The organism is Luteolibacter sp. SL250 (assembly GCF_026625605.1).
Lineage (GTDB): Bacteria > Verrucomicrobiota > Verrucomicrobiia > Verrucomicrobiales > Akkermansiaceae > Luteolibacter.
The window spans coordinates 1,140,411-1,196,588 of sequence record NZ_CP113054.1 but is presented as its reverse complement, the minus strand read 5'-3'; the positions used below and the strand labels follow the sequence as shown (position 1 = coordinate 1,196,588).

The following is a 56,178-nucleotide window of genomic DNA, read 5'->3' as shown; positions in this document are numbered from 1 at the left end:
CCAGATCGATGGGCTGGTCCTTCTTCGCCTCGAACCAATCACCGCGCCTAAGTTCACCGGCCCAGGCTTTCGTGTTTTCCTTGGGATCCTGCTGCCGCCATTTGCTGGTGTTGGCCGTGCCCATGTAGTGGGAAACGAGGACGGTCCGGCCATTCACGCCGACGGCCATCACGTCGTCCGATGCACCGACGAAGCGGTACGTGCCGTCCTCCGGCGGGGAGACCTGCGCCTTGTAGATGACGAACCAGCTCATGGGCTGCACGACATCCTTCAGGTCGAACGCCTCCGGGGCGGCCCCGGCGCTCATGGTGGGGATGAAGACGTCCGTCGCATAGACGGGCTTCGTCCCGCGGAAGAAGCGGCTCAGCACGTTCTCATCCCAACCGCTGTCGAGGAACTCGCCCAGGGTCTGGAGGTAGTTCACCTTCACCGGCTGGCGGCGCTGGTTCTGCTTGAGGTCGTAGAAGATGCCGATCATCGCCCCGGCGGATTTCTCCGCGGAACCGAAGACGGAACCGGCCTGTTCCGCGGCGGCGGCACCGCCGCAGAGGAGGGCCATGAACACGGCGGTGGCGCGTTTCATCATGCGGGTCAGCGGTATTGTTGCCAGGTTTCCGAAGCACGGGAGAACGGCGGGTACTTCCCGCGGTCCTTGTCCGGGATCTCCATGGGGGCGAGCTGGAACACAGGCAGGATCGGGTGGCCGTCCTTGTCCGTCTGGTAAGTTTCGCCCTGCTTCTGGTAGAGCAGGAAGGCGCAGAAGTCACCGCCGGGGCGCTCGCCCACCAGCACGTCCAGATCGACCGGTTCGTCCTTCTTCAGTGTCACCCATTCACCGTAGATGAGTTCACCGTTGAAGGCTTTCGCGCCCTTCTTTTCATTCGTCTGCCAGACCTTCTCCAGACGCATGTCATGCCGCGCACCGATGCAGACGGTCTTGTTGTTCACCGCCACGGCGATGGCGTCATCCGCATAGGCGACGAAGCGGTAGGTGCCGTCCTCCGGCGGGGACACCTGCCCCTTGTAGTGGATGACCCAGCAGGACGCCTTCATCACCTTGTCCACGCCGTACGCCTTCGGCGCGGCTCCGGCATCCATGCCGGGGATGAAGATCTGCGTGGAGTAGAGCGGCCGGGTGACCCGGAAAAACTTGTTCAGCACCACCTCATCCCAGCCTTTCGCCAGGAAGTCCTGCACGACCCCGGGATACGTCTCCGCGGTGATCTTCGACGGCTGCATGGACTGGGTCTGTTTGAGATCATAGATGATCGCGATCAGACCGGCCGCGTCTTTCTCGCTGGAGCCGAAGAGGCTGGAGTTCTCCTGCGCGGAAATTCCCGCCGGGGCGAGTGCCAGCAGGGATGCGAGCCATGCCGCCCCGCACCATCGCGATTTCCGTTCTGTCGTCCGTGTCCTCATCATGTCGTTCATCACTCCTGGTTCGCCGCCTCCGCCAGATTGCGGATGTATTGCTGGACCATGGCCTCGTACTCGGTGGGTGCTTTTTCCTGCTGCAGCAAGGAAAGCGCCTCACGCTGGCCGCCGCCGCCCTTTGACACGGCGGACACTCCGGAGGTCTCCTCCTTCTGCCTGCCCATCGGGCCCGCAGGGCCGTTGGTGTCCTGACGGGAGGAATCACCCTTGTTCTGCTGGTTGGCCTGCTGCTGTTCGCCCTGCTGCTGCCCCTGCTTCGCGGCAAGCCGGTTGGCGGCGCGCTGGAGACCGGTGAGCGCGAGGTTCGCGTTGCCCTCCGCCCGGTCCAGGTTCCACCGGGACTTTTCCTGATCCTGCTTCGAGCCGACACCGATTCCTTCCTCGGTTTTGGCAATCCCCTCGTCCGCCTTTTTCAGCTCCTCCTGGACGAATTTCTCGACCGACTCACCCGCCTTCGCCACGTCCTGCTGCGCCTGATCGAGCATCTGCTGGGCGCTGTCGAGCCGCTTCCTCGCATCCGCCTGATCACTGCCGTCCCGGAGCTGGCGTTTGGCGAGTTCCATCTGGTTCTTCGCCTCCATGATCTGGTCGACCGCGTTGGAGATGGCCTCCTGCTGCTGGCTCATCTCTTCGGAAGACTGCTGGCTGTCCTGACCCTGTTGCTGCTGCGCCTCGTTCCCGGCAAGGGCGTCCGCCTGTTGCTGGAGCATCTCACCGGCCTGTTCCAGTTTCTCCGCCACGGCCTTCTGCGAATCCGTGGCCTTCGCCACGTTGTCGATGTTCTCCATCGCCTGCTTGTCACGGATCTTCTCGGCAACCTCGGAGGATTCCTGCTTCGCCTGCTCCACTTTGGAAGCGGCGTCCGGGTTGAGTTTCTGCAGGCTCTCCTCCGCCAGTTCCATCTGGTCGGTGAGCTTCTCCTGCTCCTTGCGGACGGCCTGCTTGTTCTCATTCCCCCAGCCTTCCGTCAGCTTCTTCGCAAGCTGTTCCTGCTTGTCAGCCAACTGGTCCATTTTCTCCGCCAGTTCGCGGGACTGTTCCTCCGCGGACTTCCGTTGCTGGAGGTTCTCCGTCATCTGCTTGATGTTCTTGAGCAGCTCCTCCTGCTGCTTCACGGCCTCGGCGAAATCCGTCTTCACGCTTTCCGCCGCCTGTTCGGCCTGGTTGCGGATGAGGTTCTGCTCGCCGTCCTTCAACGCCTTCTCAAATGCCTCCTTGTCCGGAGACTCGGACTTTTCCGCGAGATTCTTCAGGGCGTCCATGGTCATGGCGATCTCCTTCTTGATCGCTTCCTGCTCGGACTTGCTCATCTCCCGCACCTGCAGGAGTTCATGCTTCACTTTCTCCGGCTTGTCGCCGGTTTCAGCGAGGCGCTTCGTGTCGCGCAGGTTCGCCATCTGCCGCAGGGCCAGGTTGTCCAGCCGCTTCTGCATTTCCGCCTCCTCCTTCTGCAGGGTAAGGCGGTCGGCGACCGCGCGGAGCAGCGCCTGGATCTCCTTCTGGCCGCTGCTGGCCTCGACCAGCTTTGCCTTCGACTCGTCCAGCGTCTCGATCCGGCTGGCCTCGCGGAGGATCTTCACGACGGCGACCATGTCCTGCTCCGTGACGACATCGAGTTCGCCCAGGGCCTCGGTGAGTTTTTTCAACTCCCCCGATGCCGCCTGGTAGCGGCTGAACTCCTCCAGCAAACCCGCCATCTCACCTTTCAGCCTGCGGGTCGTCGCACGGAGCTGCTCCTGGGAGACGCTGGTCTGGTAGGCCGTGGTCTGCACGGAGCGTTCCTTTTTCTCCTGCGCCGCCGCCGGGAGGGCGGAGGCGATCAGGCCCGCGAACAGGAAATGGGTGGCGATGGGACGTTTCATGGCGGTGGTTTTCTGTCAACGGATGGAGTCATCCGTTTTCTCGTTCATTCCTCGCTGCAGTTCGTAGAGCTTCTCGATATCCTTCGCACGTTCACCGAGAAGTTCGAGCAATTCCGTGCGCTTCTGTTCCTCGGAAACGACGCGGATGATCTTTTCCGCGCTGCGGTTGGTGGCCACGGCTTTCTCCGGATTGTTGTCCTCCGCCTCGATCCAGCAGGTGATCGTGCCACCCACCGGAACCACGGGGACCAGCAGCCCGAGGTCCCACACAAAGGTCCGCGAGAACGACTTTTCCGCCGGATCGAACTGCATCGGGATCTGGCCTTCCTCGGCGGACTGGACGTCACCGCCGCCGGTGGGTCGGAACACGCGGTAGCAGAGCGCGACGCGCCGCAGTCCGAAATCATCCCCCACCCGGAACACGAACGGAACCTTTTCCCCCGGGATCACGGTGACGGTTTCCTTCTTCGGCTGGCTGACCAAGACGGACGGAGGACGGTCACGGACCAGCTCCACCCGATACACCGGATCATTCACCGATACCTCACCAGACTCTCCGGTGAGATGCACCGACATGGACTTCCAGCCGCTGTCCGGAACTTTCAGCTCCGTTTTCAGGCTGGATTTCGCGTCTCCGGAAATCCCGAGCGGAAGGACATCCGGCACGCCCTTGATCTCCAGCACGGCGGACTGCAGGGCCTCGGATCCTTCCGCGCTGATCTTCAACAAGGAGCCCTCCAGCAAACGGAGGCTTGAAGGGGACATGACGGTCTCCGGCAGGCCGGTGTGCTTCGGATACACCTGGGTGAATGTGATCTGTTGCAGCACGGGGGGGATCCGCACCCCCACGCGGTGTTCCGGGCCGACACCATCATGAAGTTCGAACCGGTAGCTGAATGCCTCCCGCACGTTCCGCACCGAAAACTGGAAAACGCCCTCTTCCGTCCGTGACGGGGAAACCGGGATATTCTCCACCGTGCCATCCGGATGGGTGACAAGCAGACGCCCGGACTGAGGCACCACTCCCTCCGCCTTCGCGGAAAGAGCGGCGTCCGTGCCCGCGACCACGATCATATCGCCGGACAGCTCCACCACCTTCGTCTCGTCCGGAAACACCGTCTTCGAAAGCAGGATGCGCTGCACCAGCAAGGGTGAGAGCGGCAATCCCCACGCGAAGCATCCGGCGGCGGCGAGCAGGACGGCCACGCAAATCGCGGCGATCAGCTTCAGGCGGCCCGTCTTCACCACGCCGCGCGCGATGTCACCCTTCTCCGCTTCATGGGACACATCCGCCAGCAGCTTCTCCACCAGCGGGCGGGAGCCGGATGGGAAATCCGAGCCGCGCTCGGAGAACTCGACGGCGGAGATGAGCGACGTTTTGAAATCCGGCAGGGTCCGCTCGACCAGCAGCGCCGCCTTCCTGCGGTCCAACCGGCGGCACAGGGGCACCAGCACGAAGAACCACAGCAGCACCAGGGCGATGACACCGTTGAGCGCGAGCAGCACCGCCCGCGCGTTCCATGACAGTTCCAGCCAGCGGTCGGCCGTGGCCTGGAGCACCCACGCGGTTGCCACGACGGCCAGCAGGAGAAGCGGGAACTCCGCCACGCGCACCGCCAGCCAGCGCCGCCGCACCGCGTCGAGCGCGCGGGCGAGGCCGTGGGGCAGAGGGAGTGGTGATCGGGGAGAGCTCATGTCATTTCAGTTGCGTCAGCCGCCGCAGCAGCCATTCGAGGAAGAGGAATCCGAGCAGGGCGGCGAGGAACCATCCGTTGTGGAACAGGTCCAGCTTTTTGAAGGTGGCGATGGTGGCGCTTTTCGCGGCGATCCTGTCCGGCAGCCCGGCGAGATCCTCCTCACGGAAGAACTGTCCGCCGGAGATCTCCGCCATCGACTTCAGCAGCTTCTCATCCAACGCGGTCTGCGTGCGCTCCGGGCGGGAGTCGATGACCTCGAACTTCACGATGCCCTCCGGATCCCGGGTGGTGGCGAAGCTGTAGCTGCCGGGCGTGGTGGCGGTGAACTCACCACGGAATGCGTTGCGGTCGATGCCGTGCAGCTCGAACGGTTCCTCGACCGTCTTTCCGCCGGACTCCATCTTCACGGTGCCTTCCAATGTGGGCACCAGCAGCGGCTCGAAGCCCTCCGTGTAGGCGTTGCCGGAGATCACCACCGTGTCACCGATGGAGTATTGCTTCCGCTCCGACTTCAACTGGGTGAGCGATGACGCGCCTTCCAGGAGCTGCAGCGCCAGTGTCTGCATGATCTGGCCCCAGAGGATGGAGTAGTACTTCTCACCCGTGCGGCTGCGCCAGCGGTAGGTTTCATCCGTTCCGAAATAGACGCACTTGCCGGAGCCGTAGCCCTGCATCGCGAAGACCGGCAGGAGTCCGTAACGGCCGGACTTCTCCGGGCGGGGATCGACCAGCAGGACCTCCGCGCCGGGCTTCACGCGGGCGACGGGGGCCGTCCAGCGGACGCCCGGAAATGCTTCCCAGATGCGCTTGTTCTCCTCCGGATCCGGATCCATCTGGAGATACGGGGAGTCCTCGCCGATGCGGCTGAGCTGGAGCTGGAACGGCTCACGCTCGCGGACGGTCGCGGCGTCCCTGGAGAGCATCGTGTCCGGAACGACCGGCAGCAACGACTCCAGCGGAGTGCCCGCATACGCGGTGGGGTTGAAATTCGGCCCGCTGAGGAAAATGATGCCGCCGCCGGCCTGCACCCACTCCGTGATGATCTGCATCCGTTCCTCCCCGAGATCCTCCGGATCGACATCCCCGAGGATGATGACCTGGGACTTGAAATAGGCGTCGCGGGATTCCGGAAGGGACGGCAGGAAAGGTGAGTTCTCGATCTGGTCGAGCCCCGGCTCACCGTCGATCATGACGCACTTCACCTCCAGCCGTGGATCCCGCTGGAGGTAGTCGAGGAGGTAACGGAAGTCCCAGCGTGGCTCCTGCTCGATGAGCAGCACGTTGAACTTGCTGTCCGTCACCCGCACCAGGGCGGAGGCGATGTTGTTGTCCTTGCCCGCTTCATCCGCCTGCACCGGGATGGAGATCTCCAGCTTCAGCTCACCGGCCGTCTTCGGCTCATAGGTGAAGGATACCTCCTGCTCCCTGTCCCCGCCGATGGTGATGTCCTTGCCCTCCACGATCTCCCCGTTCGCGATGAGGCTGGCGGTGACGGTCTTTTCCTCCATGCTCCGGGAAACGATCTTTCCGCGCACTTCCAGTTTCTCCGAAACGAAGGCCAGCTTCTGCGCCACCACCTCCCGCACCTGCACGTCCCGCGGTGATGTCACGCCGACACCGTAGATGAAAAGCGGCACACCCTGCTCCTTGGCGATCTGCGCGGCCTCAATGGGCGACGAGCCGCCGTTGTTCGCACCGTCCGTCACCAGCAGCACGCCACCCGCAGGCTGCGGGCGCGGCTCCTGCAACACCTGGCGCACGGCCTCGCCGATGGCGGTGGCGCTTTCCTCATACTTCAGCCCGGAGAAAATCTTCGCGGCGTCATCGCGCTTCAGCTCGCCCTCCGGCGCGGCCACCCGGGAGACATTCCTGCCGAACTGGTGGAAAATGAGATCCGACTGTTCCGACAGGCGGGGCCACAGATCCAGTTTCTGGCTGGCCGCAATGCCTTCGAGGATCTTGTTGCGGGGCACACCCGTCTGCCGCGATCCGGTGGCGGCCTCCGCGCGCTCCAGGTCCTCCTTGCTCTCCCGGCGGTCCTCGAACTTCATGCTCTCCGAGCCGTCCACCAGCACCAGCAGCGGCTGGCGCACCGGATCATGCACGGTGAGGTTGAGGACCGGTTTCGCCAGCAGCGCGGCGAGCACCAGCACGGCGGCGATGCGTAAGAACGCCATCAGGAACTTCCTCCAACGCGGGGCGGAGCCTGCGAATTTCCAGTAGGCGAATGCGGTGGCAAGCGATGCCACCACGAACAGTCCGAATGCCAGACCGGGCGAGATGCCCTCGAAGCTCACGCGCCATTCCGTGGCGGCCAATGTGGGGAAGATGGCTTTCATACGGACCGGGTGTGGCTGATGCGATGGGCCATGATTGCTTCCACGACGAAAATGGCGGCGACGATCCAGAGGAGCATCGTCCAGAACTCCTTGGTGACGACGGAGCGGGTGATCTCCGTTTTCTCCGTCTCCCCTCCCGCGTTGGCCAGTCCGCTGATGATCTCCGGATCCACCTGGCGCAGGTCGGACTCGGCGGGGTCGATCTGGACGGCGAAGGTGGCGAGCAAGTCGTTGCCCACGCTCACCTGATAGATGCCCGCCTTTTCGGTCGCGGCGTAGCGGATGAATGCCTGCTTGTCATCGGACACGACCTGTCCGGCGGTACGGCTGGAGTCACTGCCGGGACGGCGGACGGAGAAGTCGCTGCCCTTCCATTGTTCATCGACCGGCTTCCGGAATGCCTCGCCCGGGGGAAGGATGAGCCGGGATTCGTTGCGGCGGTTGAGGTGGCCCATCAGGCGCTGGAGGAACGGGACAAACGCCGGATGCAGCGGCAGGTTGTTCCACTCCGGCGTGGCGGTGCTGTTGAAGAGGACGACGTTCCCCTCCCCCACGGTCCACTCCACCACGGCCGGTTCGCCGTTCGCCAGTTGGGCGATGACACGCGGCGCTCCGGTCTTCTTCACCGTGAGCGGGAAGTGCCGGAAGAACTTCACGGCTGACAGGCTGCCCTGCGCGGAGTCATTCCACAGGGCCGTGACCGGATGGTTGAAGGCGGTGTGCTGGAAGGTCTGCACCGCCGCGCCTTCCGCCTCTTCCGTGGGGATGCCCAGCTCCGCGGGCAGCAGTTCCTGCAAGGCGGCGTTCGATTTCCAATCCTCCGGATTTGTCTGTGGCCCGGGGAAGATGACCAGATTGCCTCCCCGCTCCACGTAGCCCTTCAAGGCGACGGTGACACTGGAGGAAATCGGACCGGGATTGCAGAGGAAGATGGACTGCGCCGCGGTGTTGTTGCGGTTGCCCAGTTCCGCGGGCAGATCCGCGATGGACGTTGGCACGGCGGCGAGGAAGTGACGTGCCATCTGGTCCGAGGAGAGGGGCACCAACGCATTGGCGACGAAGAATCCGTCACGGTCCATGGCGGGCACGGAGGGATTCTCCTCCGCCACCAGCACGTTCATCTGGCTGACCACATCCAGCGCGGCGACACGCTTGTTGTCGGCGGCGAAGGCATCCGGAGGGATGCTGGCCACCAACGACTGCGGCCCGGCATCCGGAAAGGAAATGATCACGCTGGCGGCCTGCCGGGTGCCGGGTTCGATTCTTGCGATGGTGGCATCCGCCATCGGCGGCCCATCACCGATGGCCAAGGTGACCTTCAGGTTTTCCACGGCGGTGGTTCCGTAGTTGCCCACCTCCACATGGAAGCGGCATGGCTGGCGTGCGGCCACCACGCCGCCGTCCGCGCGGAGCGCGACCAGTCCGACATTGTCCGCCGCCTTGTCCCCGACGATGACCGTCTTGATGCGGATGCCGGGGTTCTCCTCCGCCAGCTTCAGGATCTCCGCGTTCTTCGCCCAGCCGCCGGCCTGACCGTCCGTGTAGATGAGGATCTCGCGCGGCCTGCCGCTGATGGTTTTCAGGCTTTCCACCGCCAGTCGCACGGCCTGCGCCAGATCCGTGCCACGGTCGCTGGCTTCCGCCTCCGAAAGCATTTTCCTGACCAGCCCCAGATCAGGTCCGGGCTTCGGCACCAGTGTCTCGGTGCGGTTGGAGACGAGGTAGAGCGCGGCGAGCGACTGGGAAGGCTGTTTGTCCAGCCATTTGCCGACTTCCTTCTTCGCCTGATCGAACAGAGTCGTGGCTCCCGCGCTGCGGGTCATGCTGGCGGAGTTGTCCAGCAGGATGACGGCGGCCACGGCCTCACCGTCATCCGCGCCACCCTTGACCAGGGCGGTGAGGACGGGACGGGCGAAGGCGAGCACGGCCAGCGCCACCAGCAGGCAGCGGAGGATCAGCAGGATGAGGTCCTCCATCTTCACCCGCTTCTGGTTCTTCTGGATGCTGTCCAGCAGGAACCGCATGGCACCCCAGTCCGTGGTGCGCACCCGGAACTTGTTGAGAAGGTGGATGATGATCGGGACTGACACCGCGGCCAGACCCGCCAACATCAATGGCTGGAGGAAATTCATGGCAACGGAGCGCGGACTTCAGTCCGCAGGGAAGGGTGAAGACGGGGACGATGGGGCGGACTGAAGTCCGCGCTCCGTCCAGAACAGTGCATGACGGATGGGTTCATCATTTCCTGCTGACGGATTGGCGGAAGGCGAGGTAGCCGCTGAGCGTTTCCGCGAGTGGTTTGCCGGTGTCCGCGAGGATGTAGTGCGCCTGGAACTTCTCGCAGATGCGGCGGATGCGGAGGCGGAAGGCGTCGAAGTTCTTCAGGTATTCCCTGCGGATGTCCGCCGGGGAGGCCTTGAGCTGAGCCGGGCCTTCCAGATCCTTGAACTTCCACGTGCCGTTGAAGGGGAAGGTCAGCTCATACGGATCGAGCGTGTGGAAAACGATGACCTCGTTGCCGGAGAAGACGAGCCGCTCCAGGCCTTTCACCAGACCTTCCTCGTCATCGAAGAAGTCACTGATGAGGACGACGATGCCGCGGCGGCGGGCTTCCCGGGCAACCTGTTCCAGGGCGACACCGAGCTTCGTTTCTCCCGTGGCATTGAAGGCCGCCAGACGATCCATGATGTGCTGGATCTTCGGCAGGCTGTCGGTGCGGGGGAGGTATTCCTTCACCTCCGTGTCCACCAACGCCAGCGCGACGGCATCCCGCTGCAGCAGGATCATGTGGGACAGGCAGGCGGCGAGCGCCTTCGCGAAATGGAGCTTCGTCACCTTGGCGGAGCCGTAGTTCATGGACGCGCTGCCATCCATGACCAGATGGGTCACGAAGTTCGTGTCCTGCTCGTACTGCTTGATGTAGTAGCGGTCGGAGCGGCCGAGGACCTTCCAGTCCAGGTGGCGCATGTCATCCCCCGTCGCATACTCACGGTGCTGCGCGAACTCGATGGCGAAGCCATGGAACGGCGAGCGGTGCTCACCGACGCGGTAGCCCTCCACGATCTTCCGTGCCATCAGGCCGAGCGCCTCGCCGCGTGAAACGGCATCCGCATCCAGAAGATCAGGCGTCATGTTTCGGGATCGCGCTCAGAACCTTCGCGATGACGTCGTCCGGGGTGATGCCCTCGCTCTGTGCCGAGAAATTCGGGGCGATGCGATGGCGCATGATCGACGGGGCGACAGCGGCGACGTTCTCACAGCCGACATACACCTGGCCGTTGATGAGGGCGTGTGCCTTCGCCGCCATGATGAGGCTGAGGCTGGCACGCGGGCCGGCGCCGAAGCTGAGGTACTGCTTGCAGTAGTCCAGCGCGCCTTCCTCCCGGGGGCGGGTGCTGCGGACGATGTCACGCGCGTATCTGAAAACATGGTCGGCGACCGGCAGCGCCTTGACGATCTCCTGGAGGCGGATGATCGCCTCGCCATCGAGGACGGGCTGGGGCTGCTCCCCCTTGCCACTGGTGCCGCGCTTCATGACCTGCAGTTCTTCCTCCGCATCCGGATAGCCGACGTGGATGAGGAACATGAAGCGGTCGAGCTGCGCTTCCGGCAGCGGGTAGGTGCCTTCCTGTTCAAGCGGGTTCTGCGTCGCGAGGACGAAGAAGGGCGACGGCAGGGGCCGGGTCACGCCACCGACGGTCACGCGGCGTTCCTGCATGGCTTCCAGCATGGCGGCCTGGGTCTTCGGCGGGGTCCGGTTGATTTCGTCCGCGAGGACGATGTTGGAGAACAGCGGTCCGGGCAGGAACTTGAACTGCTTGTCCCCGGAAACGGGGTCCTGATAGATGACCTCCGTGCCGGTGATGTCGCTGGGCATCAGGTCCGGGGTGAACTGGATGCGGCGGAAGGACATCTTCAGCGTGTCCGCCAGCGTGGAGATGAGCAGCGTCTTCGCCAGGCCGGGGACACCGACCAGCAGCGCGTGGCTGCGGGTGAAGATGGAGATCAGGATCTCTTCGACGACCTTTGACTGGCCGACGATGACTTTGGCGAGTTCCTGCTGGATGGCCGCGTACGTTTCGCGGCAGGCGGCGACATCAGCAGGATTGATTTCGAGTTCTCGCTGCGTTTCAGCGACGGAGGAAGTGGACATGGGCGGTTGGCCAACCACTACACGGACCACTCACATCCCCTTACAAGAAAACTCGGGCGGATTGCGAAAAAACCCCATGAAACAAGGGTTTTCCTGTGTTTATCTGTGTTCCTGTCGGTTTCTGACGGGTTTCTATCAGAATGCGGATCAGTAACCGTTGGAGAGGGTCGAAACGAGCGACTCCCCGGCACGTTCGAGGGCATCAGGCAAGGCGTTGTTCCTCGCGGTCTGGAGATTGGTGTCCACGAACAACTGGCTCTTTCCGGAGGATTTTCCGGAAGCCAGGGTCTTCGTGGGATCCCGCGCGTCCTTCAGGACCCAGGAGATCTCAACCTGGTTGTGCAGTTCCTCCGGCAGGAGCGTGTCCAGGCGGGTGCCCCGGATGGAGGTGTACTGGATCTTTTCCAGCGTCCCTTCCAGGATGGCGTCCGCTTGGTCCGTGGAGGACACCTTGTAGGTGCCATCCTGCGACAGCGCCGCCGCAACCGCCGAGGTGGCGATGGCTTCGGCCCGCGGGTGCTGGGTCTCGTTCTTGAACATCGGGACGGAAATGCGCGTCACCGAGGAAAGGGAGGGCGGCTTCCCGCCTCCCAGCCGGTATCCGGCACAGGATGAAAGCAGCAGCAGGGGCAGGACCAGGAAATGGATCGGTTTCATGAATGGTTCCGGGATGGATTTCACTTCACTCGCCGAGTTCCTTGAGACGGGCCTTCGCCGCATCGTGGGTCTTGCCGTAGGACGACCGCTTCACGACATCCCGGTAGTAGATCTTCGCGGATTCGAACTGGCCGGTGCGGTGATAGAATTCGGCGGTTTCAAAGGTGCGCTCAACGTCGCGGCCGCCGAGGCTGGAGATCTTTTTGCGGGCCTCCGCATTCTTCGAATGGCCCGGGTACTGCATGAGGTAGTCGTTGAACGCCTCGCTGGCGAGATCGAGCGTCGCGCGGTTCTGGTTACCTTCGTCGGCTTGGTTGACGAGGATCTCACCGACGCGGAAGAGGGCTTCCGGAGCCTCCGGAGCTTCCGGCTGCTCGCGGACGAGCTGGCGGTAGGCGGCGATGGCTTCCTTGTGCTTTTTCTTGGATTCGTAGAGCTGGCCGATGGTGAACTGCGCCTTGGAGGCGGTGCGGGAACGCGGGGCGTTGTCACGCACCTGCCCGAGCATCTCCACGGTCTTGTCGAGCGAGAGCTTCGACTTGATGCCGAGGAAGCCGGACTTCACATCACCGTCCGCGGCGGACTGGGCCATGGCGGCCTGGCGGTCGAGCGCCGTGCTGTAGAGACCGCTGCCCTGGAACCGGGTGAGGAGCTGCTGGTACGCTTCGAAGGAATCCAGGATCTCACCCCGCTGCTGGAGGAGCTCCGCCTGGCGGAAACGCGCCTGGGCGGCGGAAGGAGCGAATGGATAACGGGTGGCCGTGTCATCATAGAGCTTGATGGCCTTCTTCGCCTTGCCCGCGTCATCCGCAGCCTTGGCCTGCTGGTAGAGGCCTTCACCGTCGGATGAAGCACCGGAGGTATCCCCCGCCATGATCGGCAGGTCATCCTTCGAGCTGCCACAGGAAACAAGAAGGACGGCGGCAGCGGCACCCAGTGCCAGCGGATAGATGAACCTTGGGGTCATGCGCTGAATGATCCATTTAACGCTTTCCGCGTGAAGCGCAAAATACGCGCGCCCGCAGGCTACTTCGCGCCCAGTTCGGTGGCCCGGCGGGTGGCGGCATCCACCGCGCTGATGAACCCGCTGCGGACTCCGGCATTTTCGAGCGCCGCCAGTCCGGCGATGGTCGTGCCGCCGGGAGAGGTGACCATGTCCTTCAGCACCGCGGGGTGTTCACCCGTCTCCAGCACCATGGCCGCCGCTCCGGCGACCGTCTGCGCGGCGAGCCGGATGGCATCCGCACGGGGCAGCCCGGCTTTCACGCCACCATCCGCCAGCGCCTCGATGACCAGATAGACATACGCCGGACCACTGCCGGAGAGTCCGGTCACGGCATCCATCAGCTTCTCAGGAACGCGGACCGCGAGACCGACGGCGCCGAGCAGGGCCTCCGCCGCCGCCGCGTCCTCCGCCGTGGCGCGGGAGCCGAGGCAATAACCCGCCGCCCCCTTGCCCACCAGGGCCGGGGTGTTCGGCATCGCGCGGATGATCCGCAGGTTCTCCGGAGCCGCGTCTTCCAGGGCCGCCAAGGTCACCCCGGCGGCGATGGAAATGACCAGCAACGGCTTGCCCGCGGCGGCACCGGCGATGTCCGAAAGCGCCCCGGCGATGTCCTGCGGCTTGGTCGCCAGCAGGATGACCTCACTGGCGGACGCCACACCGGCGGCACTGCCGGCGATGGAGGCCCCTGTCGATTTCACGAAAGCCTCCCGGGCGGCGGGAAATGGATCGCAGCCGGTGATGTCCGCGGCCTTTGTGACGCCGGCCTTCACCGCGCCCTCCACCAGAGCCGTCCCCATTTTCCCGCAACCGATGACACCGAGTTTCATGGGCGGACTCTAACGATGCCGCCCGGCACCACGCCAGTGTCATTTTACTTGGAGAAACAGGGCCGCCCGCCGATGGTTCCGGCCATGAAACGGTGGCTCATCACATGGATCGCGGCGGCGGCATTCGGATTCGCGGAGGAAATGCCACCCGTGGAAAAGGCGATCCCCGCACCGGTGCGGGCGCTGGGTGAGCCGACGGCCATCGAGATCAAAGGAGGACTTCGGATGGCGGTGACCGCCGCCACGGAAAAAGCACAGGCCCATGTCAACCAGGGCATGAACCACCTCAACGGTGGCTGGGAATTCGAGGCCAGCCGCCACTTCGCCGCCGCGATGAAGGAAGACCCGGAGTGCCTGCTGGCCCACTGGGGGATGGTGATGTGCCTGCTTTCCCCATCCCCGGAAACCGACGAAGCCCGCATCGCCGCCAGCGAGCGGCTGATGGAACTGATCAACCAGGGGAAAGGCAACGAGCTGGAGCGAGGCTACGCCTTCGGACTCGTCAAGTTCCTCACCGACGGGGTGAACGAAGCCGCCAACGCCTTCCACAAGGTTTCCGAAAAATTCCCGAACGACCTGCAGACCGCCATCCTGGCCGCCCTCTTCAGCCGCTCCGGCTATGATGAACTGGGGGAACCCACCCCGGACCAGGAGAAGGCCGAGAAGACGCTGGAGGAGCTGATGGCGAAGAATCCCGAAAGCCCCCTCCCGCTCCATGCGTTGCTGCTCATCCGCGCGGAAGCTCCGGACCTGACCGGCTCCCTGGAGCTGGCCAGGAAGCTCACGCAGATGGTGCCGAACTACGCGCCGTATTTCCACCTGCTGGGCCACTATGAGTGGCGGTGCGGCAACCACGGCAAGGCGGCCTCCGCCTTCAGCCGGGCCACCACCCTGTTCGAGCGGTGGAGGGAAGCGGAAAAGATCTCCATCGCCGATTGCCCGGAGTGGGTGAGGTCGGAGTGCTACCGCGTCATCGCGGTGTCATCGAACGGTGACTTCGAAACGGCCTACGCCGCCGCCCGCCGCGTCGCGGAAGTCCCCCTGCCGGAAGGCCGCCCAGGCTCCCCCGGGGCACGGATCCTCCTCTGGGAAGCACGCACCCTCCCGGCCCGACTCCTCATGAAACGCGGGCTGCCCGGAAACACGGAGGAGGCTTTCAACTCGCTGCCGAAGCCCGACGCCCTCAAAGCCACCCGTGAAACATCGCTCGCCTCCTGGTGGATCGACGCGCTGCGGATCTCCCTGGATGCGAAACGCTCCGCGGAGTCCGGCAAGCTGGAGGAAGCGAAAATCACCGCCGCCGCCCTGGCGAAGCACGGCAGCGCCTTTGACAAACTCCAGACCGCCGCCGCCCAGGGCGGGGAACGCTCCGAGTGGCTCCGCGCATTCCGCGCCATGGAAGTGCTGGCCAGCGAACTGAATGGCCGCATCGCCCTCGCCAGCCCGCCCGCCGCCCGGGGTTCCGCCTACAACTGGTTCCGCTCCGCATCCGACCGCCAGCGCCCGTCCTCCATGATGTTCCCGCCCGCCATCCTCGCCCCCATGACCTCCCGGGTGGGCGACTACTTCATGACCGTGGGCAGGCAGAAAGACGCCGCCGAGGCGTATGAGGAGGCCCTGAAGCAGTTCCCCAACGACATCGACACCCTCCGCAGCCTGCAGCTCGCCTACGAAGGCGCCGGCATGAAGGCGGAAGCGGAGAAAGCGGCGGCAACCATCCAGAGCCTAAAGGAATAGCACTGAGTAGAGGCGGACCCACAGGGGTAGCGGAAGTCGTGAGACTTCCGGCTGGGGGAAGCACTCTGAAAACCTACACCCCATTGTCCGTGGAATGTCCGCCGGAGACTGGAGCGGAATTGGCGGAGGGATCGACGCCCCGCCGGATCTCTCACGAGATCCGCTACCGCGCCGCGCTTTGTAGAGCAGGGCCGTTCCACCGCGACCTACCATCCTTTACAAAAAAAGCGCCGCCGGAGGGTCCCACCTCCGGCGGCGAACGTTTTCTACCTCTTAACCCACACCCATGGGAGGGATAGCGAACGATTTGCTGTTAACACCCTTACATAAAACACGCCGTGAAGCGCGCTTTCATAAGGTCAGACATTCCTGAATACGAACCGTTCAAACTTTTTGGAAAAAACTTCAGAATTTTTGAAAATCACCATTTCACGGTTTTCAGATACTCCACGGACTGGGGGATCTGCTCCACGGAGGAGGGGGATTCGTCCTCGATGAAGTAGTATTTCACGCCGGCTTCCTTGGCCGCCTTGAGGATGGCGGGCCAGTCCATCTGGCCGGTGCCGAGGGGGACGTCGTTCTTAACGTCCGTGCCGCCGGAGTGGTTGCCCAGCGCGATGCCTTTCTTGAGGTCCTTCAGGTGCATGAGCTGCCAGCGGGAACCGTACTTTTTCAGCAGGGCGACGGGGTCCTGGTCCGGCAGGACGGCCCACAGGGTATCGAGCTGGTAGGCGACGTTGTCCTTGTCCGTCAGCTCAATCAGCAGGTCGAACAGGGTGCCGTCGCCGTGCTTGTGGAACTCATAGCCGTGGATGTGGTAGTAGAACTGGATGCCCTCCTTCTTCAGCGCGGCGCCCGCCTTGTTGAAGACCTCCGCTGCGTCCCGGGTGTCCTGCTCGTCGAAGCCGTCCTTGTGCGGGATCCACGCCACACCGGCGTATTTCAGGCCCAGCGCCTTCGCCTCGGCGGCGACTTTCTCCGGCTCGCTCTTGTAGCGGTCATACGGATAGTGCCCGGCGATGGCGGTGAGGCCGTTCTTTTTGAGCAGCGCGAGGAACTCCTCCGCACCCAGGCCGTAGGTGGTGGCCAGCTCGACTTCCTTGAAGCCCTGCTTGCCCACCCACTCCATGGTGCCGGGGACGTCCTTCTTGAACTGGTCCCTCAGCGAGTAGAGCTGCAGGCCCACGGATTCCGAAAACGTCTCCGCGGAGGCGCACAGCGCACCGGCGACCAGCGCGAACAATGACAACAGTTGGATTTTCATACGGTGTCCGGAAGCTTGCGCGGTTCCCGGCGGCGCGAAAGGGCAAACTTAAACTTGGAAGTTTCCCGCCGTTTCCCGACGCTCCGCCCATGTCGCAGCCCGCCATCGAAGTCAAACGGATCGCCGAACTGGCCCGTCTCGAGCTGACCCCAGACGAAATCGCGAAGTTCCAGCCGCAGCTTGAGAAAATCCTCGGCCACGTGGAGACGCTCACCATGCTGGACGTCAGCGGTGTGGAGGCGACGTCCTACTCCGCCCCCATCTTCGGCCACATGCGGGATGACGTCCCGCACGAAAGCCTCTCCCCGGAAGCCGTCCTGCAGAACGCCCCGGACCAGGCCCAGGGCCAAATCCGCGTGCCGAAGGTCGTGGCGGATGCCTGAAAATACCGCAGTTCCCTTCCACCCATGACCATCACCTCCCTTCGCCAACAGCTCGTTTCCGGCGAAACCACACCCGCCGCCGCCCTGGAAAAACTCGCCGGTGAGATCGCCGCGCGCGACGGCGTGACCGGCGCCTACCTTTCCCATGACCTCAAGGCCGCGCTGGCGGAGGCTGCGGACGCGGACCTTTCCCTGCCGCTGGGCGGCGTGCCCATCGCCATCAAGGACAACATGAACGTGCTGGGCCAGCCGTGCACCTGCGCCTCGAAGTTCCTGGAAAACTACCGCGCGCCCTACAACGCCACCGTCATCACCAAGCTGCGCGCCGCCGGGGCCATCCCCTTCGGCCGGACGAACATGGATGAGTTCGCCATGGGTTCCGCGACGGAGAACTCCGCGCTCGGAAAGACGCTCAACCCCGCCGCCCCGGGCCGCATCCCCGGGGGTTCCTCCGGTGGCAGCGCCGCCGCCGTCGCGGACCGCACCGCCATCGCCGCGCTCGGCTCGGACACCGGCGGGTCCATCCGCCAGCCAGCGTCCCACTGCGGCGTGGTCGGCCTGAAGCCGTCCTACGGCCGCGTTTCCCGCTACGGGCTGGTCGCCTTCGCCTCCTCGCTCGACCAGATCGGCACGTTCACCCACTCCGTGGAGGACGCCGCGCTGGTGCTGCAGGCCATCGCCGGATACGACCCCGCGGACTCCACCAGCCTCGATGAGCCGGTGCCGGACTACTCCGCGAACCTGCACGCGGGCGTGAAGGGCCTGAAGATCGGCCTGCCTAAGGAATACTTCGGCGAGGGCATCGACCCCGGCGTGCTGAAGCTCATCCACGCCGCTGCTGACAAGCTGAAGGACCAGGGCGCGGAGCTGGTGGAAATCTCCCTGCCACACACGGAATACGCCGTCGCCACCTACTACGTCATCGCCCCGGCGGAGGCATCGTCGAACCTTTCCCGGTTCGATGGCATCCGCTACGGCCACCGCGCCGCGAACCCCGCAGACATCATCGACCTTTACAAGAAGTCCCGCGAGGAAGGCTTCGGCGACGAGGTGAAGCGCCGCATCATCCTGGGCACCTACGTCCTTTCCTCCGGCTACTATGACGCCTACTACAGCCGCGCGCAGAAGGTCCGCACGCTGATCCGCCGCGACTTCGAGACCGCCTTCCAGACCGTGGACGCCATCCTTTCACCCGTCGCCCCCGCCCCGGCGCGGAAGCTCGGCGCGGCCGGAAATGATCCGCTGCAGGACTACCTGGCGGACATCTACACCATCGCCGCGAACCTGGCAGGCATCCCCGCCATCTCCGTGCCGGCAGGCACCGTGGACTACGACGGCGACACCAACCTGCCCGTCGGCGTCCAGCTCCTCGGCCCGCACCTCGGTGAGGCCAAGCTGCTGCAGATCGCCAAGGCGGTGGAGTGAGCCTACTGGGACGTCACCCGCGCCGTAGCGTCGTGGCTGCGCCACGACGGCTGGGTGGATGGCAACCATCCCTCCGCTCCCGGTTTTCGTCCGATCTCATCCATGGGCAGGAACGTGGAGTGGTCCTGGAGAAGCAAACCGTGGGGGTGACGAAGGATTCTCCCAACCGTCGTGGCGCAGCCACGCCGCTACACGGAAGGCCCGGTGCCATCTCCCGTGTTCTGTGGCTGCGCTGAGGGGCCGCTCCTTTTCCTCCGTTACTTCCGCCTCCGGCGCACCAGCAGGGTGGATGCGGCCAGCCCGGCCAGCAGCCCACCGGACGGCTCCGGCACCGCGGTGATCTGAAGGTTGTCCACACGCAGGCTCCGCGCGGAGCTGAGGTCACCGATGGTCCAGTTCAACGTCACCTCGCTGTTATCGTCGATCGCTCCGCCGGTCAGCGCGGACAGATCCGCCGTCCAGACCTGGAAGCTGGTCGCGGTGGTGAAGCTGAGGTCGGCCCCGACGTTCACCGGGGCCCCACCATTGATCGAATAGGTGAAGGAGGAAAATCCACCGATGTTCGACCCGCTGGACGCTCCCGCCCGGATGTTCATCCTCAGTGCCAGGTTCGACAGCGAGAGCGTCGAGAATGTCATGCTGAAGGAATTTCCGGTGCTGGACGGATTGAACCCCAGGGAACGTCCCGGCGTTCCCGTGCCACCTGAGCCATCCCATGTGGTCCCATCAAATGCGGTGAAGCTGGCGGCCCCGCCCGCCATGCCCGTGGGGTGGACGGTTCCGGTATATGACATCGAAACCGCGCCAAATCCGTCATTGGCCGTCGCATCCACCGTCTTCGCCACCTGATCACCGTCAAAGACGCCGGTCCCATCCATCTCGGTGTCGAACGAATAGAAGACCCCGGCGGCGGAGGCGGAAAAGATTGGAAAAGAAGAGATCAGGCTGGTGAGGATGAGGCGCTTCATAGAGGGCACCCCTACCCCCATTTTCCGGATAACTCAACCCTCCAAGGCTACTTTTCAAATTCCGTGGGCGCTCATGAGACCCTCCGCAGCCACGAGGCTACCACCGCATGTCATTTCGTCCCCGCATCACCGGGCCTACGGTCCAACATCAGACAATAAGGGATGGCAAATGCCACCGGCGTCCCCAAAAGCGCCACTACATTGAGGAGCTGCCCCTCGGGAGAACCAACGGCCATGAGTGACATCGCCGCGATGACACCGATGCCGAACGCCACGGGAATGATCCACCATGTCTTCATCCGGAAAAATTCGACAGCCGAATGGGCGGCAATCCCGATGGGAAGAGCCACCAGGAGCGCATGGGCGGCACTCTTGAAAATTCCAGCCTCCGGCGGATCCATGTTCAGATCCATCACCCGGGCGACCGCCCATATTCCCCACGACCAGGCAAACGCGGAGAGGATTCCTGCCGCAGCGGCTCTCATTTTGCTCTTTTCCTTTCCCGGCCTTCACCTCCGGCGCCTTGCCGCCAGCCCCACCATGCCCAGGGCGGCCAGCCCGATGGCGGACGGCTCCGGGATGGGGTCGGTCACCACCAGATTGTCGATCTGGGTGCCAAGGGTGGCACCGGCGGGGTTGTAGGTGCGGAAGGCGATCTCCACTTGGGGAGGCAGGGTGATCCCGGTGTAGTCCCTGGAAAAGGTCTGTCCGTTCGCCGTCATCGAGATGCGGACACCATCCACCGCCAGAACCTCGAAGGAGGCGCTGATGTTGCCGGATTCGCCCAGATTCATCGGGTTCGTCGAGTTGTCCGTAAAGTCCTGGGTTCCCGCCGCGCCCGTGGCCAACGACCCGCCGCTGAAGAACCTGAACTGGTCGCCGCCCGTGGTGATGTTGAACAGCGCCAGATACGTGGTGCCTCCGCCGACACCGGAGAAAAAGATACCGAACGACCCCGCCTCATTCATCGTCACGTCCGCTGACATCGACAGCGTGGTGCCGAGCGTCACGGGATAGAGCGTGGTCCCCGGCCCGGCACCGTCCGTATCATAGGCCACCACCACCGTCTGGTTCACGCCCGTGTTGCTGACGTAGCCCCCGGCGTTGTGACCGATGGACCCTCCACTCACCACTTCCCGGAAATTCGCGTCATATTCAGCGGACGTCGTGAACGAATACGTGGCGGCCTGCGACAAGGCGCTCATCGCGAGCATGAAAATTCCGGCTGAACAGATGGGTTTCATTCCAAAGCATTTACCGTGCATTTTTCAGGCAGTCCAGCCCTTTCGGCCTGTTTCCCGCCATCCGCTATTCCGCTTGCCCCACCCGGTCGGCTTCGTTACGCAGGGTCGCTCACCCGCCCGCCGGGGTGTGCCACCAAACGCGAACGCCTCATCCCATGCCAATCACACGCGCCCTCCTTTCTGTTTCCGACAAGACCGGCCTCGCCGACTTCGCCCGCGAGCTGCGCGACCTCGGCGTCGAGCTGCTCTCCACCGGCGGCACCGCGAAGGCCCTGCGTGACGCCGGCCTGCCGGTCATCGACGTTTCCGAGTTCACCGGTGCTCCTGAACTCTTCGACGGCCGGGTGAAAACCCTCCACCCGAAGGTCCACGGCGGCCTGCTCCACCGCCGCGATGACAAGACCCACCTCGCCCAGGCGAAGGAACACGACATCCCGCCCATCGACCTGGTGGTCGTGAACCTTTATCCGTTCGAGGAAACCGTCGCGAAGCCTGACGTCACCCTGGAAGAGGCCATCGAGAACATCGACATCGGCGGACCTTCCATGCTGCGCAGCGCGGCGAAAAACCACTCCCACGTCACCGTCGTCGTTGATCCGTCCGACTACGCGAAGGTCATCGAGGAGATGAAGGAGAACAACAAGGAGACCACCAAGGGCTTCCGCGAGCAGCTCGCCGTGAAGGTCTTCCTCCGCACCTCACAATACGACGCGGCCATCAACAACTTCCTCGGCCAGTCCCGTCAGGGCACCCGCGCGAATTTCTCCCTCAACCTGCCGCTGGAGCAGGAACTCCGCTACGGCGACAACCCGCACCAGAAGTGCTCCCTCTACGGGAACTTCCGCCAGTTCTTCACCCAGGTGCAGGGCAAGGAACTCAGCTACACCAACGTCCTCGACATCGAGGCCGCCGCCGACCTCATCCTCGACTTCGTCCGCCCGACCGTCGGCATCCTCAAGCACACCAACCCATGCGGTGTCGGCCAGGATGACGAAAGCCTCAAGGTGGCCTGGCAGAAGGCCTTTGAAACCGACCGCCAGGCTCCATTCGGCGGCGTCATCGTGGTGAACCGCCCGCTCACCCTGGAGCTGGCCCGCGTCATTTCCGAGATCTTCACCGACGTCATCATCGCCCCGGAGTTCGAGGCGGACGCCCGCGCCCTTCTCCAGAAGAAGAAGAACCTGCGCCTGATGAAGATGAACGACGGCTACCTGGCGGAGAAAAAAGGCTCCGTCATCCGTTCCTGCCCGGGCGGCCTCATGGTCATGGACCGCGACCACACCGCGCTGGGCCTGGACAACCTGGAGTCCAAGGTCGTCACCAAGCGTCCGCCGACGGAGGAGGAAATGCGCGCCATGCGCTTCGGCTGGCGCATCGTGAAGCACGTGAAGTCCAACGCCATCGTCTATACCAAGTCCGACCGCACGCTCGGCATCGGTGCGGGCCAGATGAGCCGCGTGGACAGCTCCCGCATCGCCGTCTGGAAGGCGCGCGAGGCCGGTCTGGACCTGAAAGGCTCCATCGTCGCCTCCGACGCCATGTTCCCCTTCGCGGACGGCCTGCAGTCCGCCATCGACGCCGGTGCCACCGCCTGCATCCAGCCGGGTGGCTCCATCCGTGACGAGGAAGTCATCGCCGCCGCCGACGCCGCGGGCATGGCCATGATCTTCACCGGCCACCGCCATTTCCGCCATTGATCCAACATCCGCCGCCATGACCATGCCCGAAGACATCGAGGAAGAAAACTGGCTGGCTGAGGAACGCCGCAAGGTGGAGGAATACCTCGACCTCGAGGGCTGCCGCCACGGCGGCATCGCGGAGTGGCCCACGGTGCATGTCTATCCGGACTTCGCCCTGTGGGCGGTCCAGTCCACCCGCCATGCCGGACGCACCGGCTGGTGGGTCATCTCCGGGGACGTGCCCACGGACTACATGACCACCGAGGATGGCGAACACCCGCGCGACGCGCTCCGCCATTTCTCCGGCCAGTGGAGCAACGTGGCGGACCACATGCGCCGCGGAAAGGAACACCCGGTCTATAAATTCGGCTCTCCCGCCGATTGGCCGGAACTCGCCCCTCAGCTCCAAACCCGCGCCGATGCCCTGGCCGACTGCGCGGACGACGACGAGGTGTGGGAAGAGGAGGACTGAGCGCACTGCAGAAACCGGAAGGCCCATGGACCTTCCCCCTTGCGCGGCAGCGTCATGGAGTGCGGCAGTCCTCTGCCGCCATCAGTCGCGGGTACCGCTTTCCCCCAGTGAAGACGCCATCCGCAAGTTGGGACGTGGTGGCTTCCCCCACATCATCCGGCAGGTGACGTCCACCTCCAAAGCGGCGGAGGGCCGCCGCACTCCACAAGCTGGCGCAATCCCCGCGCCCCCCTCACCCGGCGGCCATCCCTTTCACCGGTGAAACGCACGCTTCATTTCCAATTGCGGAGCCGCCGCGGGACGCTATCATCGCCCGCGTGACGACCGAGCCAGAGTCCGCCCCCTCCCCTGAAACCCCGACCAACACCGTGGTCCTCCGCTTCGACGAGGACCGGGATGACCGGCACCAGGAACTGGAGGCGGAGGCCCATCTGGTGCAGGCCATCCCCCGCAAGGGAGAGGTCGTCAACATCGAGAACCAGTTCCACGCCGTGACGGAGGTGGTCCACAACTACGACGCCAACGGCATCGAGGTCCACCTCGGCCGGTCCGGGGACACCCCGGCGGAAGCTCAGGATAAAACGGAACCAAAGGCGGAAAATCAGTAGGACAGCGGGGCGGATAGCTGCTTCCTTCCCCGCGATGAGATTCGCGATCGTTTGCCTCGCCGCCACGCTGACCGCAGCGTGGGCGGATACACCCCTTTCCGTCGCCCCGGACCAGTTCAGGAAAAAAGGCTCCGCCACCATCGCCGTGGAGCCGGACGGCAGCGGCGCTGTCAAACTCCGCATCGACGATCCCGGCTGGAACTCCGGCCTGCGGGTGATGCCGCCCGCCGGGCAGACCCACTGGGATTTCTCAAAAGGCAAGGTGCTGGCCGCCGACGTGAGGAACCTTTCCAGAGACAAGCAGCTCCGGCTGACCATGCACATCTCCAGCGGTTCCCGGGACACGAAGGACGAGTCGATGGTGCGTTCCGGCGTGGCGGTGAACCCGGGCGAAACCCGCACGCTCAACCTGTTCATCCCGCATGCGGAGATCTATCACGCGCCTCCCGGCGTCCCGGGCCAGAAGACCGTCGTCTCCACGGAGATCAACTGGATCGACTTCTACATGGAGTGGCCCTTCGAGGCGAAGGCCGACGGACTGGTGGACTGCACCATTTCCAACCTCCGCCTCACCGGGGAACCGGACCGCGCCGCCCATGTGGACCCGGGCAAGTATTTCCCATTCATCGACATCTACGGCCAGAACATCCATGGCGGGTGGAAGGAAAAGATCCACTCCGACGGGGATCTGAAAAAGAACCTCGCCACGGAGGCGGCGGAGCTGGCCGCATCAAAGCGGCCTGCGGAGTGGAACAAATTCGGCGGCTGGGCGGACGGTCCGCAACTCCAGGCGACCGGACATTTCCGCACGGAGAAGCATGAGGGCAAGTGGTGGCTGGTGGACCCGGAGGGCCGCCTGTTCTTCTCCCAGGGCATCGACGTGCTGCGCCACCAGACGGACGCCACGAAATCCACCGGCCATGAAAAGTGGTTCGGCTTCGAGGTGAAGGACACGGAGCTGCCTTTCAACCACTGGAACCTGGAGAAGAAATACGGCAAACCGGACTACCTCCCCGACTTCCACGCCACCCTGGAACGGCGGCTCGAACACTGGGGCATGAACACCATCGGCGCCTGGGGTGGCTACGAGTTGATGGCCCTGGGCAAGACGCCCTACACCGTCCAGCTCGCGGACCACAACCCGCAGTTGCCACGCATCGCCGGCAGCGACCTGAAGTTCTACGACGTCTTCGACCCGCGCTATGTGGAGGCGATGAAGAACCTCTTCACCCGCCGCGCCGCCCGCAACCCGCTCATCGCGAAGTCCGCCACCGATCCCATGTGCATCGGCTACTTCATCGACAACGAGCTGAACTACGGCAACCGCGGCCGTCAGATCCTGGGTGACCATGTGATGCGCAGCCCCGCGACGCAGGCGTCGAAAAAGGAATTCGCCGGTGACCTGGAGAAGAAATACGGCGACATCGCGAAGCTGAACGAAGCGTGGGAAACCAAATACGGCGACTGGGATGCCCTGCTCACCGGGACGGATGTGCCGCAGTCGAAGGGCTTCCGCCTGGACTCGAACGACTTCTTCCGCAAGACGGTGGACCAGTATTTCCGGCTGTGCCGGGACGCGGTGAAAACCTCCGCGCCGGACAAACTCTACCTCGGCAGCCGCTTCATCTCCACCGACGCCGTGCGCCGTGTCCTGTTCGAAGCCAGCAGGCAATACTGCGATGTGCTGACGGTGAACGTCTATGCCCACGGCACCGCGAACCTGGGCGCGGACGGCTTTCCGGACATGCCCGTGCTCATCGGGGAGTTCCACCTCGGCGTGCTGGACCGCGGCATGTTCTCACCCGGCTCCGTCCCCACCGGCGTGACCCAGGACGAACGCGCCATGGCCTACACCCGCTTCCTGCAGGGCGCGCTCACGCATCCCAACATCGTCGGCACCCATTGGTTCCAGTTCCGCGACCAGCCCCTCACCGGCCGCTGGGATGGCGAAGGCTATCAGGTCGGCTTCGTCGATGTCGCGGACACGCCCTACCGGGAACTCATCCGCGCGACCCGTGAGGTGGGCGAGACCATGTACGGCTACCGGCAGCGCGGAAAGCTGAAGTAAGGAGGGAGGACACTCCTGTCCTCCGGCGGCATTGGCAAACTACCTAAGATCTACCGCCAAGCCGCAAAGGTCGCAAAGGAGCGCAAGTGATGAGGCATCAAAATAGGCAGATTGCTCTGTGTTCCCAATGCCGCCGGTGGACAAGAGTGTCCACCCTCCTTACTCAGGACATTGCGTCTTACTCACCCCTCCGCCTGGATCTTCCTCATGCCCTCGAAAAGCCGCCGTTGGCTTTCGATGATCCGCTTCCTCATGCCGTCATCCGGCACGGTATCCCATTTACCCTTCTCATACGTGCCCCCCAGCACGATCCCGTCCGAACGGGGGAACATGTAGGTCCAGCTCGTCAGCAGGTTGTAGTCCACCGCCGGCTGGGGGATCAGGAAACTGAGCTGGCCCTTGATGGGAACCAGCTCCGCATCCCCGAACAGCGCCCCCGCACCCAGTCCCGTGCAGTTGAAGATGATGCCCTCCGGCAGCCCCAGCACTTCCTCCGCTGCGGCGAAGTCCCGGACAACGATCCGGCCACCCGCTTCCTGGATCTCTCCCAGCAACTCCGCCAGATAGGTGGCCGGCTCGATCATCATCGTGTGGAACCGCCGTGCGTAGGCGGCGGGGAACACATGCTCGCCCGGCCCGAAATCATGGAAACCCACCTGCAGGTCATGCAGCACCCCGCCGGGACCGGCGATCCATCCGTTCACCGGCGGATCATCACTCAGGTAGTAGTTCGGCAGCCAGCGCACCCCCCACTTCGGCCCCACCAGTCCCTGGAAGTAGCGGTACGAAATGTTCGCCGCCTCCACATACTGCACCCCGAACTCCGGCGTCCGCCGGTTGTCATCGAAAACGGAAAACGGCCACCACTGCGCACCCGCCACATTGGAGGTGGTGTGGGGCGGCAGGGTCTTCGAGTAGATGGTGACCTTCGCGCCGCGCAGTTGCAGCAGGCGGGCGGTGCTCAGCCCCATGACTCCTCCCCCCACCACCGCGCATTCTTTCCCGGAAACATCCTCGGCGAGGCGGGCCGCCAGTTCCGACGACCCCCAGGAAAGCGTCATCCCTCCTCCGCCATGGCCGTAGTTGTGGACCAGCGTCTTCCCGTTCCTTTCCTCCCGCTTCACCACGAACCCCGGCGAACGGAACGGCCGCAGTCCCGCGATGGTCCGGATCTCCAGCGAGGCGTCCACCTCCACCGGCACCAGGTTCTGTCCTTCTCTTTCTTTTTTGGGTGGAGCCATTTTCGGATCTTCCTGGGTTGCGGAAAGCTTGCCGTCGCGGCGGCAGCCCTGGATGGCTCCCATTCCGGTTCCAAGGGCGAGTGCGATGGCGGAACGGCGGTTCATCATGGATGTCTCCGATCTTCCACAGACCGTCATTGATGGCGATGGAAAAGACACGGAAGCCCCTCACTTTGAGTTCCGTCCGGAGGTAGTTCCATGGTTGGATGGCTCCGCCTCCCATGAAGACCCGCCCCGAAGCCATCGCCCGCGTGAAGGAACTCGCCTTCAAAGGCATGCGGTCCGCACGCATTCTTCGTATCCTTGAAAAGGAAGGCTACGGAGGCTTGCTCGATCTCCAGGAAGTCGAGGCGCTCGCCAACGAGGCCGCCGCAGCGAAAAGCCTGATGCCGAGAGGACCGGGCAAGACCCTCCCGCGCGTCTTCGGCACCATCGCCATTCTGGCTGGCATCGGAGCCATGATGTTGGGAGACGGCTATCACGGCAGGCACTCCCCCGCAGGCTACGGGTTGATTGCCATCATCCTTGGCGGGATCCTCGTGCTGAAGCCATGCTGGGGATCCTCCGAAATCAAATAAGGGCCGTCACCCCCTCCGCTCCCGCAGCGTTCCCGCCAGCAGCGCCACCAGCACGCTCGTGCCAATGAGCAGCCCCAGCGCCCCCCGCAGGCCGATGCCCTGTGCCACGAACCCGATCAACGGCGGCCCGATCAGGAAGCCCAGGTAGCCCATCGTCGTCACCGAGGCCAGCGCCACACCGGTCCGCACCCCGGGCATCCGGCCTGCGGCGGAAAAAACGCATGGCACCACCGTCGAACAACCCGCCCCCACCAGGCCGAACCCCACCAACGAAGCCCACGGCCACGAAGTGCCCACGGCGAGAACCATCCCCGCAGCCGCCAGCAACCCGCTGATCCGCACCAGCGGCACCGCGCCGAGCTTCGCCACCAGCCAGTCACCGGAAAACCTGCCGACGGTCATCGCCACGGAAAACGCCGCGAAGCCCGCCGCCGCGAAGGCCTCCGTCGCCCCCAGCGTCTTGTGGAGAAAGACGCCCGTCCAGTCCGCCATCGCCCCCTCCCCCAGCAACACCGCCACCGCCACGATGCCGAGCGGAACCAGCGCCTTCGGTGGCAGCACGAATCCACCGCCCTCCGCCGCGTCATGGCGGTCCTGTCCCTGCAGCAGATAGCGGCACCCGAACAACGCGCTCCCGCCCAGCAACACGCTCACCAGCGTGAAGTGCCACAGCGGCGGCCAGCCCAGCCACGCCATGACGATGCCGAAGCCTGCGCCGAGCAGCCCGCCGAAGCTGAACATGGCGTGCATGGAGGACATCACCGGCTTTCCATGGCCGCGCTCCACCACCACCCCCTGGGCATTCATCGCCACATCCAGCGCACCATGTCCGCAGCCGAAAAAAAACAGTGCCGCTCCCAGCGTGACCACATCCGGACACAGGGCCAGCAACGGCAGCGCCGCCGAAAACGGAACCACCCAGAACAGGCACAGCCGCTCACTGCCGAACCTGCCGTTGAGAATGCCCACCAGCGGCATGGTCACCACCGCCCCCGCCGCCACACACAGCAGGGCCGCGCCCAGAACCGCGTGGCTTAGCCCCAGCTCCTGCTGGATCAACGGGATCCGTGACACCCATGAGGCAAAGATGGCGCCGTTCATGAAGAACAGGAAACTCACCGCCAGCCGCGCCTCCAGCAACCGTCCCGCCCCGAAGCCCGCCGCGTTTCCCTGCTGGTTGTCCATCCGTGCAGGAACCTATCAGGCACTCCCCCGCCCGCAAGGTCGCATCACCGGTTGACCGCGGAACATCCCGCATCCTTACTACCCACCGCCGCCCATGGAACCCCGCACCATCCACCACCCTGCAGGAGCCGTCACCGCCCGCACCCCGAAGGTCGCGGACATCCCCGCGATGATCCGGCTCCACCGCAGTTGCTTCCCGCCCAGCATGGGAACGGACGAAGCATGGCGGGAGGACCAGCTCCGGTCCCACCTGAAGGTCTTCGAAGACGGGCAGGTGATCGTGGAGCGGGATGGGGAAATCATCGGTGTCTCCTCCAGCCTGATCGTGACCATGGGCCGTGACCCGCTCCGCCATCACACCTACTACGGCATCACGGACGATGGCTATTTCTACAACCACGATCCCAAGGGTGACACCCTCTACGGCGCGGAGGTCTATGTGGACCCCGCATGCCGCCGCCAGGGCATCGGCGCGATCCTCTACGGACTCCGCCGGGAACTCTGCAAGCGGCTGAACCTGCGCCGCATCCTCGCCGGGGGACGGCTGTGGGCCTATGAGCAGTATGCGGCGAAATACACCCCGGAGGAATACGTCCACGCCGTCCAGGACGGCATCGTCCGGGACCCGGTCATGGGCTTCCAGCTCAGCGAGGGATTCGTCGTCCGCGACGTGATGCCCAACTACATCCGCGACCCGCGCAGCAGGAACTACGCGACCCTCATCGAGTGGCTCAACCCACACTACCGCCAGCCTCCGGAAGGAGAGGACCGCAAGGTGCGCGTCGCCTGCGTCCAGTACTCGATGCGGAAGATCAACAGCTTCGACGACTTCGCGGAGCAGGTCCGCTACTTCGTGGAGACGGCGGGGGAGGACTACGGCGCGGACTACGTCCTGTTCCCGGAGTTCTTCTCCGTACAGCTCCTCTCCGCCATGGACCCCACCGGCTCCCGCGAGGGCATCCGTCGCCTCGCGGACCTGACCCCGCAGTTCCGCGAGCTGATGTCCACCCTCGCCCGCCAGCAGGGCCTCCACCTCATCGCCGGTTCCCATCCGGTCCTGCAGCCGGACGGATCCCTCCAGAACGAGGCCATGATGTTCCGCCCGGACGGCACCTTCGTCTCCCAGCCGAAGCTCCACATCACTCCCTCGGAGCGGACTTGGTGGGGCATCAACGGCGGCCGCTCCCTCCTCGTCATCCAGACACCGAAGGCGAAGATCGGCATCCTCATCTGCTACGACGTCGAGTTCCCGGAAGCCGCCCGCTACCTCGCGGAGCAGGGCGTCGAGATCCTCTTCGTCCCCTACTGCACGGACAACCGCCAGGGCTACCTGCGCGTGACGAAGTGCGCCGCCGCACGCGCCATCGAGAACCAGATCTACGTGGTCACCACCGGAGTGGTCGGAAACCTGCCGGACGTCCCGGCCATGGACATCCACTACGGACGCGCCGCCGTTTTCACCCCCTCGGACTTCGAATTCGCGCGCGACGGCATCCAGGCGGAGGCGGACCCCAACGTGGAGACCATGCTGGTCACCGACCTGGACATCACCGACCTCTACCGCAGCCGCGAGGCCGGGTCGGTCACGCCACTGATGGACCGCCGCCGGGACCTTTTCGAACTGAGGGTCAACCTGGTCTCCGACGACGCGCCCTGACGGTACCTCACGTGCAGCCCCGCAGGAGGAAGAGCACCAGCAGCACCGGGATCGGCACGCCGATGAGCCACAGGAGGATCCATCCGATCTTGCCGGATTCCATTTTCCAGCCCCGGGTTCCCCGGGTGGGTGAGGTCGTCATTTTCATGGGTTCAGGGGCGGTGGGTTGATTCCGCCACCCAACCATTCCGCAGTCCGCATTCCATACGGATTCAACGGCATCCGATGCGATTGAGGCATGCAAAAGACGCGCTTCGCCCCCGCAGGAGTGCGTTTTGCCAACCGCCCGGTCATCTGTCTCCGGGCAAAGGCATTCTCCCCCAATGGAATCTGGAATGTCCCGGAATGGCACGCGGCGAGCGAGGATAAACGGCCCCGTCCCATGTCCCGAACCAGGTTCCAACAGCCAGCCAGCCGTGAACTCGACCGCAACTCCCTTCGATCGCCATAAGCGTATCACCCTCCTCTTCCTCAAACACGCACCCCTGCGCAACGCCCCTCCGGATGAGCGGGCGGCAAAGGCCCTCGCGGATGACCTTGAAAACCTGGGCGCTCCCTTTGCCCGGGCCTGCCGCCTGCTGGCGCTCCGCGGCGACCTGCTGCCGCCGGAGATCCTGGGCGCCTTCGCCAAGCTGGACGAGTCCCGCTGCCGGGATGAGGACGGCGAGGCGGAGTCCATGGAGGTCATCGACAAGGTGCTGGAGGATGAGATCGGGAAAAAGGCGCTCCGTGCCTTCGCCTCCTTCCACCCCGTGCCCCACCGCTTCTCCGGCGCGGGGCAGGTCCACCTCGCAACCCTGCACGACGGCCGCCGGGTGTCCGTGAGGGTGCAGCGCCCGAAGGCCCGCCAGCGCATCGTCCGGGATCTGGACACTCTGGCGGAGATCGCCGCCTTCATCGATGACCCTTCCGGCCGTGGCGGCCTCCACCGGTTCTCACGCTTTGTGGACCGCCTGCGCATCACCACCCTCCGGGAACTGGACTACCGCCATGAGGAAACGTCCCTCCAGGAACTCCGGGAAAAACTCAACGGCTACTCCCGCCTCCGCGTCCCCCTGCCCGTGCCGGAGTTCTGTTCCGGACGGGTGCTCACCACCGAGTCCATCGACGGGACGGAGGTGTGGGAGACCCCGCCGAGATCCACCGGGCACTCCAGGGACCTGGCGGAACAGCTTCTCGGAGGCTACCTCGACCAGATCGTCGTCCATGGACTGGTCCACCCCCAGCCGCATCTTGAAAATCTGCTGCTCACCGGGGATGGTGAACTCGTCATCACGGAAGCAGGGGGAACCCTGAAACTCGGGTCCGCCACACGCCCGGTGTTCTGCTTTCTGCTCCACGCGCTTTGCTCGCGGGACCCACAGGCCGTACGGGAAGCTTCGCTGCGCCTTGGCCGTCCCCACGGTGATGATACCGTCCCGGATGCCGCCGCATTCTCCGCAGCCATCACGGAAGCCCTGGCGGAAGAAAACCTCAAGGAACGTCTCCGGGCCGTGGCAAAGGCATCCGCCACCGCAGGCAGGCCATTCCCCATGGCCATCTGCCGCATTGCCGACCTGTTCGGGAATCTCCGCATGAGCGCGGAGGCCATCCACCCACACTTTGACACGGAACGGTTCATCGCCGCGCACATCGCGGAGCAGATGGAGCAGATCCGGGAGAACACCGTCCCGTTCCATTCCACATCCGCCGCCTGATTTGACGGCACCCGGCGGATCCCCTATTCTTTCCATCACCCTGCATGCCTCTCGCCCGCCTCCTCCTCCCCGCCACCTGCTGCCTGCTTGTCGGCTCCTGCTCCCATCTTTCACGGAACGCCCGCAATTCCACCGAACAACGCCCCCAGGCCACCGACCTCCTCACCGGCGCGGGGAACCTGGGCATGGGGCTTTTCCGCGGAACCGCCGTCAGCGCCATCCGGCAGCCGGTCACCACCGCGACGCTGGGCGTCTCCGTCCTCTGGCACCGTCCGCGTGAGATCGTCTCCGCGAATGTGAGCGTGCCGCTGAAGCTGGCCCTCACCCCACCGCCTGAGGAAAAGCCGGGCACCATGGCGTTCGAGAAACTCCTCGACGAATCGAACATCCCGAAGGCGAAGTCCGGAAAGCTGACATGGCTGGTCGATGGCAAACGGTTCTTCCCCGACCTCGACCGCGAGATCGCCGCCGCGAGGAACTCGGTGGACCTGCAGGTCTATATCTTCGACAACGACGACATCGCCGTCCGCTACGCGGACAAGCTCAAGGAACGTTCCAAGGACGTGGAGGTCCGCGTGATGTTCGACGACATGGGCAGCTCCTTCGCCCAGACCTCCCCGCCGGAGACTCCCGCGCCGAAGGGATTCACCCCTCCAGCCAACATGCCACTCTACCTCCGGTCAGGATCGGAACTGGAGGTGCGCCGCACCCTCAACCCCTGGCTGGTGGCGGACCACTCGAAGCTCATCCTGGTGGACAACCGCGTCGCCTACATCGGCGGCATGAACATCGGCCGCGAATACTACAACGAGTGGCATGACCTGATGATCCGCATCGAAGGACCCATCGTCGCGGACTTCCAGCGCGACTACAACCGCACCTGGCGGAAGGCCGGCCCGTTCGGCGACTTCGGCCTGCTGCGCCCGCCCAGATTCACCCAACGCGTTCCACCGGTGGGTGATGGAGCCCCCATCCGCATCCTGCGCACGGATCCGGCGGAGGGCCGCTACGAGATTCTCAAGGCCACCCTCATGGGCATCCGCGCGGCGCAGAAGCGGATCTGGATCCAGAACCCCTACGTCGCCCATGACGACATCACCATGGCCATTGAGGAAGCCGCCCGCCGCGGTGTCGATGTCCGCATGATCCTGCCGGCGCGCGGCGACTCCACCATCATGGACGTCGCCAACATCGACGTCGCCCGGCGCCTCATCGAAGCCGGGGGGAAGGTCTACAACTACCCTCTCATGACCCACATGAAGGTGATGATCTGCGACGACTGGGCCTGCGTCGGATCCGCGAACCTGGACACGCTCAGCATGCGCATCAACCGCGAGCTGAACATCGCCTTCCGCGACCCGGGAGAGGTGCAGGAACTCATCGACAAGGTCTTCCTGCCCGACTTCCGCATCTCCCCGCGCCGCAAACTCAGCCAGACGCAGTCCCCCATCGCGCCCATCGCGGAGGCCATCGCGGACCAGCTTTGAGCCTACAAACTTGACCTCAGTTTCAAATGGCGGAGCAGCGGATTCCACGGCATCTATCCCCGCATGACGACACGCGGGGACACCCACAGCAAAACGATCGGCTACCTGACCTGGCTTTTCGGTTTCACAGGTGCGCACCGTTTCTACTACGGAAAGCCCGTGACCGGAGTGATCTGGTTCTTCACCTTCGGCTTGCTGGGCATCGGCTGGATCATCGACCTGTTCCTCATCCCCTCCATGGACCGGCAGGCGGACCGCCGTTTCACCGCAGGGCGCTATGACTACTCGGTCGCTTGGATCCTCCAGACCTTCCTGGGAACCTTCGGCATCCACCGGTTCTACCTGGGAAAGATCGTCAGCGGCGTCATCTGGCTGCTCACGCTCGGCCTTTTCGGCATCGGCTGGCTCTATGACTTCTGCACGCTGAACAGCCAGGTGGACGAGCGCAACCGGGCGGCCTGATCAAACTACCGGCGCGCCCGCCGGGAGACGAGGGTCCGCACGATGATCCAGACCACCATCAGGGAGGAAATGGCAACGATGGTCCAGCCGTTGCGGGACATTCCCGCAGAGGTGGCCCCGCCCGTCGTTCCTCCGCCTGTGGGAGCAGGGACAGGCGGACGACCCAAGATGGAAATGATCGACTCCACACCTCCCTCGATGGCCGCTTCCCGGCCATCGTCCGCCACTACGGCGAGCATCTCCGAAACCACCCGCGCCCGCTCAGCCTCCGGCAGACGGAGTGAAGCAGCACTCCCCGCCAGGATACGAATGGTCCGGTCATCACAGGCTGCCAGCAGCATCGCCCGCTCCTGTCTTTCCGGTCCCGGCAGCCATCCGTCGAACATCCGCCGCGTGAAATCCGCGGCATCCTCCCCTTCCGGGAGCCCGGGAAGGATGGCCACCAGCAGCTTCCAGCCGGTCTTCCTCTCCAGCCGGTCCAGCCTCAGGTCCAGCGCGGAGTAACTGTGCGCCCCCAGCCACCCGGCATCGTCATGGACGTAGCGCGGCAGCGGGCTGGGCGGCGGCGGAGCGGAAAGCGCATGCCCGGCCATGGCCAGGAACACCGCAACAACGGCTGACAGGATTTTTCCGGGATGGGAAATGCGCATGGTACCGAACGTCAGCCATGGATCGCATCCGGCAACCCGGAAACCTCATCCACCACCGCACCCGGCACGCCCTCCAGCAATGGCGCGCGGTCATGATAGCCCCACGTTACGGCAATGGACTGGATGCCCGCATTCCGGGCCGTCTCCAGGTCGATGGTCGAGTCCCCGACCAATATGCAGTCCTCCGGTGGCAGCCCGAAAGTCCGGACGATCTCCAGCGCCCCCGCCGGATCCGGCTTGTGCGGGATGCCCTCCTTCTGCCCGACCACCGCGTCAAAGCGGATGCCGGGAAACAACCGCTCCACGATGACGGTGGTGAACGGGTGCGGCTTGTTCGACAGCACCGCCATCGGGTGGCCCTTCGCCCGGAGTTCCGCCAGCACCTCCGGCACTCCCGGAAATGGCTCCGTCCCGTCCTGCCAGTGCAGGTCGTAGTGCGCCTTGAACGCCAGCTCGATGGCCGCGATGGCTTCGTCCGGGGAGTCCTGCGGTGCCGCCCGCTTCGCCAGCACCCATGATCCGTTGCCGATGAACCGCCGGACTTCCAGGCTGCCGTGGGTGGCGAATCCCATTCCGGCCAGGGCATGGTTCAGCGACGCGGTGATGCCCGGCAGGGAGTCCACCAGGGTGCCATCCAGATCGAAAAGGAGACCTTGTTTCATGCAATCCATGGTGCGGGGTAACACCCGGCTCCGGAAGCACATTATCCCCCGGAGAAAGATCGCCCGCGGGTGCCCCGTAGCGCAGCCTCTCCATCACATCCCCATGACCAAGAAACTCAAGATGATCGCGTTCGCCACCCTGGCATCCCTTTCCGGGCTCCAGGCTGCCGAACCCGCCAAGCCGCTGAAAGTCCTGCTCGTCCTCGGCGGCTGCTGCCATGACTATGCGAAGCAACAGTACCTTCTCTCGGACGGCATCTCCGCCCGCGCCAATGTCGATGTGCAGATCGAGTATTCCCCCGACAAGGGCACCAAAGGCAAATTTCCGATCTATGAGAAAGCCGACTGGGGCAAGCCGTTCGACGTGGTCATCCATGACGAATGCTGCGCCGATGTGAAGGACCAGCCCTATCTCGACAACATCTTCAACGCCCACAAGGAAGGTCTCCCGATGGTGGCACTCCACTGTGCGATGCACTCCTACCGCAGCGGCCCGTTCCAGAGCCCGATGAAACCGGACGCCCCGCAAGCGGGTTGGTTCAACATCCTGGGCCTCCAGTCCTCCGGCCACGGCCCGCAGAAACCCATCGCCCTCAGCTTCGTGGACAAAAAGCATCCGATCACCGTCGGGATGGAGGACTGGACCACCGAAAAGGAGGAACTCTACAACAACGTCCACGGCATCGAGGGCAACTTCAAGAACTGGCCGGACGCCCACCCGCTCATCGAGGGCAAGCAGGACGCCGGTGACCAACCCGGAAAGAACCACGCCGTGGTCGCCTGGACCAACATCTACGGGCCGAAGAAGACGAAAGTGTTCGGCACCACCATCGGCCATAACAACACCACCATCCAGGACGCCCGCTATCTCGACCTGATCACCCGCGGACTGCTGTGGGTCACCGGAAAGCTCGATGAAAACGGCAAGCCGCTCCCCGGTTACGAAGCGGTGAAAAAATAAATAAAAAATAAGAAAGAGATGAAATAACATCTCCCGACCGGCGTAATATCGCCTGTCGCAAGACAAAGAAGGCGGTCCGCCTGACGGCTCCAGGTTAAGGGTTTTTCCTCGGAGCAAGTCAGACGGATCGCTTCTTTTTATGTGTCATGACATGGTAAAATCCAGCCATGCCCACAGGTTTCAGATAACTCCCAGACTTCCGGAATATCTCCCGGATCCCCCTCCAGCTCTAACCTTCTGCGAGGAAAACCTCCGCCCCCTGCGCGGCCGCGAGCTTCCTCCCCGTCTCCCGGTCCGCGATGCAACAGGCCGTGGCCAGCGCGTCGCTGGTGGCGGCGTTCACGGCGATGATCGTCGCTGACACCGGTCTCGTCAGGCCGAGTCCGGTGGCCGGGTCCACGATATGGGAGTAGCGCACGCCCCCGATCTCGATGAACTGGCGGAGATCCCCTGAGGTGGACACCGCCTTGTTCCGCAGGACCAGTTCCGCCGCATTCCGGTCCACGTCCCGGTTGCGGACGCCGATGTTCCATCCCTCCTTCCCGGGAGGTGGATCCCCCATCCGGACATCCCCGCCGGCGGTGACGGAACTGCACGGCACTCCATGTTTCCCTAAAATCGCCAGCATCCGATCCGCCGCCTGCCCCTTCGCGATTCCTCCCAGATCCAGCCGCATGTCCGGCACGGTGAAGGTGGCGGTCGATTCCGCGGGATCCAGCACCAGCTTCTTCCAACCGATGGCAGCCTTTGCCTTCGCCAGGGTTGCGGCATCCGGCAGCGCCTTCCTCCGGCGGGATTCCCTCCACAACCGGGTCAGTGGGCCGACGGTGGGGTCGAACAGGCCACCGGTCTTCTCCGCCTGCGCCCACGCTTCCTCCAGCAGGCCGAACAGCAGCGGGGATACCCTCACCGGCGTGCCGGGCGGCACCTTTCCGATGGAAAGCAACTCGCTGTCCGCGATGTAGTCGGACGCGGCCTCGTTGATCCTGTCCGCCTCCGCGAACGCGGCGGCCACGGCCTTTCCCACAAGCTCCCCTTCCTCATGGTAACAGGTAACCATGAAACGCGTGCCCATCAGGCCGCGCTGGAACCGGTAACCGCCCTCCGGAGCGGCTCCCGCCCGGGGCAACCCGAGCGCGGCGGCAATCAGGAGCAGGGTTCTCCGGCGCGTCGGCATGGCGTCACTCCGTCGGCCCCGGACCCTGGTTCCAGTAGGCGTGCATTTCCTCCGCCGTGGGCGTCTTCAGCGGCCGCACGATGCGGAAGCCGAGGAATGGAGCGTTGGTGAAATACCAGAGGGACTTGGGGATCTGGGGGTCGATGACCTTCCACATCGGATCACTCCCCACGCGGGCGGCGCTGCGCAGGAGTTCCACCTTGTCGGACTCCCAGTTGCCACCGCGGACGGCGGTCGGATAGCGGTTCGGCGCGGGGACGAAGGAAGCGGCATCCCCGTCCTTCAGCTTCGAGTAGGCGTCCGGCAGGTATTGGTCGAGCACGTGCTCGGACACGTTGCCGTGCATGTCATGGAGGCCCCAGGCATTCGGTTTCTTCGTCCCGACTTTCTGGTAGCTGTATTCCGAATTCTCCGCAAACCAGGCGTACTCGCCGAGTTTCGACGCGTCATCGCCGAAGCTGTAGGCGGTGGTGGTCCCGGCGCGGCAGGCATACTCCCACTCCGCCTCCGTCGGCAGGCGGTAGAAGTGGCCGGTCTGCTCGCTGAGCCATTCGCAGAACTTGTTCGCCGCGTGGTGGGTCATGCCCACGGCCGGGTAGGCTTTCGAGTAACCTTCACCCATCTCGAAGTGCATGGGCATGTAGGGCGGGGTCGGCTGGGTGATGGAGTCGTTCAGCGTCTCGCCATCCCCCACCGTCGGAGCCTCCGGAGTCATGATGTTGGAGTCCCGGTTGAGCGAGCCGTTCTTGTTGCGGCTCTTTCCGTTCTCCATGAAGGGACGGTAGATGTCCCAGGTGATCTCCAGCTTGCCCATCCAGAACGGCTCCACTTTCAGCTTCCGCTGCGGGCCTTCGTCGTCCTTGCGGCCCGCCTCGGACGCCGGGGAACCGATGGTGAACTCACCGCCCGGGATCGGCACCAGGTCGTAGGTCGCATTTCCCGCCAGGGTGGCCGTCTCCGTGTACGCCTTCATCGAGGCGGCATCCCCATCCGCCTTTTTCGCGATCTTTTCGTGGATCGCTTTGGTCGTTGGCAACAGGTCCGGATGCGGAAGCTCCGCGGCGACGGCGGGAAGAATGGACAGGGCGATGAATGGAAACGTGCGGATCATGGATCTGGGAAAAAGGATGTCTCGGAAACGGAAATCGTGGGGCAGGATACGGAAAATAACGCGGAATTTATCAGAAGCGGCGGCTCGCGGGATGCCGGAGCTACTGGTTTCCGTCCGCACTCCGGTCCCAGAACGCGAGGAAGAAGATCACGGCGACCACGGCGGCCATCCCTGCCGGGAAAAGCCAGAAGGCCTTCCACTGGCCGGATGCTTCGCTGAGAAGCCGCGCATCCACCTGCGGCAGCCCCACGGAGAACATCCGCGCCAACTGCTGGCCGAAGGAAAGTTCCACCACCGGAGAGGCCGTGGTGATCGCTTCCGCGAGCGGTCCGTGTGCGGAAAGATCCGAAGCCATCTTCGCCCCGGCGATCTTGTAGCCGAAATACATACCGACGCCCTGCGTGAAGAACACCAGCATCGACTGGACCTGGCTGCGCACTGTGACCGGAGCCTTCTTGTCGGCATAGATGAAGCCCGTCACGAAGAAGAAATCATAGCAGATGCCATGAAGGGCGATCGCGAGGAACAACATCCACACCACCTGATCCGGCGCCCCGAACGCGAACAGCACATACCGGAGGACCCACGCCAACATTCCCACGAGGATCATCCACTTCACCCCCAGCTTCCGGAAGAAAAAGGGAATCAGCAGCATGAAGATGATCTCGGACATCTGCCCGATGCTCATCGAGGACGCGGGCTGGCGGAACCCCATGTCCGAAAGGAACACGGAAGTCGTTCCATAGTAGTAGGCCAGCGGGATGCAGATCAGCGTCGAACAAATGATGAAAACGAGGAAGGCGGGCTTCGCCAGAAGCTTGAAGGCATCCACCATGAGGAGCGAGCCGAGGTTGAGCGGCTGGCCCTTCGCCGGAGGTGGCGTGTTCGGCAGGAAAAACGAAAACACACCCAGCGCCACCGAGGATGCACCCGCAAGGAGGAACATGTTGGGGCTCTTCGACCACCCGAGGAACCCGGTGATCAACCCGGCGGCGATCCATCCGATGGTCCCCCAGACCCGCAGCGCGGGGAATTTGCTCTGATCACTGATGCTGGCGAAAGCGATCGAGTTCCCCAATGCCAACGTCGGCATGTAACAAAGCATGTGGACCAGAAAGAGCGTCTTCACGGCCTCCACATCCCCACCCTTCAGGTGGCCGGGCACCATGAACATCGCGACACCACCGACCAGCAGGAGTACCCCCATCACCCTTTCCGACGAAAAGAAGCGGTCCGCCACCAGCCCGAGGAACAACGGCGCGATGATCGCCGCGATCGGCGCGCTGCCATAGGCCGCCGCGATCGCCCCCGCCATGCCATTCGCATCAAGACAGGCCCCCAGGGTGACGAACCAGGATCCCCACAGGAAAAACTGCAGGAACATCATGAGGGACAACCGGAAGGTGGTGGATGTGCTCGAATTCATATCGGGTGCGGATTGGCTCTCTCTACGGAGAATCCCGGGGATTGTTCATCTCTCCCGGATGAAGACAACCCGATTGGCTGCGGACCACGGAAAAACATCCAAAGTCGCCGCATTCCGCCAATTGCCCCGCCTCCCATCAGCCGGAGACCCCCGCCGTTCATCCGCCGAACTGGATGATCACGCCTTTTTTCGCCCACTCGGCGGAGATCTCCTTCTCCAGCTTTTCATACGTGCCTCCGCCGAGCAACGACTGCACCGCCGCCTCCCCCGCCGCCCCGCTTTGCAGGCCCTCGAGGAATGCCCTCATCCTCAATCCCTTCCCCCCACCCTCCATGTGGAAAAAATAGTGGGTCACCAGCAGTCCCAGGGCGTAGTTGGTCCCCGCGTTCGCGCCGGAAAACTCGCTGTAGTCCATCAGGAATAGATGGCGCAGCCGCGGCGCGGAGATCCGCGTTCCCAGGTTCCGCCCACCCAGTCCGCCATTCCCCGTGGAAGTGACATACGACTTCACCGAGTTCCCGTGGATGTCCGGGGCGAAGTAACCCCAGCTATACGGCGTCGCCGCCATGTACTCCGCCAGTCCCTCGCTGAACCACCCCCGGGCACCGGGACTATAATAAGCGAACGGCGTGAGCTGGTGCGCCAGCTCATGGATCAGCACCAGATTGGAAACCCTCGCATCCAGGCTGTAGCCCGTCCCACCTTTCTTCAGCCCAAGGCTTTCCATCGGCACCATCACGATGTTCCTGGCCGGCACATAGCATCCCGCGGATCCCGGAGGACCACCCGCCCGGATGTAGGCTGGCATTTCCCCGAACAGCAGGATGTCCAGTTTCCGCTCCCTCCCGCCGGCGGACATGGAAAGTGGCAGCGCCCGCGCATACAGGCGCGTGGTCTCGAACATCACGGAGAAATTCCGCAGCGCGTCATCCGTGATCCGCGCATCCGCCGTGAACCGGTAGCCCGGGCTTTCATAGACATAGCGCCCGGTCTTCGCGTCCTCCAACACCACCTTGCACGAGGAGGCGCCATCCATCCGCACCTCCCGCGGCCACGGCGCACCGAAGTTCCGCGGCACCGGCTGCCCGCCACTCCCCGATCCCGCCCCCGGCCTGCGGATCGGCATCGACGTGGCGAGCTGCCTCACCAGATCCGCCCGGTCCGCCGCAGAAAGATCCGCCACCGCCATCGTGAAGGTCCGCCCATCCGGCAACGACAGCACCACCTTCTCCCCCTCCATCTCCACATACTCCGCCTCGAACGCCCGCCCGAACCGGTCCGTCCATGTCTTCGCAAACACCCCGCCCGTCAGGGACAGGAAAATGCCCACGACGATTCCGATGATGGTTCGTGTCCGGTTCATGATCCGCTTCGATGGCATGTCCGCGCGATCATCCCGGATCCATCATGACTCCGCACGGTCAAATTTCCCACGCGATCGTGGGAGGAGGCTCCCGATCCATCCAAGCTTCCTGCTCTCCAGGAATGGATTTCATGGCGAATAGATCACCCGGAAGCGACCGAACTGCTTCGGGGGATTTCCGGGAACAATGTATTCAAAGGTGGCTCTGTGGTATTTGGCGTCCAGGGGTGCGGTGGTCATCGTCACACCGGACGGAACTGGACCGAACACAAGCCCGGAGCTGACCTGCAGGCGGTAGTCCAGTTCCTCGCTGTCGAAACGGAAGATCGTTTCCGCGATGAATTTGAAGGTCGCGCCATGCTTCACGATCCTGCACCGTGGTGTTCCTCTCGTCGAGGTGGCCAGATCGCCGATCCGCTGGTTGTCCGCCAGATTCGGGTTCATGTTGAACGCCATCTCCTCGAAGTTGAGGACCCCGTCACCATCAGGATCCTCCAGAGGGAGAGTGTCATCCCCGCTGAGACCGAATGAAGCTGCATAGGCCTGCACCTCATTCACCTCCTGTGACCAGAGGATGTGATCCCCACGGTAACTCGAAGCGAATAAATCCACGGCTCCGTCGCCGTTGAAGTCCCCTGCAACCACATCGGTGGTCGCCTGATCGGTGAAAGTGGGGTTCACCCGCGAGAAAAGCCCGGTCCCGTCGTTCAGGAAAAGGCTGTCTCCGGCAGCAAAGGCACCACCCCGGCCCAACCAGAAATCCAGGTCTCCGTCACCGTCATAGTCGAGGACCGCCGCGGTGGAGGCGGAGGAGTCATTGAAATCCTGGCCATGGGCCACGAACGTCCCGGAGCCGTTGTTGGACCAGATCTTGCTTCCACCGCCATCGATGGCGAACAGGATGTCATCCTTTCCGTCGCCGTTGAAATCCGCGACGACGGCCTTGCGGATCGCTCCGCTCGCCAGCGACTGGCCGCTGTTGGCAAAAGTCCCGGAACCGTTGTTGAACCACACCGTGGCAGGCTGGTTGGTGTCCCCCACGACCAAATCCGGAAAGGCGTCATTGTTGAAGAATCCGAAAGCGACCGTGCGGGTTTTTCCGGAGCCCAATCCGTCGGTGACCACGAATGTCCCGTCCCCGTTGTTGCGGTGGATTTTGTTCGGGATGTTGGGATTCCCGAAGCGGCTGGTCCCGACCACCGCATCCAGATCCCCATCACCATCGATATCCGCCGCCGCCACCGCATAGGCGGGTTCCCCGCCAAGAGTTTGGGATGATGCGGTGAACTGGCCGCTCCCATCACCGAACCACAGCTTGTTGGACACGCCATCCCCGGTCCCCACCGCGAAAAGATCCTGATGGCCGTCGGCATTGAAATCACCGCACGCGATGCCTCTTGCGTTGTTGTCAAACCCGAGGGGAAGGATGCCGCGCTCCGAAAAGCTGCCGCCTGTGTTTTCCATGATGCGGACCGCCGCCGAATCCGTCCCCAGCGCGATGTCGGGATCCCCGTCACCGTCAAAGTCCCCCTTCGCCACGCAGTTCACCGCAGTCCCACCGATGCGCTGGCCGGAATCCTTGAACGGCCCGCCTTCCGCCGAAGGAACCCGCTTCCACACCTCGCTGGCATCACTGCCGCCCGCGATGAAGCAGTCGCTATCCCCGTCACCATCCAGGTCCGCCATGGCAAGGTTCATCGCCCTGATGTGTCCCAGGATATGGCCGGAGCGGGTGAACAATGCCGCCCCGTTGTTGAGCCAGATCTCGTTCGGCTGGCTCATGTTGTTTCCGACAATCACATCCATGTCGCCGTCACCGTCAATGTCCTCGGGGAGAACATCGAAGGAATAGAGGGTTCCGAGGTCCTGCACGGTACGGGTGAAAACACCCGCCCCATCGTTGAGCCAGACTTCATTGTCATCTTCGAACGGGGGATTGAAGCCATCCGCGACAAACGCGTCCTGATCACCATCACCGTCAAAATCCGCGAATGCGATGCAGAAGGTCGCGCCACTCCCGATGGTGTGGGCACTCTGGACGAAGCTCCCGGCGCCGTTGTTGGTGAAGATGAGGTTGGGACCGTTGCAGGCCAGCACGATATCCTGCCGCCCATCCCCGTTGACGTCCACGACCGCTGCATTCGTGGCCGCAGCGTCACCTGGGAGCGTCTGGCCGAAGGAGAAAATACCCGCTCCATTGTTCAACCAAAGTTCCGATGCTCCCCCACCATTCGTGGGCAGGACAGCATCCCGGTCACCATCGCCATCAACGTCCGCGACTACCACCGACCTGCGCGAATTGAATCCCCCGACGTTCTGGCCGCTGTTGGTGAAAACCCCCGCTCCATCGTTCCAGAACACCTGGCAAGGACTGCTGCCCGCGAGAAACAAATCAAGATCTCCGTCCCCATCAAGATCCGCCAGCTCACCGGCCGCCGCCAGCGGAAGGGTTCCCATGACGGAACTGGAGGTGAATTTGCCCGTCCCGTCATTCACCAGGACCAACGACGGATCGAGCAACTGAGCCAGGACGGCGTCCACATCTCCGTCTCCATCGATATCCCCCAGTGCGACATCCAGCCCCGTGGTCCCCCGCGCGTCCCCCTGCCATGCAACCTGGAACTGCCCGTGAAGCGGAAGGATCAGCGCAGCCAATGCGAACAAGGTATTTTTCATCAGATGATGGGGTAAGTTACCCGATACTCCCCCCAATCCCGCTATCCCGTCCATCGTCCGAAAGAACTACGGAGATGCTCTCATGCGATCTGCTGCCATGACTCATTGTCATCGATTCTCCGCAAAATTTGGTCGCCTTGCGCCGCCCGCATCCCTAAAAGTGGGAGAACCGCATCCAAATGTTTCCCTCCGGACAAACAAAGTCGCTCGGCATGGCGTCGATCGACACCCTTGGCAGGACGATCCTGCGTCTCAACGATCTCTCGTTGCCGGACGGGGAAATCTTCGAACGTCTTGTCGAAGACATCGGCAGGCTCATACCCAACTCGACGGTATGGCTCGCTTGCTCGGACATCCGCGAACGGGCGATCACGAGCTATCTTGGTCCATGGGCAGGGCAAGCGGCAGCCCTCGCCCCTGCCTTCGGCCGCCATATCGAGTCCCACCCGCAGTTCATGGCCCTGTGCCACGGGACCGCCGCTCCTGTTGATGCCGTCTCCGACTACATTTCCCTCAACCAATGGCGGGCGACCGGCATGTATGATGAAGTCCTGCGCGTGGCTGGAGCCCTGGACCAGCTTTCATCCAGCCTCCCCCTCAACGAAGACCTTTCCTTCAGCATCGTCGTGAACCGTGATCGCTGGGGGTTCACCGCGCAGGAACGCGCCTTGCTGGGCCTCATCATGCCTCACGTCGTCCTGGCCTGGCGCAACCGGATGCTTGTCAAGCGAACCTCCCCGATCCCGGCCCCACCCGATGAGGCCTCCGCCGGCTTCCACTGCAAGATCATCTGTGATTCATCGGGAAACATCATCCAGGCCACGGAGTCCGTCCTCCGATGGCTTTCCTCCGCATTCGGCGCCAAGCGTTCGCACAAGCTTCCTGAAAACATCCTGCACTGGCTCCGCTTCACTTTGAAGGAAAGCCCCATCACCATCCCTCCGATCCTCAACATCCGGACACGGCGCGGATTCCAACTGGACGTCAGCCTTTCCGCCGGATCGCCCTACGATCTCCACACCATCAGCTTCCAGAGGACGGCAGGAAAGGCCGAGGCCCGGGCGATCAAGCTCACAACACTAGGTCTCAGCCTGCGGCAGGCGGAGGTCCTCCAGTGGGTGGCCGATGGGAAAACCAATGAGGAAGTCGGCATCATCCTCAACATCAGCCGCTTCACCGTCAAAGCCCACCTCCGTGCGATCTTCGAGATCCTCATGGTCGAGAACCGCAATGCGGCATCCGCGATCGCTTGGAAGATCCTGTCCGAATGACGGCCATCCGATCATCGCATCAAAAAGCGAAGGCCGGCCACTTCCGTGACCGGCCTTCATTTGGTACAAGGGCTGGGATTCGAACCCAGGACCAATTGGTTAAAAGCCAACTGCTCTACCGACTGAGCTACCCTTGCGTTGTGTGTCTGCCCTTGCGGACGGGCGGGAGAAATAGTGACCACCCCGGGGCTGCGCAAGCTCATTTCTCAAAAAATTTCGCGGACCATTGAGGCGAAGCTGCGGAGGTCGGTGGTGGGGCGGTCGAGGATGAAGGCCCGCACACCGGCGGCTGCGGCGGCCCCTCCGTCCGCGTCACGACTGTCACCGACGAGGACGGCGTGTGACGGAGGAACGGAGAAGTGGTTCATCGCCGTTTGCAGGAGGACGGGTGACGGCTTGCGGGCGGAGACGTCGGCGGAGGTGAGGATGAGGTCGAACCATTCCGCGAGGCCGAGTTCTTCCAGCACCCGGTGGAGCCGCCGGTCGAAGTTGGACACGACCGCCATCCGGAAGCCCTGCTTCCTGAAATCCGCGAGCACCTCCACCACTTCCGGAAACACGGTCCATGCGCTGCCTGCGGCGTAGTGGTCGAAGAGGGCCGCGAAGCATTCGCCGAAGCCGGGCGCGCCGCGGTCGATGCCGGCGGTCTCCGCGGTCACGGCCACGACCTCCCGCCACCAGTCCCGCTCCGCGTCATCGCCCGGGCCGTGGCCGAAGCGTGGCTCCCCGATGCCGGAGAAGGCCTTCCTGAACCCGGCCTTCAGGATCTCCTCCTCCACCTCCCAGCCGTAGCGGGAGAAGTGGCGGCGATAGACGGCGGCGACCGGCTCCGCGGGTTCGATGAGTGTTCCAGCGGCATCAAAAAGGAGGAGTTCCGTCCGTGGCATGGAAAAGGGAAGTCAGGGATGGGGGGATGCGGCAAGCTGGAGTGTGCGGTGGGAGGAGAAGAGGAAGACTGCTGCGGGACGCAGCAGCCACGGGTGAAGATGCCGGTCTGGAGACCGGCGCTCCCAGCCGTAGCCATTGGCACAGCCGGACTTTCGGCTTGCAAGCGGGTTTTGCCCATATTAGAAGGGTGGCCGCACAACTTCTGACGCAAGTAGGAGTGGGTCTCGCACCCACTCTTTTGCGTCTCTACACATCATCCGCGTCGATCCCGACCCAGCAAGCCATGACCAACGACATCGTCGCCCTCATCGAATACTACGAAAAGGAAAAAGGCATCGACCGCGCCAAGGTTGTCGCCGCGCTCGAGTTCGCTTTCATTTCCGCCTACCGGAAGATGGTCCCCGGTGCGGAAGCCATTGAGACGCTGCGTGCGGATGTGGACACGAAGAAGGGTGAGACGAAGATTTTCGCATCCCTGAATGTCGTCGCGGACGGCGAAGTCACCGACAAATTCAACGACGTCCCCCTCGCCGTGGCGCAGAAGCGCAATGTGGGCGCCCAGCCGGGAGACGTCATGGAGTTCAACGTCACGCCGAAGGACTTCGGCCGCATCGCCGTGCAGACCGCGAAGCAGACGATGATGCAGCGCCTCCGCCAGGCGGAGAAGGAGATGATCTATGAGGAGTTCAAGGACCGCGCGGGCGACATCGTCTCCGGCACCGTCCGCCGCTTCGAGCGCAACGACGTGATGGTGGACCTCGGCAAGTTCGAGGGCATCATGCCGAACCGCGAGCGCGTGCAGGGTGAGGACTACAACATCGGCGACCGCATCCGTGCCTACGTGCTGGCCGTTGAGAATGAGGGCCGCGGCCCGGAGATCATCCTTTCCCGCAGCCACCCGAACTTCGTCCGCCGCCTGTTCGAGGCGGAGGTGAATGAAATTTCCGACCGCACCGTGGAGATCCGCGGCATCGCCCGCGAAGCCGGCTTCCGCACGAAGGTGGCCGTCTGGAGCAACGACCCGAAGGTCGATCCCGTCGGTGCATGCGTCGGCATGCGCGGCGCGCGCGTGAAGAACATCGTCCGCGAGCTGAACAACGAGAAGGTGGACATCATCCGCTGGAGCGAGGATCCGAAGGAATTCGTCCGCGAAGCGCTGAAGCCCGCCGAACTCCGCTCCATCACGGTGGATGCCGACGCGAAGATCGTCCACGTGACCGTCGATGAGGCCGACCTCAGCAAGGCCATCGGCCGCAAGGGCCAGAACGCCCGCCTTTCCTCCCGCCTGATGGGCTGGGACGTCCAGGTCCGCCGCGACGAGTCCAAGGAGGAACAATTCAAAGAAAAAATCGGTGGCGCGGCCCACACGCTGGGTGAACAGCTCGGCATCACCGATGAACTGGCCGAGAAGCTCACCCTCGCCGGTGGCTTCAACCCGGAGATGATCGTGGACATGCCCGCCGATTATATTGCCGGAACCCTGGAAATTTCCGATGATGAGGCGGAAGCAATCCTGGTCCGTGCCCGCGGCCTCGTTGGCTGATAATTTTCCCCGCTGAACAGATTACCGACTCCACTCGTATAGAACCGCCGGATGCCCCAAAATAGCGACAGCACCCCTGAAAAACCCAAGGTCCTCGATCTCCTCGACGGCACCAAGAAACCTTCGCGCCGTGAAAGGCAGCGGAAGGAGGCGGAACCACCGCCACCTCAGGTAAGCAAGGTGGAAGCCGCGAAGAAGAACGCGCTCGATCTTTTCGCTGACGACAAGAAGCCAAAGGTCAAGAAGGCGGCAAAAACCGGAAAATCCGTCCTGCCCACGATTTCAAAGTTGCTGGAAGACGAAGCACCCGCCCCCGCACCGGAGCCGGTCGCAGAGACTGCCCCGGAGCCTGTTGCCGCACCCGCCGCGGAGGCATCGACCGCCGCAGAGCCCGCATCCGACGATCCGAAGCTCATCATCATCAAGCCACCGATCATGGTGCCGGAACTGGCTGCCCGCCTGGGTCTGAAGCCGTTCCAGATCATGGCGGACCTGATCAAGCTCGGTGTGTTCATCGCACCGACCCAGCCGCTCGAACCCGAAATCGCCGCAAAGGTGTGTGAAGCCCACGGCTTCCACTTCGAGCGCGAGAAGCGGGACAAGGACAAGGGCTTCCACAAGGTGGAGGAAGTCATCAAGGAGCCGGAGGCACCCGTCTCCCAGCCGGAAGAACTGCTGAAGACCCGCCCGCCGATCATCACGATCATGGGCCACGTTGACCACGGGAAGACCTCCCTGCTCGACTACCTGCGGAAGACCCGCATCGTCGCGGGGGAAGCCGGTGGCATCACCCAGCACATCGGCGCCTACCAGGTGGAGCACAACGGCCAGCTCCTCACCTTCCTGGACACTCCGGGCCACGCCATTTTCTCCGACATGCGCGCCCGCGGCGCGGACATCACGGACATCGTCATCATCGTGGTGGCCGCCAACGACGGCATCATGCCGCAGACGGTGGAGGCCATCAAACACGCGAAGAAGGCGAACAAGACCATCATCGTCGCGATCAACAAGATCGACCTTCCTTCCGCCAACGTGGAGCGCGTGAAGACGCAGCTCGCGGAGAACGGCCTGCAGACCACGGACTACGGCGGTGACACCGAATTCGCCGAGGTTTCCGCCCTGACCGGCAAAGGCATGGACGACCTGCTGGACCTGATGATCCTCCAGTCCGAAGTTCTGGAGCTCAAGGCGAACCCGAAGGCGACGGCCCGCGCCGGCGTCATCGAGGCCCGCGTCGTTCCCGGCCGTGGCACCACCGCCACCGTCATCGTGGAGTCCGGCACGCTCAAAGTCGGCACCCCTTTCATCTGCGGACCCTACTCCGGAAAGGTGCGCTCCCTCATCAACGACCGCGGCCAGGCGATCAAGACCGCGCCTCCGGGCACCCCGGTCGAAGTCATCGGCTTCGAGGAACTGCCGAACGTCGGCGATCACATTTCCGAGATGAAGAACGAGCGGGAGGCGAAATCCCTCGCCACCGAGCGTCAGGAAGTGCAACGCCTCGCCCGACTGAAGCCCCAGCACCGCAACCGCATGGAGGATCTCTACTCCATGGTCCGGGACGGCGGCGGCAAGGCCCAGCTCAAGATCATCCTCAAGTGCGACGTCCAGGGCTCCGTCGAAGCGATCAAGAAAGCCATCCTCACCATCGAGTCGAAGAAGGTGGAGTGCACCTTCATCACCGCCGCCGCAGGACCGATCACCGAGTCCGACGTCGCCTATGCGGAGTCCGCGGAAGCGGTCATCCTGGGCTTCAACGTCAAGGTGGAGGCAAAGGCCGTGAAAGCGGCGAAAGCCGCCGGTGTGGAGATCAAGCTCTACTCGATCGTCTACGAACTCATCGACCAGGTGCGCGAGGCCATGCTCGGCCTGCTTGAGCCGCTCAGCCGGGAAACCGTCATCGGCCACGCCGAAGTCCGCCAGGTCTTCAAGGTGGGCCGCAACCGTGCGGCGGGTTCCTACGTCACCGACGGACGGATCCACCGCAAGGCGCACGCCCGCGTCATCCGCGGCGGCGTCCCCGTCTTCGACGGCCGCATGTCCACCCTCCGCCGGTTCCAGGACGAGGTCGAGGAGGTCAAGAACGGCTACGAGTGCGGTATCCGCCTCGGCGAGTTCAACGAATACCAGGAAGGCGACGTCATCGAGTGCTACAAGCTCGAGAAGATCCCGCAAACGCTCTGAGGGGTTGATGGTCTTTGGTTGAGGGTTGAGAGTGAAAAGAATCAGGGCAACCTGATTCCTTCCGCTCTCTCCAAAATCAAGTCTCATCTATTGACCACTCCGATGTTTCGCCTTGCAGTCTGCTCGCTCATTCTCGCTGCCGCGGCGATTTGCGGCTGTGGTCGATATTTTGCGCCGGACATCAATCTGGAACGCCATGCAACTGAAGAAGAGATCGAAGGCCGGTGGATGCTTGCCCCGACGACCTTGGACCTCGCCAGGCGGGACGGCTATCGCCCTGAGACCGGATATCTCCATGAAATCGTTTTTCACGAAAACGGAACCTGCGATTTCCGGTCCATCATTCCAAACATCGGCGGTGTCGCAACTTATCACGACCTGCGAGGCCGCTGGGAGCTGAGACACGATGCAAAGACTTCCGGCGGGAAAACGATAAAGAATGAAGTGAGCATCGAGGCCGGACAATATAGTCTGCGTCTGGGCGTCACAGAAGAAGACAAGACGTTGTGCCTCTGGGAATTCTGGGGCGATCCCGATTCATGGGAATTTCTCAAATATCAGAAAACCGACAAACGCCACTCCGCTCCATCACCCTGAGCATTCCAGTTCTCGACTTTCAACTCTCAACTCCCAACATCTTCCCATGTCCCGCCGCCTTGACCGAGTCAATGAACTGCTCCGCCGTGAGATCGGCTCCATCCTGCAGAAGGATTACGAGTGGAACGGCAAACTCGTGACCGTCGCTGAGGTTGAGGTCACCCAGGATCTGAAGGAGGCGAAGGTCTGGATCAGCGTGCTCGGCGGCTCCTCACAGCCGGTGATGGAGAAGCTCAACAAGCAGCACGGTGACATCCAGAAGAAGGTCATGAAACGGGTGGTGCTCAAGACCACGCCGGTGCTGGCCTTCCGCCATGACGCCTCCGCCATCCGTGGCGTGGAGATCGTCAACCTCCTCGAGGAGGTGGACAAGCTGCCGAAGGCCCCGGAAGAGGATCCGCCGTCTCCCTGAACCGCATCCCGCCATGGCCCGGTTCCGTCTGGAAAGACCCGCGGACACGGACAAGGCCGCCCTGTTCGCCATCCACGAACTGCTGTTCAAAGAGCAGATCGCACAGGTATGGGGCTGGGATGATGAATGGCAACGCGCCAACTTCGATGAGGAGTGGGAGCGTGTGGAGACGCTCGCCATCCATGATGGCACGGGCCTCGCCGGCTATCTCCAGACGGAACGGCATCCGGACCACATCTACGTCCTGAACCTCGCCCTGCTGCCCGCCTCCCAAGGATGCGGAACCGGAGGCGAAATCATCCGCCTGCTGAAGGAAGAGGCACGCAACCTTGGAACGTCACTCCGCCTGAGCGTGTTCCACATCAATGACCGCGCTCTCGCGTTCTACCTCCGGCACGGTTTCCGGATCGGGGAATCCACCGAGACTGGCAAGAAGCTGGTCTGGCAGGGAGCATAGGCGGCACGAGCGGCCGTCTATTTCCCGCTCATTTTCTCCAGCCGCCGGTTCGCTTCGGCAAGCTGCCTGTCGATCTCCAGCCGCCCCGGATGGTTGTCACCATAACCGCCGTCGATCAGGCGGATCCGCTCATCCTCCAGTTTCGTGCGGTTCCGTTCCAAGAGCTTCCGGTACTCCTCGTCCCTGATCTGCGGCGTCCGCTTCTCGATCATCTGGATGCCGGTTTCGATCCGCCGGATGGTGGGATGCCTGTCGCCGAATCCCTCCGCCCTTCTCAGGCCCAGCTCCAGTTCCAGCTTCACCAGCCTGAGCTGGTCTGCTGGCGGGGCGCCCGCGATGGATGGGAGCTGCTGCAGAAGCAGAAGGCACGACACGAGGGAAATCGCTTTCATGGGTTCGTCCGGTTTAATCGCTCGGCTCCTAGTTACCCTACTAACTTTGTGATGCAAAGCCAAATTTCACCCATCTGATCTCAGCCTCGCCTCCCTCTCCAATTCCGCGTTGGCATAGCCATCCGTGAGGCACTGCAGCAGGTAGGTACGCATGAACGCGCCGATGCCACCCATCCTCCCATACTGCTCCACATGGACCAGCTCATGCGGCAGGGACCACTCCTGTCCGTGGAGGAGATAGATCCCCCTGCCCAATGCCATGCCTCCCGGAGCGAACACCGGCAGGCCACACTTCGCCGCCAGATCCGCGAAAAAGGCGGGTACTGGCAACGGGATCCGCTCCACCCTCAATACCCGAACCTCGTCCGCATGAACGATCCCCAGGGAACCGGCGAACTCCAACTCCCGCGGACCGAGCGGCGCTCCCTCACGCAGTATCCTCCGCTGCTGGTCCTCCGCCCAGCGGGTGACCGACGGAGCCAGTCCGTCCACCAAGGTCAGCGCCAGTGCATGGGGGAGATTCAAACCAGCCCAACATCGCGGATATCGTGAAAATGAAAACAACCAATCATCGCGGCCCGTTCCTCCCCGTGATAGGTACGGCTGATGAAACGCCTCGCCGACGATATCTGGATCAAAGGCTATCCGCTGTCCGTACTGGGCACCCACCATGGGAGGAACGTCACCGTCATCCGCCTTTCCAGCGGAAAGCTCGTCATCCACTCGATGGCCCCTTTCCCCACCCCGGATGTGGAGGGCATCCGCGCCCTCGGGGAACCCGGCTGGCTGGTGGAGTCCATGCTGCTGCATGACACCTACGCGGGCGAGGGCCGCCGCCTTTTCCCCGGCATCCCCTTCCTGGGGCCTCCCGGTTTCAGCAAGATCGTGGGATTTCCCGTCGAGCCTCTCCATCCCGGCCCCATGGAGTGGCAGGGGGAGATCGAGATCGTCCCCATCCGCGGCGCGCCGAAGCTGGAGGAACAAGCGATGATCCACCTCCCGTCGCGCACACTCATTCTGGCGGACCTCATCTTCAATTTTCCGGCGGACGAAAAAGGCTGGGACCGTTTCTTCCACCGCCACATCGCCGGGTTCAGACGCTACCCCGGCATGAGCCGCGTTTTCCGGCTGTTCATCAAGGACAAGACCGCCTTCCTCGAATCCATCGACGAACTGCTGGAAAAGGACTTCGACCGCATCATCGTGGGCCATGGGAATGTCATCGAGACGGATGGCAAGGCACTCCTCGTCCGCGGCCTGCGTGACGCCGGGGTCTATTGAGCGGACACCGTCCCTCACCCCGTTTTCCGCCGGAACATCACCGCCGCCACCGTCAACGTGAACACGCTGATCACCGCCAGCGGGCCGATGAGTGTCAGGATCCTTTCGAACGAGGCATCCTTGAGGAAAACGCCCTTCACCACTTCCACGAAGTGCCGCACCGGGTTCGCCCACGTCACCGTCTGCAGCCAGGGCGGCATGTTCTCCACCGGTGAGCTGAAGCCGGACAGCAGCACCGCCGGCATCATGAACACGAAGGCACCGAGGAAGGCCTGCTGCTGCGTCTTGCTGATGGAGGAAATCATCAGCCCCACGCCCACCAGTGAGAGCGAGTAGAAAAACATCCCGCCATAGAGCAGCGGCAGGCTGCCGCGGAACGGCACCTGATAAACGAACACCGCCACCCCCAGGATCAGCGTCGCCTGGAAGAAGGCCACCAGCATCGCCGGCACCGCCTTGCCGATCATGATCATCTCCGGTGTCAGAGGGGAGACCAGCAACTGGTCGAAGGTGCCCTGTTCCCGTTCCCGCGCCACCGACAGCGCCGTCACGATCAGCGAGCCGATGGTCGTGATCACCGCGATCAGGTTCGGCAGGATGTAGTTCGGGTAGTCCAGCACCGGGTTGAACCAATTCCGCGTGACGATCTCCGTCGGCATCGTGCGCCCCTTCGCCTCCGCGCGATCCTTCAGGTAATCCTCCAGGATCGACTGCATGTAGCCGAACACAATCTGCGCGCTGTTCGAGCGCCTGCCGTCCAGCAACACCTGCACCGGAGCCGTTTCCCCCGCCGTGATCCTGCGGGAGAAATCCTCCGGGATCCGCACCGCCACAATCGCCTCGCGCGTGCCGATCACGTCCTCCACTTCCTTCTGACTTCCCACGCGGATGAACTCCGTGAACGCCCGGGATGCCGCGAAGCGCTGCATCAGCTCCACGGATGCCTGCCCGCTGTCCTGGTTGTATACGGCGATGGACGCGTTCTTGACCTCGAGCGTCGCCGCCGCGGGAAACAGGATCGACTGCATCACCACCGGCACGAACAGCAGCACGCGGCCCGACTTGTCGTTGAACAGCGAGCGCAGCTCTTTCACGACCAGCGAACGGATGCGGTTGAAAAAGTTCATTCCATCCTCCTTCCCGTCAGTTTCGCCGTCAGGCCGATGAAGAACGCGGAGGACGCCATCAGCATCAGGACCTCCGGCCACAGCAGCTTCCACTCCGCGCCCGCCTGGAAGATCGTCTGCATCGCATCCACGAAGTATCGCGCCGGAATCACGTGGGTGATCACCCGCAGCACCAGCGGCATGCTGGAGATTTCATAGATGAAGCCGGACAGCATCATCGCGGGGAGGAAGGCGGCATTGAGCGCAGCCTGCGCCGCATTGAATTGGTTCCGCGTCGCCGTTGAGATCGCCAGCCCGATCCCCAGAACGCTCAGCAGGAAAAACGAACCGATCACCCACAGCGCGAGGATGGATCCACGGAACGGCACGCCCATCACCCACTTCGCCATCGCCACACACAGCAGCAGCGAGACCATGCCCAGCACGTAGTAGGGGATGATCTTGCTCAACAGCAGTTCCGTGCGGGTGACCGGGGAGGCCAGCAGCGCCTCCATCGTCCCCCGCTCCCACTCACGCGCCACGACCAGAGAGGTGAGCAGCGCGCCGATGACGGTCATGATCACCGTGATGGAGCCGGGAATGAGGAAGTTCCGGCTCTCCGCGGACGGGTTGAACCAGTACCGCGGCTCCATGGAAATCTCCCGCTTCATTTCCAACCCCTTGTCCTCCGCCCGCTGCGCCTGCCACGTCTGCCACACGCCGTTCACCGTCGCACTGACGAACTGCGCGATGTTCGGTTCCGATCCATCCGCGACCACTTGCACCGGTGCGGTGTCATCCGGATGTTTCATCCGCCGTGAGAAATCTTCCGGGATGACCACAAAGCCGCGGATCTGCGAATCAATCATCGCCCGTTCCATCTTTTCCCGGGAGCCGAACGAATGGATCTCCAGGTAGGACGAACCCGTCAGCGCAGAGACGAACGCATCCGCCTCCTGCCCTTCATCCTCCACCCACAGGCCCACCCGCAATCTCGAGGAATCCAGGTTGATGCCGAAGCCGAAGATGAGAAGCATCAGCACCGGCAGGATGAACGCGATCAGGTTGCTGCTCGGATCCCGGAAGATCTGCAGCGTCTCCTTCCAGCACAGCGCCCGCAGCCGCCGCCAGGAGATCATGCCTCCTCCTTTCCTGTCACCAGACCGATGAACGCATCCTCCATCGTCGGATCCGGGTTGTCCTGCGTCGCCACCATTTCCTTCAGTTCATCCGGCGTGCCATTGGCGATGAGCTGACCGCGGAACACGAGGCCGATGCGGTCGCAGTACTCCGCTTCATCCATGAAGTGCGTGGTCACCATCACCGTCACACCGCGCTCCACCAACCCGTTGATGTGGGTCCAGAACTCCCGCCGCGTCACCGGGTCCACGCCGGATGTCGGCTCGTCCAGGAACAGGATGTCCGGCTCATGCATCACGGAACAGGCCAGCGCCAGCCGCTGCTTGTAACCCAGCGACAGCGAATCCGTCTTCGACTTCAGGAACGGTCCCAGGTGGAAGATGTCCGCCATGTCACGGCACTTATCCTTCCGCCGCCTGCCATTCAGTCCGTAGATCCCGGAGAAAAACTCCAGATTCTGCGCTACGGTCAGGCCGCCATAGAGGGAGAACTTCTGCGCCATGTAGCCCAGCTTCTGCCGGGCTTCGCCCGCACTGTGCCGCAGGTCCAGCCCCACCACGGACGCGCGGCCAGCCGTCGGCACCAGCAGGCCGCACATCATCTTGAAGGTGGTGGATTTCCCAGCGCCGTTGGGCCCCAGCAGGCCGTAGATCTCCCCGCGCTTCACCTTGAAACTCACCTGATCCGTCGCCGCGAAGTCGCCGAACTTCTTCGTCAGACTATCCGCCTCGATCACCACCGCGCCATC

Annotated in this window: 51 protein-coding genes and 1 tRNA gene (2 of these 52 running past the window's edge); 20 read left to right on the top strand and 32 right to left on the bottom strand. The window is 63.5% G+C overall.

The window, feature by feature from the left end; translation table 11 throughout:
* From OVA24_RS05310 to proC, 11 genes are all read right to left on the bottom strand, one after another.
* Positions 1-586, bottom strand: the 5' portion of a protein-coding gene (locus OVA24_RS05310; RefSeq protein ID WP_267674151.1) for a PA14 domain-containing protein. 206 nt of this gene lie to the left of the window's left edge; 586 of the gene's 792 nt are visible here — the first part of the coding sequence; its start codon is at positions 584-586; its stop codon lies off the left edge, out of view.
* A gap of 5 nt (positions 587-591) precedes the next feature.
* Positions 592-1,422: a PA14 domain-containing protein gene (locus OVA24_RS05305; protein ID WP_267674150.1), complete on the bottom strand. Its 831-nt coding sequence runs from the start codon at positions 1,420-1,422 to the stop codon at positions 592-594.
* 8 nt (positions 1,423-1,430) lie between these two features.
* Complete coding sequence (locus OVA24_RS05300; protein ID WP_267674149.1) at positions 1,431-3,296, bottom strand: hypothetical protein; 1,866 nt, start codon at positions 3,294-3,296, stop codon at positions 1,431-1,433.
* A 15-nt stretch (positions 3,297-3,311) separates the two neighbouring features.
* A complete protein-coding gene (locus tag OVA24_RS05295; protein ID WP_267674148.1) occupies positions 3,312-4,991 on the bottom strand; it encodes a hypothetical protein in 1,680 nt (559 codons plus the stop codon).
* Position 4,992: 1 nt separating this feature from the next.
* Entirely contained in the window at positions 4,993-7,332 is a 2,340-nt protein-coding gene (locus OVA24_RS05290) for a VWA domain-containing protein (protein WP_267674147.1), read from the bottom strand.
* Positions 7,329-9,464: an N-terminal double-transmembrane domain-containing protein gene (locus OVA24_RS05285; protein WP_267674146.1), complete on the bottom strand. Its 2,136-nt coding sequence runs from the start codon at positions 9,462-9,464 to the stop codon at positions 7,329-7,331. Before OVA24_RS05285 ends, OVA24_RS05290 begins: the two co-directional genes overlap by 4 nt.
* A 106-nt stretch (positions 9,465-9,570) precedes the next feature.
* Positions 9,571-10,464, bottom strand: coding sequence for a DUF58 domain-containing protein (locus OVA24_RS05280; protein ID WP_267674145.1), 894 nt, complete (start codon positions 10,462-10,464; stop codon positions 9,571-9,573).
* Entirely contained in the window at positions 10,454-11,485 is a 1,032-nt protein-coding gene (locus tag OVA24_RS05275) for an AAA family ATPase (protein ID WP_267674144.1), read from the bottom strand. The genes OVA24_RS05280 and OVA24_RS05275 overlap by 11 nt, the downstream gene beginning before the upstream one ends.
* 147 nt (positions 11,486-11,632) lie before the next feature.
* A complete protein-coding gene (locus OVA24_RS05270; protein ID WP_267674143.1) occupies positions 11,633-12,142 on the bottom strand; it encodes an LPS assembly lipoprotein LptE in 510 nt (169 codons plus the stop codon).
* A 25-nt stretch (positions 12,143-12,167) separates the two neighbouring features.
* On the bottom strand, positions 12,168-13,109 hold the full coding sequence (locus tag OVA24_RS05265; protein WP_267674142.1) for a tetratricopeptide repeat protein: 942 nt from the start codon (positions 13,107-13,109) through the stop codon (positions 12,168-12,170).
* A 59-nt stretch (positions 13,110-13,168) separates the two neighbouring features.
* Positions 13,169-13,975, bottom strand: a complete 807-nt coding sequence (gene proC, locus OVA24_RS05260) for a pyrroline-5-carboxylate reductase (RefSeq protein ID WP_267674141.1) — start codon at positions 13,973-13,975, stop codon at positions 13,169-13,171.
* Between the two features lie 84 nt (positions 13,976-14,059).
* On the opposite strand from proC, the gene OVA24_RS05255 reads away from it, so the two are divergent.
* Positions 14,060-15,712, top strand: a complete 1,653-nt coding sequence (locus OVA24_RS05255) for a tetratricopeptide repeat protein (RefSeq protein WP_267674140.1) — start codon at positions 14,060-14,062, stop codon at positions 15,710-15,712.
* A gap of 421 nt (positions 15,713-16,133) precedes the next feature.
* Here OVA24_RS05255 and OVA24_RS05250 read toward each other — a convergent pair whose 3' ends face one another.
* Positions 16,134-16,976 carry a sugar phosphate isomerase/epimerase family protein gene (locus OVA24_RS05250; RefSeq protein ID WP_267674139.1) on the bottom strand — a complete coding sequence of 281 codons (843 nt, stop codon included), beginning with the start codon at positions 16,974-16,976 and terminating at the stop codon, positions 16,134-16,136.
* Positions 16,977-17,065: 89 nt separating this feature from the next.
* Between OVA24_RS05250 and gatC the strand changes: the two genes are divergently transcribed.
* Both gatC and gatA read left to right on the top strand, forming a co-directional pair.
* Positions 17,066-17,359 (top strand): Asp-tRNA(Asn)/Glu-tRNA(Gln) amidotransferase subunit GatC, encoded by a 294-nt coding sequence (gatC, locus tag OVA24_RS05245; RefSeq protein ID WP_267674138.1) that lies wholly within the window; start codon positions 17,066-17,068, stop codon positions 17,357-17,359.
* 24 nt (positions 17,360-17,383) lie between these two features.
* Positions 17,384-18,784 carry an Asp-tRNA(Asn)/Glu-tRNA(Gln) amidotransferase subunit GatA gene (gene gatA, locus OVA24_RS05240; RefSeq protein ID WP_267674137.1) on the top strand — a complete coding sequence of 467 codons (1,401 nt, stop codon included), beginning with the start codon at positions 17,384-17,386 and terminating at the stop codon, positions 18,782-18,784.
* A gap of 257 nt (positions 18,785-19,041) precedes the next feature.
* Here the strand turns inward: gatA and OVA24_RS05235 are convergent, their stop codons facing one another.
* The 3 genes from OVA24_RS05235 to OVA24_RS05225 all read right to left on the bottom strand — a co-directional run bounded on the left by OVA24_RS05235 (position 19,042) and on the right by OVA24_RS05225 (position 20,996).
* Positions 19,042-19,752, bottom strand: a complete 711-nt coding sequence (locus OVA24_RS05235; protein ID WP_267674136.1) for a PEP-CTERM sorting domain-containing protein — start codon at positions 19,750-19,752, stop codon at positions 19,042-19,044.
* 110 nt (positions 19,753-19,862) lie between these two features.
* The gene (locus OVA24_RS05230; RefSeq protein WP_267674134.1) at positions 19,863-20,237 is read right to left on the bottom strand and encodes a hypothetical protein; all 375 of its coding nucleotides are present in this window, start codon (positions 20,235-20,237) and stop codon (positions 19,863-19,865) included.
* Positions 20,238-20,261: 24 nt separating this feature from the next.
* Positions 20,262-20,996, bottom strand: coding sequence for a PEP-CTERM sorting domain-containing protein (locus OVA24_RS05225; RefSeq protein WP_267674133.1), 735 nt, complete (start codon positions 20,994-20,996; stop codon positions 20,262-20,264).
* Positions 20,997-21,151: 155 nt separating this feature from the next.
* Between OVA24_RS05225 and purH the strand changes: the two genes are divergently transcribed.
* The 4 genes from purH (at position 21,152) to OVA24_RS05205 (ending at position 25,823) form a co-directional block, all read left to right on the top strand.
* Positions 21,152-22,693 (top strand): bifunctional phosphoribosylaminoimidazolecarboxamide formyltransferase/IMP cyclohydrolase, encoded by a 1,542-nt coding sequence (gene purH, locus OVA24_RS05220; protein WP_267674132.1) that lies wholly within the window; start codon positions 21,152-21,154, stop codon positions 22,691-22,693.
* Positions 22,694-22,709: 16 nt separating this feature from the next.
* Positions 22,710-23,147 (top strand): DUF4826 family protein, encoded by a 438-nt coding sequence (locus OVA24_RS05215; RefSeq protein ID WP_267674131.1) that lies wholly within the window; start codon positions 22,710-22,712, stop codon positions 23,145-23,147.
* 317 nt (positions 23,148-23,464) lie between these two features.
* Positions 23,465-23,755, top strand: coding sequence for a hypothetical protein (locus tag OVA24_RS05210; protein WP_267674130.1), 291 nt, complete (start codon positions 23,465-23,467; stop codon positions 23,753-23,755).
* Positions 23,756-23,789: 34 nt separating this feature from the next.
* Complete coding sequence (locus tag OVA24_RS05205) at positions 23,790-25,823, top strand: beta-galactosidase (RefSeq protein ID WP_267674129.1); 2,034 nt, start codon at positions 23,790-23,792, stop codon at positions 25,821-25,823.
* Positions 25,824-26,005: 182 nt separating this feature from the next.
* Here the strand turns inward: OVA24_RS05205 and OVA24_RS05200 are convergent, their stop codons facing one another.
* Positions 26,006-27,172 carry an FAD-dependent oxidoreductase gene (locus OVA24_RS05200; protein ID WP_267674128.1) on the bottom strand — a complete coding sequence of 389 codons (1,167 nt, stop codon included), beginning with the start codon at positions 27,170-27,172 and terminating at the stop codon, positions 26,006-26,008.
* A gap of 113 nt (positions 27,173-27,285) precedes the next feature.
* On the opposite strand from OVA24_RS05200, the gene OVA24_RS05195 reads away from it, so the two are divergent.
* Positions 27,286-27,642 carry a hypothetical protein gene (locus tag OVA24_RS05195; protein WP_267674127.1) on the top strand — a complete coding sequence of 119 codons (357 nt, stop codon included), beginning with the start codon at positions 27,286-27,288 and terminating at the stop codon, positions 27,640-27,642.
* Positions 27,643-27,648: 6 nt separating this feature from the next.
* Here OVA24_RS05195 and OVA24_RS05190 read toward each other — a convergent pair whose 3' ends face one another.
* Complete coding sequence (locus OVA24_RS05190; RefSeq protein ID WP_267674126.1) at positions 27,649-28,827, bottom strand: MFS transporter; 1,179 nt, start codon at positions 28,825-28,827, stop codon at positions 27,649-27,651.
* Between the two features lie 94 nt (positions 28,828-28,921).
* On the opposite strand from OVA24_RS05190, the gene OVA24_RS05185 reads away from it, so the two are divergent.
* Positions 28,922-30,484, top strand: a complete 1,563-nt coding sequence (locus OVA24_RS05185) for a bifunctional GNAT family N-acetyltransferase/carbon-nitrogen hydrolase family protein (protein ID WP_267674125.1) — start codon at positions 28,922-28,924, stop codon at positions 30,482-30,484.
* Positions 30,485-30,491: 7 nt separating this feature from the next.
* Here OVA24_RS05185 and OVA24_RS05180 read toward each other — a convergent pair whose 3' ends face one another.
* Positions 30,492-30,632 (bottom strand): hypothetical protein, encoded by a 141-nt coding sequence (locus tag OVA24_RS05180; RefSeq protein WP_267674124.1) that lies wholly within the window; start codon positions 30,630-30,632, stop codon positions 30,492-30,494.
* 268 nt (positions 30,633-30,900) lie between these two features.
* On the opposite strand from OVA24_RS05180, the gene OVA24_RS05175 reads away from it, so the two are divergent.
* From OVA24_RS05175 to OVA24_RS05165, 3 genes are all read left to right on the top strand, one after another.
* On the top strand, positions 30,901-32,181 hold the full coding sequence (locus OVA24_RS05175; protein WP_267674122.1) for an AarF/UbiB family protein: 1,281 nt from the start codon (positions 30,901-30,903) through the stop codon (positions 32,179-32,181).
* Positions 32,182-32,225: 44 nt separating this feature from the next.
* On the top strand, positions 32,226-33,668 hold the full coding sequence (locus OVA24_RS05170; protein ID WP_267674121.1) for a phospholipase D-like domain-containing protein: 1,443 nt from the start codon (positions 32,226-32,228) through the stop codon (positions 33,666-33,668).
* Between the two features lie 63 nt (positions 33,669-33,731).
* Positions 33,732-34,130, top strand: coding sequence for an NINE protein (locus OVA24_RS05165; RefSeq protein WP_267674120.1), 399 nt, complete (start codon positions 33,732-33,734; stop codon positions 34,128-34,130).
* A 5-nt stretch (positions 34,131-34,135) separates the two neighbouring features.
* Here OVA24_RS05165 and OVA24_RS05160 read toward each other — a convergent pair whose 3' ends face one another.
* Positions 34,136-34,780 (bottom strand): TPM domain-containing protein, encoded by a 645-nt coding sequence (locus tag OVA24_RS05160; protein ID WP_267674119.1) that lies wholly within the window; start codon positions 34,778-34,780, stop codon positions 34,136-34,138.
* 11 nt (positions 34,781-34,791) lie between these two features.
* Positions 34,792-35,442: an HAD family hydrolase gene (locus OVA24_RS05155; RefSeq protein WP_267674118.1), complete on the bottom strand. Its 651-nt coding sequence runs from the start codon at positions 35,440-35,442 to the stop codon at positions 34,792-34,794.
* A 103-nt stretch (positions 35,443-35,545) separates the two neighbouring features.
* On the opposite strand from OVA24_RS05155, the gene OVA24_RS05150 reads away from it, so the two are divergent.
* Positions 35,546-36,403 carry a ThuA domain-containing protein gene (locus OVA24_RS05150; protein WP_267674117.1) on the top strand — a complete coding sequence of 286 codons (858 nt, stop codon included), beginning with the start codon at positions 35,546-35,548 and terminating at the stop codon, positions 36,401-36,403.
* Positions 36,404-36,632: 229 nt separating this feature from the next.
* Here OVA24_RS05150 and OVA24_RS05145 read toward each other — a convergent pair whose 3' ends face one another.
* The 5 genes from OVA24_RS05145 to OVA24_RS05125 form a co-directional block, all read right to left on the bottom strand.
* Entirely contained in the window at positions 36,633-37,580 is a 948-nt protein-coding gene (locus tag OVA24_RS05145; protein WP_267674116.1) for an FAD:protein FMN transferase, read from the bottom strand.
* 4 nt (positions 37,581-37,584) lie between these two features.
* Entirely contained in the window at positions 37,585-38,691 is a 1,107-nt protein-coding gene (locus OVA24_RS05140) for a formylglycine-generating enzyme family protein (protein ID WP_267674115.1), read from the bottom strand.
* A 100-nt stretch (positions 38,692-38,791) separates the two neighbouring features.
* A complete protein-coding gene (locus OVA24_RS05135; protein ID WP_267674114.1) occupies positions 38,792-40,117 on the bottom strand; it encodes an MFS transporter in 1,326 nt (441 codons plus the stop codon).
* Positions 40,118-40,274: 157 nt separating this feature from the next.
* Positions 40,275-41,480: a hypothetical protein gene (locus OVA24_RS05130; protein WP_267674113.1), complete on the bottom strand. Its 1,206-nt coding sequence runs from the start codon at positions 41,478-41,480 to the stop codon at positions 40,275-40,277.
* A gap of 129 nt (positions 41,481-41,609) precedes the next feature.
* Positions 41,610-44,156, bottom strand: a complete 2,547-nt coding sequence (locus tag OVA24_RS05125; RefSeq protein WP_267674112.1) for an FG-GAP repeat domain-containing protein — start codon at positions 44,154-44,156, stop codon at positions 41,610-41,612.
* 179 nt (positions 44,157-44,335) lie between these two features.
* On the opposite strand from OVA24_RS05125, the gene OVA24_RS05120 reads away from it, so the two are divergent.
* Positions 44,336-45,427 carry a helix-turn-helix transcriptional regulator gene (locus tag OVA24_RS05120; protein WP_267674111.1) on the top strand — a complete coding sequence of 364 codons (1,092 nt, stop codon included), beginning with the start codon at positions 44,336-44,338 and terminating at the stop codon, positions 45,425-45,427.
* A gap of 61 nt (positions 45,428-45,488) precedes the next feature.
* Here OVA24_RS05120 and OVA24_RS05115 read toward each other — a convergent pair.
* Together OVA24_RS05115 and OVA24_RS05110 are read right to left on the bottom strand one after the other, a co-directional pair.
* A tRNA-Lys gene (locus OVA24_RS05115) sits at positions 45,489-45,564 on the bottom strand.
* A 69-nt stretch (positions 45,565-45,633) separates the two neighbouring features.
* Positions 45,634-46,314, bottom strand: a complete 681-nt coding sequence (locus OVA24_RS05110) for an HAD-IA family hydrolase (RefSeq protein ID WP_267674110.1) — start codon at positions 46,312-46,314, stop codon at positions 45,634-45,636.
* Positions 46,315-46,598: 284 nt separating this feature from the next.
* Here OVA24_RS05110 and nusA point away from each other — a divergent pair, with 284 nt between their 5' ends.
* The 5 genes from nusA (at position 46,599) to OVA24_RS05085 (ending at position 51,511) form a co-directional block, all read left to right on the top strand.
* Positions 46,599-47,858, top strand: coding sequence for a transcription termination factor NusA (gene nusA / locus OVA24_RS05105; RefSeq protein ID WP_267674109.1), 1,260 nt, complete (start codon positions 46,599-46,601; stop codon positions 47,856-47,858).
* Positions 47,859-47,909: 51 nt separating this feature from the next.
* Positions 47,910-50,045: a translation initiation factor IF-2 gene (infB, locus tag OVA24_RS05100; RefSeq protein ID WP_267674108.1), complete on the top strand. Its 2,136-nt coding sequence runs from the start codon at positions 47,910-47,912 to the stop codon at positions 50,043-50,045.
* Between the two features lie 102 nt (positions 50,046-50,147).
* On the top strand, positions 50,148-50,642 hold the full coding sequence (locus OVA24_RS05095) for a hypothetical protein (RefSeq protein ID WP_267674107.1): 495 nt from the start codon (positions 50,148-50,150) through the stop codon (positions 50,640-50,642).
* A 46-nt stretch (positions 50,643-50,688) separates the two neighbouring features.
* Complete coding sequence (gene rbfA, locus OVA24_RS05090) at positions 50,689-51,054, top strand: 30S ribosome-binding factor RbfA (RefSeq protein ID WP_267674106.1); 366 nt, start codon at positions 50,689-50,691, stop codon at positions 51,052-51,054.
* 13 nt (positions 51,055-51,067) lie between these two features.
* Positions 51,068-51,511 carry a GNAT family N-acetyltransferase gene (locus tag OVA24_RS05085; protein WP_267674105.1) on the top strand — a complete coding sequence of 148 codons (444 nt, stop codon included), beginning with the start codon at positions 51,068-51,070 and terminating at the stop codon, positions 51,509-51,511.
* A gap of 17 nt (positions 51,512-51,528) precedes the next feature.
* Here the strand turns inward: OVA24_RS05085 and OVA24_RS05080 are convergent, their stop codons facing one another.
* Both OVA24_RS05080 and OVA24_RS05075 read right to left on the bottom strand, forming a co-directional pair.
* A complete protein-coding gene (locus tag OVA24_RS05080; RefSeq protein ID WP_267674104.1) occupies positions 51,529-51,903 on the bottom strand; it encodes a hypothetical protein in 375 nt (124 codons plus the stop codon).
* 66 nt (positions 51,904-51,969) lie between these two features.
* Complete coding sequence (locus OVA24_RS05075; RefSeq protein WP_267674102.1) at positions 51,970-52,428, bottom strand: hypothetical protein; 459 nt, start codon at positions 52,426-52,428, stop codon at positions 51,970-51,972.
* An 81-nt stretch (positions 52,429-52,509) separates the two neighbouring features.
* On the opposite strand from OVA24_RS05075, the gene OVA24_RS05070 reads away from it, so the two are divergent.
* Positions 52,510-53,184, top strand: coding sequence for a hypothetical protein (locus tag OVA24_RS05070; protein ID WP_267674101.1), 675 nt, complete (start codon positions 52,510-52,512; stop codon positions 53,182-53,184).
* A gap of 14 nt (positions 53,185-53,198) precedes the next feature.
* On the opposite strand, the gene OVA24_RS05065 is transcribed toward OVA24_RS05070, so the two are convergent.
* The 3 genes in view from OVA24_RS05065 to OVA24_RS05055 are tightly spaced (each overlapping or abutting the next) and all read right to left on the bottom strand, a layout consistent with a single transcriptional unit that may run on beyond the window.
* Positions 53,199-54,311, bottom strand: a complete 1,113-nt coding sequence (locus tag OVA24_RS05065) for an ABC transporter permease (RefSeq protein ID WP_267674100.1) — start codon at positions 54,309-54,311, stop codon at positions 53,199-53,201.
* Entirely contained in the window at positions 54,308-55,429 is a 1,122-nt protein-coding gene (locus OVA24_RS05060) for an ABC transporter permease (RefSeq protein ID WP_267674099.1), read from the bottom strand. Before OVA24_RS05060 ends, OVA24_RS05065 begins: the two co-directional genes overlap by 4 nt.
* Positions 55,426-56,178, bottom strand: the final stretch of a protein-coding gene (locus tag OVA24_RS05055; RefSeq protein WP_267674098.1) for an ATP-binding cassette domain-containing protein. The gene runs 969 nt beyond the window's last position; 753 of the gene's 1,722 nt are visible here — the last part of the coding sequence; its start codon lies beyond the right edge, outside the window; the stop codon is at positions 55,426-55,428. The genes OVA24_RS05060 and OVA24_RS05055 overlap by 4 nt, the downstream gene beginning before the upstream one ends.

What these genes read in the sequence shown, in the direction of transcription:
- OVA24_RS05305 (WP_267674150.1), bottom strand. Translation starts at nt 1,422, where the DNA reads ATGATGAGGACACGGACGACAGAACGGAAATCGCGATGGTGCGGGGCG.
- OVA24_RS05300 (WP_267674149.1), bottom strand. Translation starts at nt 3,296, where the DNA reads ATGAAACGTCCCATCGCCACCCATTTCCTGTTCGCGGGCCTGATCGCC.
- OVA24_RS05295 (WP_267674148.1), bottom strand. Translation starts at nt 4,991, where the DNA reads ATGAGCTCTCCCCGATCACCACTCCCTCTGCCCCACGGCCTCGCCCGC.
- OVA24_RS05290 (WP_267674147.1), bottom strand. Translation starts at nt 7,332, where the DNA reads ATGAAAGCCATCTTCCCCACATTGGCCGCCACGGAATGGCGCGTGAGC.
- OVA24_RS05285 (WP_267674146.1), bottom strand. Translation starts at nt 9,464, where the DNA reads ATGAATTTCCTCCAGCCATTGATGTTGGCGGGTCTGGCCGCGGTGTCA.
- OVA24_RS05280 (WP_267674145.1), bottom strand. Translation starts at nt 10,464, where the DNA reads ATGACGCCTGATCTTCTGGATGCGGATGCCGTTTCACGCGGCGAGGCG.
- OVA24_RS05275 (WP_267674144.1), bottom strand. Translation starts at nt 11,485, where the DNA reads ATGTCCACTTCCTCCGTCGCTGAAACGCAGCGAGAACTCGAAATCAAT.
- OVA24_RS05270 (WP_267674143.1), bottom strand. Translation starts at nt 12,142, where the DNA reads ATGAAACCGATCCATTTCCTGGTCCTGCCCCTGCTGCTGCTTTCATCC.
- OVA24_RS05265 (WP_267674142.1), bottom strand. Translation starts at nt 13,109, where the DNA reads ATGACCCCAAGGTTCATCTATCCGCTGGCACTGGGTGCCGCTGCCGCC.
- proC (WP_267674141.1), bottom strand. Translation starts at nt 13,975, where the DNA reads ATGAAACTCGGTGTCATCGGTTGCGGGAAAATGGGGACGGCTCTGGTG.
- OVA24_RS05255 (WP_267674140.1), top strand. Translation starts at nt 14,060, where the DNA reads ATGAAACGGTGGCTCATCACATGGATCGCGGCGGCGGCATTCGGATTC.
- OVA24_RS05250 (WP_267674139.1), bottom strand. Translation starts at nt 16,976, where the DNA reads ATGAAAATCCAACTGTTGTCATTGTTCGCGCTGGTCGCCGGTGCGCTG.
- gatC (WP_267674138.1), top strand. Translation starts at nt 17,066, where the DNA reads ATGTCGCAGCCCGCCATCGAAGTCAAACGGATCGCCGAACTGGCCCGT.
- gatA (WP_267674137.1), top strand. Translation starts at nt 17,384, where the DNA reads ATGACCATCACCTCCCTTCGCCAACAGCTCGTTTCCGGCGAAACCACA.
- OVA24_RS05235 (WP_267674136.1), bottom strand. Translation starts at nt 19,752, where the DNA reads ATGAAGCGCCTCATCCTCACCAGCCTGATCTCTTCTTTTCCAATCTTT.
- OVA24_RS05230 (WP_267674134.1), bottom strand. Translation starts at nt 20,237, where the DNA reads ATGAGAGCCGCTGCGGCAGGAATCCTCTCCGCGTTTGCCTGGTCGTGG.
- OVA24_RS05225 (WP_267674133.1), bottom strand. Translation starts at nt 20,996, where the DNA reads ATGAAACCCATCTGTTCAGCCGGAATTTTCATGCTCGCGATGAGCGCC.
- purH (WP_267674132.1), top strand. Translation starts at nt 21,152, where the DNA reads ATGCCAATCACACGCGCCCTCCTTTCTGTTTCCGACAAGACCGGCCTC.
- OVA24_RS05215 (WP_267674131.1), top strand. Translation starts at nt 22,710, where the DNA reads ATGACCATGCCCGAAGACATCGAGGAAGAAAACTGGCTGGCTGAGGAA.
- OVA24_RS05205 (WP_267674129.1), top strand. Translation starts at nt 23,790, where the DNA reads ATGAGATTCGCGATCGTTTGCCTCGCCGCCACGCTGACCGCAGCGTGG.
- OVA24_RS05200 (WP_267674128.1), bottom strand. Translation starts at nt 27,172, where the DNA reads ATGATGAACCGCCGTTCCGCCATCGCACTCGCCCTTGGAACCGGAATG.
- OVA24_RS05195 (WP_267674127.1), top strand. Translation starts at nt 27,286, where the DNA reads ATGAAGACCCGCCCCGAAGCCATCGCCCGCGTGAAGGAACTCGCCTTC.
- OVA24_RS05190 (WP_267674126.1), bottom strand. Translation starts at nt 28,827, where the DNA reads ATGGACAACCAGCAGGGAAACGCGGCGGGCTTCGGGGCGGGACGGTTG.
- OVA24_RS05185 (WP_267674125.1), top strand. Translation starts at nt 28,922, where the DNA reads ATGGAACCCCGCACCATCCACCACCCTGCAGGAGCCGTCACCGCCCGC.
- OVA24_RS05180 (WP_267674124.1), bottom strand. Translation starts at nt 30,632, where the DNA reads ATGAAAATGACGACCTCACCCACCCGGGGAACCCGGGGCTGGAAAATG.
- OVA24_RS05170 (WP_267674121.1), top strand. Translation starts at nt 32,226, where the DNA reads ATGCCTCTCGCCCGCCTCCTCCTCCCCGCCACCTGCTGCCTGCTTGTC.
- OVA24_RS05165 (WP_267674120.1), top strand. Translation starts at nt 33,732, where the DNA reads ATGACGACACGCGGGGACACCCACAGCAAAACGATCGGCTACCTGACC.
- OVA24_RS05160 (WP_267674119.1), bottom strand. Translation starts at nt 34,780, where the DNA reads ATGCGCATTTCCCATCCCGGAAAAATCCTGTCAGCCGTTGTTGCGGTG.
- OVA24_RS05155 (WP_267674118.1), bottom strand. Translation starts at nt 35,442, where the DNA reads ATGAAACAAGGTCTCCTTTTCGATCTGGATGGCACCCTGGTGGACTCC.
- OVA24_RS05150 (WP_267674117.1), top strand. Translation starts at nt 35,546, where the DNA reads ATGACCAAGAAACTCAAGATGATCGCGTTCGCCACCCTGGCATCCCTT.
- OVA24_RS05145 (WP_267674116.1), bottom strand. Translation starts at nt 37,580, where the DNA reads ATGCCGACGCGCCGGAGAACCCTGCTCCTGATTGCCGCCGCGCTCGGG.
- OVA24_RS05140 (WP_267674115.1), bottom strand. Translation starts at nt 38,691, where the DNA reads ATGATCCGCACGTTTCCATTCATCGCCCTGTCCATTCTTCCCGCCGTC.
- OVA24_RS05135 (WP_267674114.1), bottom strand. Translation starts at nt 40,117, where the DNA reads ATGAATTCGAGCACATCCACCACCTTCCGGTTGTCCCTCATGATGTTC.
- OVA24_RS05130 (WP_267674113.1), bottom strand. Translation starts at nt 41,480, where the DNA reads ATGAACCGGACACGAACCATCATCGGAATCGTCGTGGGCATTTTCCTG.
- OVA24_RS05125 (WP_267674112.1), bottom strand. Translation starts at nt 44,156, where the DNA reads ATGAAAAATACCTTGTTCGCATTGGCTGCGCTGATCCTTCCGCTTCAC.
- OVA24_RS05120 (WP_267674111.1), top strand. Translation starts at nt 44,336, where the DNA reads ATGTTTCCCTCCGGACAAACAAAGTCGCTCGGCATGGCGTCGATCGAC.
- OVA24_RS05110 (WP_267674110.1), bottom strand. Translation starts at nt 46,314, where the DNA reads ATGCCACGGACGGAACTCCTCCTTTTTGATGCCGCTGGAACACTCATC.
- nusA (WP_267674109.1), top strand. Translation starts at nt 46,599, where the DNA reads ATGACCAACGACATCGTCGCCCTCATCGAATACTACGAAAAGGAAAAA.
- infB (WP_267674108.1), top strand. Translation starts at nt 47,910, where the DNA reads ATGCCCCAAAATAGCGACAGCACCCCTGAAAAACCCAAGGTCCTCGAT.
- OVA24_RS05095 (WP_267674107.1), top strand. Translation starts at nt 50,148, where the DNA reads ATGTTTCGCCTTGCAGTCTGCTCGCTCATTCTCGCTGCCGCGGCGATT.
- rbfA (WP_267674106.1), top strand. Translation starts at nt 50,689, where the DNA reads ATGTCCCGCCGCCTTGACCGAGTCAATGAACTGCTCCGCCGTGAGATC.
- OVA24_RS05085 (WP_267674105.1), top strand. Translation starts at nt 51,068, where the DNA reads ATGGCCCGGTTCCGTCTGGAAAGACCCGCGGACACGGACAAGGCCGCC.
- OVA24_RS05080 (WP_267674104.1), bottom strand. Translation starts at nt 51,903, where the DNA reads ATGAAAGCGATTTCCCTCGTGTCGTGCCTTCTGCTTCTGCAGCAGCTC.
- OVA24_RS05070 (WP_267674101.1), top strand. Translation starts at nt 52,510, where the DNA reads ATGAAACGCCTCGCCGACGATATCTGGATCAAAGGCTATCCGCTGTCC.
- OVA24_RS05065 (WP_267674100.1), bottom strand. Translation starts at nt 54,311, where the DNA reads ATGAACTTTTTCAACCGCATCCGTTCGCTGGTCGTGAAAGAGCTGCGC.
- OVA24_RS05060 (WP_267674099.1), bottom strand. Translation starts at nt 55,429, where the DNA reads ATGATCTCCTGGCGGCGGCTGCGGGCGCTGTGCTGGAAGGAGACGCTG.